Below are 42407 nucleotides of genomic sequence, written 5' to 3'. Positions count from 1 at the left end.
CCCGCTCGAGCGAAGCCGAGAGTGGGGGAGTCGGCAACCGACGACAACGCCGCAGATCGGCGTGCCAGACCCCGCGTCTCCGGCATGATCCGCCGAACGTCCAGCTCAACGGCGCCATGGAGGATCTGAGGGATCCGGCGGATGATGGACCTCGGGGCGATGTCGATGCGGAGGTCGCCCGATGACTGTCGCGCGTCGTGAACAGCTCCGGCGCGGTGATACAGCTGCCCTGGACATCTGTGTCGTTGCCGCGCTGTACTACGGCTCGGCCAAGCTGGGGCTCCTTCAGCAACTGGTGCGCGACCAGGTCACCCCGCTGTGGCCGCCGACCGGTATCGCCCTGGCGAGCCTGCTCCTGCGCGGCCCGCGGGTCTGGCCCGGGATCGCGCTCGGCGCGCTCCTGGTCAACGCCTCCCTCGGGCCGTCGGTCTGGGCCGTGCTCGTGATCGCGTCGGGAAACACCCTCGCGCCCCTCTGCTCGTACATGCTGCTGCGCCGTACGGGATTCCGTATCGAATTGGACCGTTTGCGGGATGCGCTCGCGCTGATCTTTCTCGGTGCGTTCACCGGGATGCTGGTCAGCGCGACGACAGGCAGCGGGACCCTGGCTCTCGCCGGTGTGCTGAGTGCCGACCAGTTCTGGCCGACGTGGTCGGTCTGGTGGACCGGCGATGCGATGGGCGTACTGGTGGTGACGCCGGTCCTGCTCGTTCTGCGCTCAGCACGCTGGCCGAAGGACGCTCCGCTCTCCCGTTGGGTGGAGGGGCTGCTGCTCCTCGCAGCCACTTACTGCGTCGGTGTCCTGGAGACCGGCAACACCCCCCTCATATTCCTCGGCTTCCCGTTGCTGATCTGGGCGGCCTTCCGCTTCCAACTGGCCGGGGCAGCGCCCTGCGCCCTGGCCGTGTCGACCTTCGCGGTCATCGCCGCCGCCCAGGGGTCCGGCCTGTTCGCCGGTCACGACCTGCTCACCAACATGATCACCCTGCAGGCGTTCAACGGTTCCTCCTCGCTGACCGCCCTGCTCGTCGCGGCGGCCGTCAGCGAGCGCAACCAGACCCAGAAGGAGGTCGAGCGGGCCTGCGGGCATCTCGCCGCAATGGTGGCCAAGATCGCCGCGGGTGGCTACCACCCGGCACCCCCCGACGGCGACGGCGCGAAGGACGAGGAGCAAGAGCACAGCGGACGGACCAGAAGACCGGCGTGATCAGACGCCCGGCGTCGATTCCTCGGCACGGAAACCGTTCGCCAGACAGGTGAGCGCTCTGCTTGGCTCGCCCCATGAGCGATCTTCACATCCGCTGCGCCACCCTCGCGGACATCGACACCGTGCTGCAGTTCTGGCGCGAAGCCGCGGAAGGAACCAGCATCAGCGACGACCACGACGGAGTGGCCCGTCTCCTCACACGGGACCCCGAAGCCCTGCTCCTCGCCGAGCGCGACGGCCTCCTCACAGGAACCGTCATAGCCGGCTTCGACGGATGGCGATGCTCCGCCTACCGACTGGCCGTACACCCGAACCACCGCCGACAAGGCATCGCCACCGCTCTGCTCGAAGCCGCCGAACAACGCTTCGCCGCGCTGGGCGGGCGACGCGTCGACGCCATGGTCCTGGAAACCAACGAACGGGCACACCACACCTGGGCCGCGGCTGGCTACCAGCGCGAGGACCACTGGCGGCGCTGGGTCAAGCCCCTGTAGGCGCGGAGGGGGAAGCTTGTCAGCAGCTTCGACGGCCGGCGCCGCCATCCGTACCGGCTCGCGGCGCATCCCGACGCCGCCGGGTACGCGCCCGAGGAGCAGTGATGCCGTCGGGTGAAGCCGCTCGCCGACTGAACGGGGCGCCGACCACCGAAGAGCCCCTTTGCTCGTCCTTTACTATTGGGGGATCGATCGATCCGTCGATCCCCCAAACGAAAGGTGTGAGCGTCCGCCCATGGGCGAGCCTCCCAGTACCCGACATCGCGCGATCCTCCCGCCCCTGGCCGATCATGGGACGGAGGTGACCCGATGACCGAAACGCTGCTCCTTCTGGTGGCGATTCTGCTCTCCGTGGCCTGTGGCGCCTTCGTCGCGGCGGAGTTCTCGCTGACCACGGTCGAGCGCAGCGAGCTGGAGCACGCCGTCGAACGCGGCGAGCGCGGTGCGTCGGGAGCCCTCAAGGCGGTACGGAACCTCACTTTCCAGCTCTCCGGCGCCCAGCTCGGCATCACCGTCACCAACCTGGTCGTCGGCATGCTCGCCGAGTCGTCCATCGCCAAGCTGATCGCGGGTCCGCTGGAGTCGATCGGTGTGTCGAGCTCCGCGTCGCACTCGGTGGCACTGGTCATCGCTACGGCGCTGTCGACGGTCTTCCTCATGGTCGTCGGTGAGCTCGTGCCCAAGAACTGGGCGATCTCCTCGCCACTCGCCGTGGCCAAGCGGGTGGCGACGCCACAGCGCTGGTTCAGCGCCTCGTTCCGCCCGTTCATCACGCACCTCAACAACACGGCGAACCATGTCGTACGCCGTTTCGGCCTCGAGCCCGCCGAGGAGCTGGCCTCCGCGCGCGGACCCCAGGAACTGGTGGCCCTTGCCCGGCACTCCGCCAAACAGGGCGCCCTGGAAGCAGACACCGCCGAGCTGTTCGTGCGCACCCTCAATCTCGCGGACCTCACCGCGGAGAACGTGATGACCCCGCGGGTCCAGGTCATCGCGCTGGACGTCCAAGCGACCTGCGAGGACGTGGCGAACGCGACGCGGGCGACGGGCCTGTCCCGTTTCCCCGTCTATCGCGGCAGTCTCGACTCGGTCGTCGGCATCGCACACATCAAGGACGTACTGACCGTCCCCGCCGAACGCCGGACGCAGACACGTGTCGCCCAGGTCATGCGCGAGCCGCTGCTCGTCCCGGAGTCACTGACCGTCGAGCGGTTGCTGGACCGGCTCGAGGGCAAACGCACCATGGCCGTGATCATCGACGAGTATGGCGGCACCGCCGGGGTCGCCACCCTGGAGGACATCGTGGAGGAGGTCGTCGGCGAGGTCCGCGACGAGCACGACCCGCACGAGACGCCCGACCTCGCCCCGGCCGGCACGGACGACGAGGGGCGCGCGCTGTACTCGGCCGACGGATCCGCCCGCACCGACCACCTGGCACGCGTCGGACTGCTGGTGCCCGACGGTCCGTACGAGACGCTGGCCGGTTTCATGGCGACCGGGCTCGGCCGCATTCCCGCGGTCGGGGACACCCTCGAGGTCGCCGGATGGCGGCTCGAAGTGGTGGACGCCTCGGGGCGGCGGGCCTCACGGGTGCTGTTGCGCGCGCCGCGTGACGAGGAGGAGGGGAAGCGATGACCGCCGTACAACTGCTGATCGGCTTTGCGACGCTGGTCGTGAACGCCTTCTTCGTGGGCGCCGAGTTCGCGCTGATCTCGGTGCGCCGCAGTCAGATCGAGCCACATTCCGAGCGGGGCGACCGGCGGGCGCGCAGTGTGCTGTGGGGTCTGGAGCACGTGTCCGCGCTGATGGCCGCCGCACAGCTGGGCATCACCCTGTGCACGCTGGTCCTCGGCGTCGTGGCCGAGCCCGCTATCGCGCACCTGCTGGAACCGGTGTTCCACGCGGTGGGGGTGTCGCAGAGCGCGGGCCACGCCGTCTCGTTCGTGATCGCGCTCGCCCTGGCGACCTATCTGCACATGCTGCTCGGCGAGATGGTGCCGAAGAACATCGCGCTCGCGGAGCCGGTGCGCACCGCGCTGCTGCTCGGGCCGCCGCTGGTGGCGCTCTCGCGCGCGTTGCGCCCAGTGATCTTCACGATCAACGCCTTCGCGAACGGGTTGCTGAAGCTGCTGCGGGTCGAGACGAAGGACGAGGTCTCCGCGACCTTCTCCGACGACGAACTCGCCCGCCTGGTCCAGGACTCCACCGCCGCCGGGCTCCTCGACGACCGCGCCCAGGAGCGGCTGCACGACGCGCTGGAGCTGGGCCGCCGCCCGGTGCGCGACGTCGTGCTCCCGCTGGAATCCATCGTCTACGCGCGCGTGGGCGTCACTCCGGAGGAATTGGAGCGGCTATCCGCCGAGTCCGGTTTCTCCCGCTTCCCCGTGGTGGACGAGGGGCGCCGCATCGTGGGCTATCTGCACGTCAAGGACGCGCTGGACGCGATGCCGCGCGACCTGCCGTTCCGGGTGCAGGACATGCGGCCCATCGCGCGCGTCCGGGAGAGCACCCCGCTGGACGACGTGCTCACGGCGATGCGGCGTAGTCGTACGCATCTCGCGGCGGTCATGGGCAGCGACGGGCGGCTCGCGGGGCTGGTGACGATGGAGGACGTCCTGAGGGAGCTGTTCGGCCAGTCGGCATGAGCACCGCCGGGCCGTCCGGGGCCCGGCGGCCCGACCTACCGACGAGTAGGCGCACGGGTTATCATCTTTCCCGCCATGCAGACGAATGCCAATTACACCAGTCTTGTCGCGATCGGCGACTCCTTCACCGAGGGCATGTCGGACCTGCTGCCCGACGGCTCCTACCGCGGCTGGGCCGATCTCCTGGCGAGCCGGATGGCCGCGCGAACGCCCGGTTTCCAGTACGCCAACCTCGCGGTGCGCGGCAAGCTCATGGGACAGATCGTCGAGGAGCAGGTGGACGTGGCGGCTGCCATGCGGCCCGACGTGATCACCCTCGTGGGCGGGCTCAACGACACGCTGCGGCCCAAGGTCGACATGGAGCGCGTCCGCGGGCTCCTGGAGGAGGCCGTGGAGCGGCTCGCCCCCGCCTGCAAGCAGCTCGTCCTGATGCGCAGCCCCGGCCGCAACGGCCCGGTACTCGAACGGTTCCGGCCGCGCATGGAGGAACTCTTCGCCTGCGTCGAGGACCTCGCCGACCGGCACGGCGCGCTGGTCGTCGACCTGTACGGGGCGCCCTCGCTCGCCGACCCCCGCCTGTGGGACGTGGACCGGCTGCACCTGACGGCCGAGGGACACCGCCGGGTCGCGGAGGCCGTGTGGCAGACGCTGGGCTACGAGCCGCAGGACACGGACTGGCGTACGCCGATGCCGCCCACGGCGCCGCCCGGATGGGTCGCCCGCCGTACCACCGACGCCCGCTTCGCCAAGCAGTACCTGCTGCCATGGATCGGGCGACGGTTGACGGGCCGCTCATCGGGTGACGGACGCCCGGCCAAACGGCCGGAGCTGCTGCCGTACGAGGGGTCGGCGGGGTAGATACGGCGGGAGGGAGCCCGTACGGGAGAAGGAAGTCCCATGCCCACCACCGTGATCAACCTCAAGGGCCGCATTCACGACTTCGGCCCCCGCCTGGAGAAGGCCCCACCGGACCTCGTCTACATCGGCCGCCGCTGGACCATGGGGCACTGGGACCTCCCGCAGCACCCGCTCTACAACCCGTTCGCCTACGACACCCCCACCAAGAAGCGCGACGGAACCCGCGCCGAGGTCATGGCCAAATACCGGGCGTATCTCCTCGAACGCCCCGACCTGCTCGCCCAGGTGCCCGCCCTGCGCGGCAAGACGCTGGCGTGCTGGTGCGCACCCGAGCTGTGCCACGGCGACATCCTGGCCGAGATCGCGGACGGCTCGACGGCGGGCGCTCGGCCTGCCTGAGCGCTCACTCCCACGGATGGCCCCCGGTGGCGCGGGCGTGCCCGGTCCTGCTTGCTGGACCGAGAGCGGCATCGGGAGAGAAAGCGAGTGCCCATGGAGCCGAAGGAGGAGCGGTTGCGGACGCCGCGGGCCGCCGGCATGGCGGGGGCGGTGTTCGCGGTACTGCTGGCGGTCGCCATCGTGCTGATGCGGATCTCCATCCCCGCGGGGGACGCCGGCGGCGCGGCGGTCGATCCGGACATGCGGTGGGCGGTGCGTACGGCACTGGAGATCGTCCCGTTCGCGGGAATCTTCTTCCTGTGGTTCATGGGCGCCCTGCGCGCACAGGTCGGCGCAGCCGAGGACAGATTCATCGCCACCGCATTCCTGGGCAGTGGGCTGGTGTTCGTCGCCACCATGTTCGGTGCCGGTGCCGCGGCGGGGACCGTACTGAACGAGACTCAGCCCTCGGGCTTCGGCCGCCACTTCGCGTACACACTGATGACGACGTACGCGCTCCGGATGGCGGCGGTGTTCATCTTCACCACCTCGACCATCGGGCACCGCCTCGGCGTCTTGCCCCGTCCGCTCGCCGTCTTCGGGTACCTCGTGGGTCTTGTCCTGCTCCTTGTGGGGGCCGGCCTGCCCTGGTCCGAGCTGGCCTTCCCGGTCTGGGCACTGGTCGTCAGCATCCACATTCTCCGCGTCGGTCTGCCCGATTCGCCCCCCACCGGCGACACGAAGTGAGTCGTCCTCCCATCGGCCGCCCCTGGTGAGCGGCTGCGCGCCGTCTCGCCCATGCTGGCAGCGAGGGGGCGAGAGGGGACCACGGAAAGGCTGATCCTCGGTGAGGCTTGTCGTCGATCTCAACCGATGCCAGGGCTACGCGCAGTGCGCGTTCCTCGCTCCTGACGTTTTCACCATGCACGGAGACGAGGCGTTGCTCTACAACCCGCACGCCGACGAGCGGGGACGCGACGAAGTGGAACGCGCCGTCGCCGCGTGCCCCGTCCAGGCCATCCTCGTCGAGGCGGACGCCGTGGACGAAGCTTCCGGCCCCGACCGGGAGGCGACCGGTGGACAGTGACGGATACCTGAACCGGTTCAAGCGCGAAGGGCGCATCGTCGTCGTCGGCGCTTCGCTGGCGGGGCTGCGGGCCGCGGAGACCTTGCGTGCGGAGGGCTTCACCGGCTCGCTCACGATGATCGGGGACGAGCCGTACAAACCGTACGACCGCCCCCCGCTGTCCAAGCAGGTCCTGCTGGGCAAAGCGAATGCCGACCGCACCCTCCTGCCCCGGCGCCGGAACATCGACGCGCGGTGGCGCCTCGGGGTGCCGGCCGCCGGTCTCGACATGGCGGCCAGGCGGGTCCGGCTGGCCGACGGCGACGAAGTGGAGTACGACCGGCTGCTCATCGCCACCGGCGTACGGGCCAGGCCCTGGCCTCAGGAGAACGAGGCGCAGCTCGACGGGGTGTTCGTGCTGCGGACCCGCGACGACGCCGTGGCGCTGGAGCGCGCGCTCGCGCAGGGTCCCCGCCGGGTGCTCGTCATCGGCGCCGGGTTCACCGGCTCGGAGATCGCCTCCGCCTGCCGGGAACGCGGGATCGCGGTCACCGTGGCCGAACGGGGCGCCGCGCCCCTGGTCGGAGCACTCGGCGGAGTCATCGGCGAGGTCGCGGCCGAGATGCACCGCGAGCACGGCGTCGACCTGCGCTGCGGCATCATGGTGACCGGCCTGGAGGGCGACTCGGCGGGACGCGTCCGGGCCGCGCATCTGTCCGACGGGAACACCGTCGACGCCGATGTGGTGGTCGTGTCCCTGGGCGCCCTGCGCAACACCGAATGGCTCGCCGGATCCGAACTCGGCGCGGGCCCCCGGGGCATCGCGTGTGACGCCGGCTGCCGGGCCTTCGACATCCGGGGCATCGTGACCGACGACATCTTCGTGGCCGGGGACGTCGCACGATCCCCGCATCCGCTGTTCGGATACCAGTTCCTGTCCCTGGAGCACTGGGGCAACGCCGTCTCCCAGGCCGAGACCGCGGCACACAACATGGTGAGCGAAAGCGCGGACCGCCGCCCCCACATCTGGGTGCCCGCCTTCTGGTCCTCCCAGTTCGGCGTGAACATCAAGTCCGTCGGGGTGCCGTCGATGGGAACGGAGATCCTCGTCGCGCAGGGCTCCCTCAGAGAGCGCAGATTCACCGGCGTATACGGCTATCAGGGGCGCGTCATCGCCGCCGTCACCTTCGACCAGTCGAGGTGGCTGCAGTTCTACCAGCAGCTCATCGAGACCACGGCGCCGTTCCCGCCGCCCTTCCCCACGGTGGACCGTCGCCCCGAGGGGCAGCAGCCGATGCCCGCGGACTTCCCCGACCCGTCCGTGCCCACGCACGGCCCGACCGTCACCCTCAGCGGATATTCGCCGGACGACCGGCGGCTGACGTTCACTCCCGGCCGGCACTGATCCGACGCTCACGAGGACGCACCATGACGCACGCCATCCTGCGGCAGATTCTCGACTACACCCACCGTGCCAACCCGTATCCGCTGTACGAGGAGCTGCGCAGAACGCCGGTGCTCCACGACGCTGACGGGCCGTACGTCGTCAGCGGGTACTACGACATCCAGAGCCTTCTGCACGATCCACGGATCAGCTCGGACGCCCGCAATCTGAAGGCGACGGCGAGCGGGCCCCTGGCCGGCGAGGAGGAGGAGACGGCCCTGCCGCCGAGCTTCCTGCGGCTCGACCCGCCGGAGCACGACCGGCTGCGGCGGATGACGAACCGGCCCTTCGGCCCACCGCACTGCCCGCGACGTGTCTACGACATAAGCGGCGAACTGCACGACATCGTCTCCGGGCTCATCGACGGTATCGGCGACACGGAGCGGATCGATCTGGTCGACCAGTTCTCGTATCCCTTCCCGGTGACCGTGATCTGCAGGCTGCTGGGAGTGCCGCGGGAGGACGAGGCACGCTTCCACACCTGGGCGGACACCCTTGCCGCCGGCCTGGACCCCGACCCGGACGCCGATCCCGACGAGCGCGCCAAGGTGACGCAGAGTGCCCGCATGGAGCTGGGCATGTATCTGAACGGGCTCATCGAGGAACGCCGCAAAAAGCCCGGCGACGACATGCTGTCGGAGTTGGCCACCGGGCACGGACCGGACGGCACCATGACGACGATGGAACTCCTGAGCAGCGCGGTACTTCTGCTGGTCGCCGGTCATGAGACCACGGTCAACCTCATCACCAACGGCATGCTGACCCTGCTGCGCAACCCCGACGTCCTCGGGCGGCTGCGCGACGACCCGAAGCTGTCCGTCCCCATCGTCGAGGAGTTGCTCCGATTCGAGCCACCGGTGCAGCTGCTGCCGCAGCGCACCACACTCGCCGACATCGAGGTCCGTGGCGTCACCATCCCCAAGGGCGCGTCGCTGTGGCTGGTGCTGGCCGCGGGAAACCGTGACCCCGACCGCTTCAAGGATCCGGAGCGGTTCGACCCGGACCGCGGGGACATCCAGCACCTGGGCCTCGGCAGCGGCATCCACGCCTGCTTCGGCGCCCCGCTGGCCCGGCTGGAGGCACAGCTCGCGCTGAGCGAGCTGGCCCGCAGGCTGGAGAACCCCCGGCTGCTGGAGGACCCACCCCCCTACCGGCAGAACGCGGTCCTGCGCGGCCCGCGCCATCTGCCGATCGCCTGCGACGGCATCCGCCCGTAGGGCAGGTCGGCTGCTGACCTGCGCTCTCTGGACCGTGCGGGCGTTCCGGAGCCCCCCGGGACGCCGGGTAAACTCCGTCCACGTGACTGCCGCGCCTGCAAAGCCCCGTATCCCCAACGTCCTCGCCGGACGCTACGCCTCCACCGAGCTCGCCACGCTCTGGTCCCCCGAGCAGAAGGTGAAGCTGGAGCGTCAACTCTGGCTCGCCGTGCTGCGGGCGCAGAAGGACCTCGGGATCGAGGTGCCGGACGCCGCCATCGCCGACTACGAGCGCGTGCTCGACCAGGTCGACCTGGCCTCGATCGCCGAGCGCGAGAAGGTCACGCGGCACGACGTGAAGGCGCGGATCGAGGAGTTCAACGACCTCGCCGGGCACGAGCACGTGCACAAGGGCATGACGTCCAGGGACCTCACCGAGAACGTCGAGCAGCTGCAGATCCGGCTCTCGCTGGAGCTGATGCGCGACCGTACGGTGGCCGTCCTGGCGCGGCTCGGGAAGCTCGCGGGCGAGTACGCCGAGCTGGTCATGGCCGGCCGCTCGCACAACGTCGCGGCGCAGGCGACCACGCTCGGCAAGCGCTTCGCGACCGCCGCCGACGAGCTGCTCGTCGCGTACGGCCGGGTCGAGGAACTGCTCGGCCGCTACCCGCTGCGCGGCATCAAGGGCCCGGTCGGCACGGCCCAGGACATGCTGGACCTGCTCGGCGGCGACGCGGCGAAGCTCGCCGACCTGGAGCAGCGCATCGCCCGGCACCTCGGCTTCTCGCAGGCCTTCACCTCCGTCGGCCAGGTCTACCCGCGCTCGCTCGACTACGAGGTCGTGACCGCGCTGGTGCAGCTGGCGGCCGCCCCGTCCTCGACCGCCAAGACGATCCGGCTGATGGCCGGGCACGAGCTGGTGACCGAGGGCTTCAAGCCGGGCCAGGTCGGCTCCTCCGCGATGCCGCACAAGATGAACACCCGCTCCTGCGAGCGCGTCAACGGCCTGATGGTCATCCTGCGCGGCTACGCCTCGATGACCGGCGAGCTGGCGGGCGACCAGTGGAACGAGGGCGACGTGTCGTGCTCGGTCGTACGCCGGGTCGCGCTGCCCGACGCGTTCTTCGCGCTGGACGGTCTGCTGGAGACCTTCCTCACGGTCCTCGACGAGTTCGGGGCCTTCCCGGCCGTCGTCGCGCGCGAGCTGGACCGCTACCTGCCGTTCCTCGCGACGACCAAGGTCCTGATGGGCGCGGTGCGCGCGGGCGTCGGCCGCGAGGTCGCGCACGAGGCGATCAAGGAGAACGCGGTCGCCTCGGCCCTCGCCATGCGCGAGCAGGGCGCCGAGCGCAACGAGCTGCTCGACAAGCTCGCCGCGGACGAGCGCATCCCGCTGGACCGCGCTCAGCTCGACGACCTGATGGCCGACAAGCTGTCCTTCACGGGTGCCGCCGCCGACCAGGTCGCCGTCGTCGTCGCTCGTATCGAGGAGATCGTGAAGCAGCACCCGGAGGCGGCGGGCTACACGCCGGGAGCGATCCTCTGACGCGGCTGACTGCCGCGGACCTGGAGGCCGCCCGCGACCGGCTGGTGCCGGATGTCGTCGCGGACGGCCTCGAGGTACTTTTCTGCGGCATCAATCCAGGCCTGATGACGGCCGCCACGGGCCACCATTTCGCCCGCCCCGGCAACCGGTTCTGGCCCGTGCTGCACCTTTCCGGGTTCACGCCGCGGCTGCTGAAGCCGTCGGAGCAGGGCGAGTTGCTGTCGTACGGGCTGGGCATCACCAACGTGGTGGCGCGTGCGAGCGCGCGAGCCGACGAGCTGACCGCGGAGGAGTACCGCGAGGGCGGGCGGCTGCTGAGCGCCAAGGTGGAGCGGCTGCGGCCGGGGTGGCTGGCGGTGGTGGGCGTGATGGCGTACCGGGCCGCGTTCGGTGACCGCAAGGCTCAAGTCGGGCCGCAGGAGCGGACGATCGGGAAGAGCCGGGTGTGGGTGCTGCCCAATCCCAGTGGGCTCAACGCCCATTGGACGGCGGCGACGATGGCGGAGGAGTTCGGGCGGTTGCGGGAAGCCGCACAGGCCGCTGAGCAGGTCACAGGGGCCTGAGGAGTCAGGCGTCGCGACGCCGTACGCTCCACGCGCCGGCGACCAGGGCTGCCGCCGTCCAGGCCGCGGTCACGGCGAGCCCCGTCCAGGGGCCCAGGACACCGTCCCACGTCTCGTGGAAGACTACCTGGCCCGCCTTGTCGGGCAGGAAGTCGGCGACGCCTGCCGACGCGGTCCCGACGACAAAGGAGACGATCAGCAGGAACGGGATCAGGATGCTCAGCGTGGCGACACCGCTGCGCAGGACTGCGGCGAGGCCGGCCGCGAACAGGGCCATCAGCGCCAGGTAGATGCCGCAGCCGGCGACGCCACGCAGCCCCTCGCTCCAGGTCAGGCCGCTCGCCTTCGTCCCGAGAGTCGCCTTCCCCACAGCCAGGCTCACCGCTCCCGTGGCCAGGCCGACGGCCAGCACGGGGATCGCGATCGCCACGGCCTTGGCCGCGAACCACCGCACCCGGTCGGGCATCGCGGCCAGCGACACCCGCAGCGCGCCGCCCTGGAACTCAGCCGAGACGGCCTGCGCGCCGAAGGTGATCGCCGCGATCTGTCCGAAGCTGACGCCGAAGAACGCCGAGAACAGTGGGTCGAACTCCTCGCCCTCGGAGTCGAGTCCGGCGATCGCGGAGAACAGCGCGGTGGCGAGAACGACGCCGCACAGGGCTCCGACCATCGACCGCAGGGTCCGGATCTTGATCCACTCCGCGCGGAGTGCGGGTGCGAATGTCATGGTCAGGCCTCCTGAGGCTGCGTCGGGGACGGCGTGGCGGCGAACTCGGTCTCGGTGGCCGTCAGATCCAGGTAGGCCTGCTCCAACGTGCCTTCCTCCGCCGCGAGTTCGAGGACGGTCACGCCCGCGGCCGAGGTGAGGTGCCCGATGTCCTCCACGCGTGCGTGGAACACGGTCCAGCGTCCGTCCTCGCCCTCGACGGCCTCGATGCCGTGGTCCGCGAACAGGCCGCCCAGAGCGCCACCGTCGGTGGTGCGCACCCGTACCCGGGGCTGCACGCGCGCGTCGATGAATCCCCGCATGGGTGTGTCGGCGAGGAGTCGGCCCCGGCCGAGGACGACGAGGTGGTCGGCGAACGACGCGGTCTCGTTCATCAGGTGGCTGGAGACCAGGACGGTACGGCCCTCCCGGGCCAGCCCGCGCATCAACTCCCGGATCCAGATGATCCCTTCGGGATCGAGCCCGTTCGACGGTTCGTCGAGCAGCACGACGGGCGGGTCCCCGAGGAGCGCTCCCGCGACGCCCAGTCGCTGGCGCATGCCAAGGGAGTACGTCTTCACCCGGCGCCGCGCGACGGAAGCGAGCCCCACCTCCTCGAGGACCTCGTCCACGCGGCGCTCCGGGATGCGGTGGCTCGCGGCGAGCGCCCTCAGATGGTCACGGGCGGTCCGCGATCCGTGCGGGGCCTGCGCGTCGAGCAGGGCGCCGACGTGGCGCAGCGGCTCGTGGAGGGTGGCGTAGGCGCGGCCGCCGACGGTGGCGGTGCCGGACGTGGGCCGGTCCAGGCCGAGCACGAGCCGCATGGTGGTGGACTTTCCGGCGCCGTTGGGACCGAGGAAGCCGGTGACGCGGCCGGGGAGAACGCTGAAGGTGAGCTGGTCCACGGCGCGTGTGCTGCCGTACTCCTTGGTGAGGTCTTGGACGTCGATGCTGGTCATGGCCCCAGCCTGGCCGCCGCTGAGGGGCCGTCACCTCCCCCGCGGGGGGACGCCGTCTCCCCCGCCCGGGGGAAGCCTGTTGTCAGTGCGGCCTGTCACGATGACGCAATGGCTCGCTTTCTGCGCCCGCTGTTACGGGGGACGACGTACACGCGTTGGCTGCACCTCTGGGTGCCGATGCTGTTCACCAGCGTGTGGCTGTTCGTCGACATCTCGAAGCCGTGGGTGCCCGCGGTGGTGCTGATTCCGTTGGGGCTGATTCCGGCCGTACGGCGGGGCGAGGGCGTGCAGGCGCAGTTCATGCTCGCGCGGGGCGGCGGGGAGGCGGCGTTCTCGGTCGCTCCATCGGCCACGTGGCGGGACCGCTGGCGGACCGTGCTCTGGCTGGAAATCCGGCTGGTGGGCGGGTGGGTGGCTAGTGGGCTCACCGTATGGCTGCCGCTGATCGCCGGCGAGCTGATCAACGTGGCCATGGGCAATCCGGCGACCGACAACCCCTTCGTGCCGGTCTCGCACCCGCACTGGGCCTACGCACTGCTCTTCCCCTTCCCGCTGCTCGCCCTTTACGGCGCGGTCGTCGGCCTCGGCAAGCTGATCACGGCGATAGCGCGCCGCCTCCTGGGCCCCTCCCCCAGTGAGCGGCTCGCCGCCCTGGAGGAACGCACCGATCAGCTCTTGGAGCGCAACCGCATAGCCCGTGAGCTGCACGACTCCATCGGTCACGCGCTGACCGTCGCGGTGGTGCAGGCCGGCGCGGCCCGGGCGGCCGGGGACCCCGCGTTCACCGACCGGGCCCTGGGCGCCATCGAGGACACCGGCCGGGCCGCCCTGGAAGACCTGGAGCGGGTGCTCGGCGTGCTGCGGGAGGCGGAGCGTCCGGTGAGCAGCCGCCCCACGCTGACCGAGGCCGACCGGCTCCTGGAGTCGGCGCGCGCTTCCGGCGCCAAGGTCGAGGCCGAGGTGACGGGGCCCGTGGAGACCGTGCCGGGTCCGGTGTCCCGCGAGGGGTATCGCATCCTGCAGGAATCGCTCACGAATGTCCTGCGGCATGCGGAGGGCGTACCGGCCCGGGTCTGTATCGAGGTCCAGGACGGCAGGCTCGTCCTGGAGGTCCGCAATCCGCTCACCGCGGAGATATCGGGGCCCGGCCGGGGCAGCGGGCTGCGTGGGATACGGGAGCGTGCGGCACTGCTCGGCGGGCGGGCGCGCACGGGTCCGGACGCGGGTGACTGGCAGGTGCATGTAGAGCTGCCGCTGCGCTGATCTACGCTGGCCGGATGCCGGTCACCGTGCTCCTTGTCGACGACGAACCCCTCGTACGCGCTGGTCTGCGCGCCGTTCTGGAGGCCCAGCCCGACATCGAGGTCGTCGGGGAGGCGGCCGACGGTGCCGCGGTGATCCCGCTGGTACGGCAGCTGCGGCCCGATGTCGTCGCCATGGACGTACGGATGCCCCTGATGGACGGCATCGAGGCCACCCGCGCGGTGCTGCGGACCGTGGCCGATCCGCCGAAGATCCTCGTGGTGACGACGTTCGAGAACGACGAGTACGTCTACGAGGCGCTGCGCGCGGGGGCCGACGGGTTCTTGCTGAAGCGGGCGCGGCCCGCCGAGATCGTGCACGCGGTGCGGCTGGTCGCCGAGGGCGAGTCGCTGCTGTTTCCGGCCTCCGTACGGCAGTTGGCCGCCGAGTACGGGGACGGCGCCGGGAATTCCGCGGCGCGGGCGGCGATGGCGCGGGCCGCGCTGACCGAGCGGGAGGCGGAGGTACTGCGGCTGATGGCCCGGGGGCTGTCGAACGCGGAGATCGCGGCGCGGCTGGTCGTCGGGACCGAGACGATCAAGTCCCACGTCAGTGCCGTGCTGGCGAAGCTGGGGGCCCGGGATCGTACGCAGGCGGTCATCGCGGCGTACGAGTCCGGTTTCGTGGCCCCGGGCTGACAGCGACCCGTCGGTGGCAAAGGGGGTCCCCGGCCCTCGCCGGAGTGCGCCGTGCCGAGTACGATCCGGCCAACACGCGCGCGAGCTGGGAGGACGGACGTTGGGGCGGTTGACCGGCGGGGACCCCTCTCTGCTGCGGAGGATCAATTCCGCGGTGGTGCTGCACGCGCTGCGGTCCACGGACTGCGCGACGCTCACCGAGATCACCCGGGTGACCGGATTGTCCCGGCCCACGGTCGAGGGCGTCGTCGAGGGGCTGACCGAGGCCGGGCTCGTGGTCGAGACGGCAGCCGAGGAGGGCGCCGCGCGGCGCCAGGGCCGCCCGGCGCGGCGGTTCCGGTTCCGGGCCGAGGCAGGTCATCTGCTGGGCCTGGAGATCGGCCCGCACCGCGTTGCCGGGCTCCTCGCCGATCTGGACGGCCGCGTGCTGGGCGCCATGTCCAAGGACGTGGACGAGACCGCGTCGGCGGACGAGCGCCTCGAGCGGCTGCGTACGGCGGTCGCCGACCTGCTGCGCCGGGCGGGCGTCGCCCGTAGCTCGCTGCGGGCGGTGGGGGTGGGCAGCCCCGGGATCGTCGAGGCGGACGGCACCGTACGTCTGGGCACGGCGCTGCCGGAGTGGACGGGGCTGCGGCTGGGCGACCGGCTGAGCCGTTCCTTCAAGTGCCCCGTCCTCGTCGAGAACGACGCCAACGCGGCGGCGGTCGCGGAGCACTGGAAGGGCTCGGCCACGGAGTCCGACGACGTGGTGTTCGTCCTGGCCGGGCTGAGTCCGGGAGCCGGTTCGCTGATCGGCGGGCGACTGCACCGGGGGTACGGGGGCGCCGCCGGAGAGATCGGGGCCCTGCATCTGCTGGGCCGCGAGGTGACGCCCGAGACGCTGCTGTCGACCACGGACAAGCCGCTGCATCCGCTCGACGAGCAGGCGGTCGCCGAGGTCTTCGCGCTCGCCAAGGGGGGCGACCAGCAGGCCCGCGCGGCGGTCGACCGCTTCATCCAGCGCCTCGTGCACGACGTGGCGGCCCTCGCCCTCGCCCTCGACCCCGAGCTGGTCGTCATCGGCGGCTGGGCGGCCGGTCTGGACGGCGTACTGGAGCCACTGCGGCGCGAGTTGGCGCGCTACTGCCTGCGGCCGCCCAAGGTGGCACTCTCGCTGCTGGGCGAGGCGGCCGTGTCGACGGGGGCGCTGCGGTTGGCCCTCGATCATGTGGAGGAGCAGCTGTTCGCGGTGGAGGGAACGGTCACGGCACGCCGCTGAGCGGAACGGACACTGCCGAAGAAACGTCACGCCCCGGAGTGCTCCGGGGCGTGACGGGTGCGGCTCGGGCGGTGGCCTGCCGGCTCAGGAAGCCCGGCGCTCCGGGTCGTGGTGGATCTCCACTCCACCAAAGTCGCCGAAGGTCAGTCGGCAGGTGTCGGCGCGGTACGTGGCCACGGAGACGGCCGCTGTGCGCCCCTCGGCGAAGAAGCGGGTGGTGACGACGAGGACGGGCGCCCCGGGCAGCCGGTCGAGTTCCTTGGCGTCGTCCGCGCGGGCCGAGCCGAGCTCCACGGCGCGGTCCTGGCTCTCCATGTCGAGGCGCTGCAGCTCGCGCAGCACGGCACGCGCACGTGCCGCCCCCGAGGGCGCGTCGATCGCGGAGAGGTCGGGCACCGAGGACGCCGGGATGTAGAGCAGCTCGGCAGCGACCGGCTGGCCGTGGGTCACCCGGGAGCGGCGCACGGTGTGCACCTGCTCGTCGCGTCCCGTCTCCAGAAAGTCGGCCACCGCCGTGGGCGGGACCGCCGCCGTGCAGTCCACGGGCTGCCAGGCGTCGCCGACCGCGCCCGGCCACACATGCTGCTGGGATCCGACGGCCACGCCCACGCGCGGCGGCGCGACGGTCGTGCCCACCCCGCGGCGGCGCTGGAGACGTCCTTCCAGCTCGAGCTGCTCGAGAGCCTGGCGGAGTGTGGCACGGGCGACGCCGAACCTGGCGGCGAGCTCGCGCTCGTTGGGCAGAATCTCGCCCACGGAGAATTCGGAGTCCAGTGCCTCACTGAGCACCGTCCTGAGATGCCAGTACTTAGGCTCCGGCACCGTTTCCAGCTGCGTGGTCCCCACCCTGTCCTCCGCAATCGCCGTGGCCCGGCGGCGTTTTAGCGCCCTTGTTTATTAAAGGTTCCTGCACTATCCCTGCGACCATATGACCGCCCCCACCCTTGGTCAAGACCAATCCTCGATCCCTTACGGATTGCACCGGCGCCATGTCGCAGAGCGTTCACAGGGCGTTCGTGCTGGGCGATGTGCGTGACGCGACATCGAAAACCCCCGTCCGGCAGGCGGGGGCTTTCGATGTCGCACGGAGATCGGTCCGGAGTACCTACCGGTCGCCCAGGGACACCAGCTTTTCCGGGTTGCGCACGACGTAGATGCACCGGATCCGGCCGCCCATGACGTCCAGCTGGAAGACGCTGTCAGGCTTGTCCTGGGACAGGACCAGGAGCGCGGTGCCGCCGTTGAGCTCCAGGAGGCGGAACGACAGGTCGGTGACGCCCTTCTCGGCGACGCCGTAGAGGAAGCGGCCCACCTTGTCGGCGGACTCGAGAACCCTCAGTGGCGCCTTGGCCAGTCCGCCACTGTCGCCGACCAGGCGGACGTCCGGGGCCAGCAGGGACACGAGCCCCTCCAGGTCTCCCCCGGCCGCCGCGGCGAGGAACCGCTCGGTCAGATCACGGCGTTCGGCCGGGTCGACCTCGTAGCGCGGCCGCCGTTCCTCGACGTGCTTGCGCGCCCGGCCCGCGAGTTGGCGCACCGCGGGCTCGCCGCGGTCGAGGACGGCGGCGATGTCCGCGTACGGATAGCCGAACGCCTCTCGGAGGACGAACACCGCGCGTTCCAGGGGCGACAGGGACTCCAGGACGACGAGGACGGCGAGTGAGACGGAGTCGGCGAGCACGGCCCGCTCCGCCGTGTCCGGGACGGTGTCCCCGAAGTCGGTGGCATACGGCTCGGGGAGCCACGGTCCCACGTACGCCTCTTTGCGCGACTGCACCTGGCGCAGCCGGTCGATGGCGAGGCGGGTGGTGACGCGCACGAGGTAGCCGCGCGGTTCGCGTACTTCGGCCCGGTCGGCTCCGGACCAGCGCAGCCAGGCTTCCTGGACCACGTCCTCCGCGTCGGCCACCCGCCCGAGCATGCGGTAGGCGACGCCCATCAGGACGGGGCGTTGGGCTTCGAAGACGTCGGTCGCGGTGTCGGTGGCCACGGTTCCATCCCATCCGACACACCCCGGCGTGTCCAGGTGGAATCGGCACGCGCGCGCCGCGTGGTTTCCGGAGGGCACGCGCGCGTGCGTCACGCGGTTCGTGGCCACCGGGGGCTACCCGCCGGTAGCAGTTGCTGACAAGCTGTCTATCTGACTGCGAACTCGGTTCGTCAGCGTGCCATCAGAAAGCGTGTCACCAGAAGAGGAGCAGCATCATGTCCGCCACGGTCTCCTTCAGCCTCCCCTCCGCGCACGGCCCGCGGACCGTGACCCTCTCCTACGCGCGCGTGGGTACCGGGGAACCACTGCTCCTGCTGCACGGCATCGGCCACCACCGGCAGGCCTGGGACCCGATCATCCATCTCCTGGCCGCCGAACGCGAGGTGATAGCCGTCGACCTTCCCGGCTTCGGCGAGTCCCCCGCGCTGCCCGACGGACTCACGCACGACCTCGCAACGGTGGTGCCCGCGCTCGGCGCGCTGTGCGAGGCGCTGGAGATCGAACGTCCGCATGTGGCGGGCAACTCCCTGGGCGGGCTCCTGGCCCTGGAGTTGGGCCGCGAGAAACTCGTACGGTCCGTCACCGCGCTCTCGCCCGCCGGTTTCTGGTCACCGGTCGAGCGGCGGTACGCCTTCGGCGTGCTGATCGCGATGCGGCAGGCCGCGCGGCGTCTGCCGCTCCCGGTGATCGAGCGGCTCTCGCGCACGGCGGCCGGGCGAACCGTTCTCACGAGCACCATCTACGCCCGCCCCGGCCGCCGTTCACCCGAAGCCGTCGTCGCCGAGACCCTCGCGCTGGCCCACGCCGAGGGATTCACCGAGACTCTCCGGGCCGGCTCCGCCGTCCAGTTCACGGACGACCTCCCGGGGCTGCCCGTCACCGTGGCCTGGGGCACCCGTGACCGGCTGCTGGTGCGCCGCCAGGGAATCCGCGCCAAGCACATCATTCCCCGGGCCCGGCTGGTGCGGCTGCCCGGCTGCGGCCACGTCCCGATGAACGACGACCCCGCGCTCGTCGCCCGCGTCATTCTCGACGGCAGTCGCTGAAGGCTCCGCGGATACGGACGTACGGCGCCCCCTGAGGCCCAACGCACCGGACCCCAGGGCGACTCCGGCGCCGACCAGCGCACTGCCCGCGGCCTGTGCGACGCCGTACGCGCCGGTGTCGACAGGCGGCGCGGTGCAGGCCGCCCTGATCGGCCTCGGCTGGCGGACCCATCGCCGCACTTGAGAATGCCAAGATCCCGGGCGACATGCGCGGCCGGACGGCCCGAGGAATGGACCTCGTGAACAGCTCGCTCACTCAACTCGTCGGGGCACTTCCGTGGTGCAGGCATCGGACCTGTGTTCTCCCGTCTGCCTAGGCGGTCATGCCTGGCTTCAGGGCCGCTACAAAATCCGGTTCATCTCACTCGGGGGTGGCTTCCTTCCAGTCAATCCGGATGCGGTCCGTCATCGGCGTTCGGTCTCCCCGGTGCTTGGCGGCCACGCCCACCAGTTCCTTGATGGTCAGGCGCAAGAGGCCCCGGCGGGCGTGAAGGTCCGCGTTCTCCCACACCTCCGTCAGTTCCTCCGGGACCATGAGGACGGTCAAGTCGGATGGGGCGCGCAACCCCTCCAACTCCCCCAGCACTCCAAAGCGCTGGGAGTCGATGGCCGCCAACAGGCCCTCATACCGCTTTTCCCCAACGTCCCCCTTGAACCGGCCCTGGACGTAGTACGCCTGGTCCAGCTTGGTTCGGCGACCCTCCAGGTCCACCAGGGCCGCCTTCAGCTCCTTCACGCGAAGGGCCTTACTGGGGTCCTGGTGGCCGTACCACTCCCGCGCGATCTCCATCAGGATCTTGGCGTCATCGTCGTCCGCCGGGACCAGGGCACTGACGTACGTCCCCCAGCGGTGGGAGACCTCCCAGTCCGCTTTCTCCGAGTCAATAAACATGCCGTGGCAGACGGACGCTCCGCTCTCCGCCCGCAACAGGCACCGGTATTGCTTCCCGGCCCGAACCATCGTGTGTCGGCAGTGCTCACACCGGATGATCCCCGTCAGGAGCGACACGGCCTGACGCGCGCCCCTACGGCTCCCCTTACCTCCCTTGTTGGTGAACCCGGCCGGGGTCTCCTGGGTACGCTCATTGAGCTTGGCAATGATCCGTAGACGCTCCTCCGGCGTGGCCACGCCCCTACCGCATCGGATGGGCTGGCCCTCCAGGTCCAGGAGGTATTCCCCGGTGGCCCGCCAGAACTCCCGGCCGGTCTCCGGGTCCTCCACCCGCTCCTTTTGGTGAATGAGGGCCGCCAGGCCAGGCGTACGGGCCCAGGAGGACACGGTGGAAGCCCGCCAGAGATTGTCCCGACGCGTGGTGATCTTGTCTTTGTTCAGCCACTCCGCCACGTCCAGGGCGGTCCCGCCTTCCAGGAGCATGTCCACCATCTTGCGGGCCGTGTCGTACTCCGTCTCCCGATGGTCCAGGATCGCAGATCCTCGCCTGGGGTCGTCCGGGTAGAGCCGTACCGTCTTCAGGCCGTACGGTGCTGGGCCGCCGGGCCAGTGCCCCAGCGGCTTGTGTGCGTCCTTACCGATCTTGGTACGGACGCCAATGTTGATGGCCTCCGTACGGGCCTGTTCGGCCGTCACGGCAAAGACGATCCGATGGTTCGGGTTCCGGGAGTCCAGGCCGTCCATGTGGGCCTTCAGGAACCCACCGATCCGCTCGAAATCGTCCAGCACGTTGCCCACGTGGCCCATACCACGCCGCGACAACCGGTCCAGCTTGAACACCCACAAGGAGCCGGTTTCACGCCCCAGGACGCACGACACGGCCGCATCGAACGCCTCGCGCTTCACGCCCCGCTTGGATGCGCTCACCTCTTCCCGCCATACCTTGCGCACGGTCAGGCCCTCCCCCGCGATGGCAGCGCGTAGGAACCGTTCGTGTTCGTTCAGCGTGGCTTTGTCCTCTAGCAACGTGGACCGGCGGAGAAAGATGTCCGCCATCTTGGAAACGTCCTGGTCAGGCACTTGGGCCTCCTCTTGTGCGCCCAGCATAAGCGTAATTGAACAGGTTCCCGATGAGAACCTGAAGCAATTCACCGAGCGCGTCGACGTACTGGCCGCTCGGGGCCGGCGCGCGTTCAGCGAGTACTTCCCCCTCTCGACGCTGCGGCCGGGCAGCAAGGACGGCCGCGTCCACCGGGTCATGCGGCACGGTCCGCTCCTGGACGTCTTCGTGCTGGACATGCGCACCTACCGCAACGCCAACTCCCCCGACAACCAGACCACCGACCCGCAGGGCATCCTCGGCGCCGAGCAGTTGGACTGGCTGAAGCGGGAGTTGTCGCGGTCGCGTGCGGTGTGGAAGGTGATAGCCGCCGACATGCCGCTGGGCCTGGTCGTGCCGGACACGACCGAGGGGAAGCCGAACATCGAGGCGGTGGCGCAGGGCGACCCGGGCGCGCCGCTGGGACGGGAGCTGCAGATCGCCGAGTTGCTGCGGTTCATCAAGCACCGGCGGATCACGGGCACCGTGTGGCTGACGGCCGATGTGCACTACACCTCGGCGCAGCACTACCAGCCCTCGCGGGCCGCGTTCACGGACTTCGAGCCGTTCTGGGAGTTCGTCTCCGGCCCCCTGAACGCCGGCGCCTTCCCGGCGAACACGCTGGACGGCACGTTCGGTCCGGAGCGGGCGTTCGTGAAGGCCCCGACCGCCTCGAACGTCTCACCCGCCGGCGGCTACCAGTTCTTCGGCGAGGTCGACATCGACGGCGACAGCGGCGAGTTGACGGTACGACTGCGTGAGCAGGACGGCAGCGTGCTGCTCACACAGGTGCTGCAGCCGGGACGAGTGGGGCAGTAGTCCGGCCGTACGGCGGTGACGCGGCATTCGGGTCGCTGCCTCCCGTACCCTCGACGCGTCGGGCCGCGCACCGGAGTCATCCCCCGGTGCGCGGCCGCTTCGCCGTGCGCCGAAACGGCCGCGGACAGTTGGTGGCCCAGGGTCCGCCGCCTGACCAGGTACGTAACCAACCCGGTCCAGCCGAGGCAAAACACCCGTAAAAAGAACTGCAAAAGGTGCAGAACGACACTTTACCGATCAGTCACAGACCGTTCGTGATCACGCAACACCGCTCCTTCACAGTAGGTGCATGACTCGAGACATGTCAGATGTGAGCCGTGCACGGCACGGTCGCCCCGTCCACCACTGGCGGCGGGACGTTGTCGAACTGGCCGCCCTGTTCACGGCGGTCGCGGTCGCGGACGCCGTCGCCAACCTGATCGGGCACGGCCCCGACGGGCCGGCCCTGTTGGCGATCTCGGCCGCCGTACTGGTCGCCACGGCCGGGTTCCACACATGGTGGGCACGGCACCACGGTCACGCACCGCCGGCCGACGATACCGGTACCCGGCCGCTCGTCGACGGGCGAGCGGCCGGGCCGTCCGAGGAGACCGCGGTGACACCGAAGGGCGTCCCCGCAGCGACGGCGCTCTGGCGGATGCGGACGACGGTGAAGGACGAGCCGGGTTCGCTGGCCGCGCTGTGCACCGCGCTGGCGCAGCGACAGGTCGACATCCTGAGCCTGCAGGCGCACCCGCTCGCGGAGGGCACGGTGGACGAGTTCCTGCTGCGCGCGCCCGCGGAGCTGGCCTCCTCCGAGATCACCCGCGCGCTGTCGCAGGCGGGCGGCAAGGAGACCTGGATCGAGCGGGCCGACGCCCATGACCTGGTGGACGCGCCGACGCGGGTACTGGGCCTGGCCACGCGAACGGCGCTGGACGCGGCGGAACTGCCCCTCGCACTACGGCAGTTGCTCGGCCGGTGCACCATTCGTTCGCTGCCCGCCAAGTCCCCGGTGTCCGGCCGAGCGGAAGAAGGCGCTCCGGTCGAGGGAGCGCTCGAGGACACGGTGATGCTGCTGCGCGCGCCGGAGGGCGGGGTGATCACGGTCGAGCGGCCGTATCTGCCGTTCACACCGACCGAGTTCGCCCGGGCGCGGGCGCTGGTCGAGCTGGACGCGCGGCTCGGTCCGCGCATGCCGCGCAGCCAGGACCTGCTGACGATGTCGGAGGGCAGCGCCATCACCGTGCGCCGTGCCGACGTCTCCGACGTCGAGGCTGCGACGGCGATGCACGAGCGCTGCTCACCGCGCACGTTGACCATGCGCTACCACGGGCCGGTCCTCGACGCGGACCGTTACCTCAACCACCTGCTCAGCCCACGGTTCGGGCGCACCCTCGCCGTACAGACGGCGTCAGGGCGCATCGTCGGGCTCGGCCACCTCCTGTGGGACGGCGACGAGACGGAGGTCGCTCTGCTCGTCGAGGACGACTGGCAGCGGCGCGGTATCGGCAGCGAACTGCTCGGCCGACTCGTGACGATGGCCGTCGAGGCGGGCTGCGAGAGCGTGTACGCCGTCACACAGGCGTCCAACACCGGCATGGTCGCGGCGATGCGCGGCCTGGGCCTGCCCCTCGACTACCAGATCGAGGAGGGCACCCTGGTCATCACGGCCCGCCTGGACGCGACACCGGTGACGTCCCGGCTGCCGTACGACCACGGCCAGGGCCATGTTCAGGGCCGGCGCGGCGCGCGGATCGTGCGGGACCAGTGATGTCCGGCGGCCCCGGGCACGGTGCCCGGGGCCGCCTTTGCCCCGCTGGTGGGGCTGACGCGGCACCCGTCCTCGTACGAGGATGTCCGCATGCCAGAGACGAAGAGCCCGCTGCCCCGCGAGGTCGCCGACGCCTATGTCGACGACCTCGTCGCCCTCGATCCGGTCCTCGGTACGTACCTCGGTGTGAAGGAGAGTTCCGGCAAGCTCCCCGACCCTTCGCCCGGCGGCCAGGAGGCCGTCGCACAGCTGGCCCGGGCGACCCTCGCGCGGCTCGACGAGGCGGAGCGCCGGCCGGGCGCGGAGCGTGACATCGAGCGCCGCTGCGCGCGGCTGCTGCGCGAGCGGCTCACCGCCGAACTGGCCGTGCACGAGGCCGACGAGGGCCTGCGGTCCGTCGGCAACATGCACACCGCCGCGCACTCCGTACGCCAGGTGTTCACCATCGCGCCGACCGAGACGGACGAGGACTGGGCCGCGATCGCCGAGCGGCTGCGTGCGGTGCCGACCGCGCTGGCGGGGTACCGCGAGTCGCTCGCCCTCGGCCTGGAGCGCAAGCTGTACGCGGGCCCGCGACCCACCGCAACGTTCATCGAGCAGCTCACCGAATGGTCGGACACGGACGGGCGTGGCCGCGGCTGGTTCGAGGACTTCGTGTCGGCCGGCCCCGACTCCCTGCGCGACGAGCTGGATGCGGCCGCCCGTACGGCCACGGGGGCCTTGGTGGAACTGCGGGACTGGATGCGCGACATCTACGCGCCCACGATCGAGGGCGCGCCGGACACGGTGGGCCGCGAGCGGTACGCGCGCTGGTCGCGGTACTTCAACGGTACGGATCTCGACCTCGACGAGGCGTACGCGTACGGCTGGGCCGAGTACCACCGGCTGCTCGCCGAGATGCGGACCGAGGCCGAGAAGATCCTGCCGGGCGCCGAGACCCCGTGGGTGGCGCTCGCGCACCTGGACGAGCACGGCCGGCACATCGAGGGCGTCGACGAGGTCCAGGCGTGGCTGCAGGGTGTGATGGACCAGGCCATCGACGCCCTGGACGGCACACACTTCGAACTCGCCGAGCCGGTACGGAAGGTGGAGTCCCGCATCGCGCCCCCGGGCGGCGCCGCGGCCCCCTACTACACCGCTCCGTCGGCGGACTTCTCACGGCCCGGCCGTACGTGGCTGCCGACGATGGGGCAGACCCGTTTCCCCGTCTACGACCTCGTCTCGACCTGGTACCACGAGGGCGTCCCCGGCCATCACCTCCAGCTCGCCCAGTGGGTGCACGTGGTCGACGACCTCTCCCGCTACCAGGCCACCGTCGGCCTTGTCAGCGCCAACTGCGAGGGCTGGGCGCTGTACGCCGAGCGGCTGATGGACGAGCTGGGCTTCCTCACGGACGCGGAGCAGCGGCTCGGTTACCTGGACGCGCAGATGATGCGCGCGGCCCGGATCGTCGTCGACATCGGCATGCACCTGGAACTGGAGATTCCGGCGGACTCCCCCTTCCATCCGGGCGAGCGCTGGACTCCCGAGCTGGCGCAGGAGTTCTTCGGCGCGCACAGCAGCCGGCCGGCGGACTTCGTCGAGAGCGAGCTCACCCGCTATCTCTCGATCCCCGGTCAGGCCATCGGCTACAAGCTCGGCGAGCGGGCCTGGCTGCTGGGCCGTGCGAACGCGAAGAAGCGCCACGGTGACGCCTTCGACGCCAAGGCCTGGCACATGGCGGCCCTGTCGCAGGGTTCCCTGGGCCTGGACGACCTGGTGGACGAGTTGTCCCGACTCTGACGCCCACCGTCGGCGGCCGCGCGCAAGCCCGGCCGCCGTTCGCCACCGTCTCCACACAAGTGAGCCCCTCATGCGCACCTCCTTCCTCATCTGCGGCGATCCGCTGCGCCCCACGCACCCCGACCCGGCGTTCGCCGACGAGGTCTCGGCGCTGCGCGCAGCGGGCGCCGACCTCGCGCTGCTCGACCACGACGCACTGGTCGCCGGGGACGCCGGGGACGCCGTACGGCGAGTACCGCGGGACTCGGGCGCGTACTGGTACCGGGGTTGGATGATCCCCGTACGGCGGTACGAGGAGCTGGAGCGGGCGCTCGAACAGCGCGGCTGCTCACTGCTCACCTCGGCCGCGCGATATCGCCGGGCGCATGAACTTCCCGGCTGGTACGAGGTGTTCGAGGTGCTGACACCGACGACCGTGTGGACGGCGGCGGCAGCCGGGAAGCCGCCTTACGGAACGGAGCTGTCCGAGCTCACGGCGGGACTCCGTCCCGGCGCCGGCGTCGTCAAGGACTACGTCAAGTCGCGCAAGCACGAGTGGGACGAGGCGTGCTTCGTGCCGGACCTGTCCGACCTCGCCCACCTGTCGGCCGTGGTCGAGCGGCTCTTCGCGCTTCAGGAGGACTCGCTCGTCGGTGGTCTGGTGGTGCGGGAGTACGAGGCGTTCGTCCGGGGCGGCGAGGCGCGCGCGTGGTGGGTGGACAGCGAGGTGGTGCTGGTCACCGCGCACCCCGACAGCCCCGGCGACTGTCCCGTACCGAGACTCGACGCCGTGCGGGCGGCTGTCGCCGCGCTGGACTGCCGGTTCGTGACGACCGACCTCGCGTTGCGTGAGGACGGGGAGTGGCGCGTCGTCGAAGTGGGCGACGGACAGGTGAGCGGGGTGCCGCGGGGTGCGGACATCGGCCGCCTTGTGGGGGCCCTCGCCGTCGTGGACGTCAGCGGTGGAAGCGAAGGTGATCGCGCATGTCCGCCTCCGGCACCCTGATCGCCTGGGCGCCTTAGCCGTGGGGCCCGGCCGGGGTTCAGCAGCCGCAGTCCGCCGCGTTCACCGGCGCCGTCAGCGGGTCCGCGTCGCGCCGCTGCCGCCCCTCCCAGGTCTCGAACTCGAAGCCCTCGCGCACCCAGTACTCGAAACCGCCGAGCATCTCCTTCACCTGGAAGCCGAGTTCGGCCAGGGCGAGGGCGGCGCGAGTCGCCCCGTTGCAGCCGGGGCCCCAGCAGTACGTGACCACCGGTACCGACCTGTCGAGGAGGTGCCCGGCCTGCTCGGGGATGAGCGCGGTGGGCAGATGGATCGCGCCCGGCACGTGCCCCTGGTCCCAGGACTCGGTGGAACGGGAGTCGAGGACGACGAAGCCCGCGTCGCCACCGGCCGCGAGCGCGCCGGCGACATCGGACACGTCGGCGTGGAAGGCGAGGCTCGCGCCGAAGTAGGCGGCGGCCACGGCCGGGGACGCCGGGGCCACGCGCAGTACGGCGTTCGTTGCATGCACAGTCATAGTCGAAAATCTACGTCCGGTGATCCACTTCCTGAAGGAGCGATCCACGGCATCAGTCTTGATCCACCGGGGATCTCCCTGCTACTCATCGCACATGACCGCGTATTCCCCGGACGCCACCGACTGGCGCATACTCGATGTCCTTCAGCGTGAGGGCAGGTCCAGCTTCGCCGAACTGGCCCGTGCCGTCTCGATGTCCGCGAGCGCGGTCACCGAGCGGGTGCGGCGCTTGGAGGAGGCGGGCGTCATCCAGGGGTACGCGGCCGTCGTCGACCCGGAGCGTCTGGGGCTGCCGATCCTCGCCTTCGTCCGGCTGCGCTATCCGAACGGCAACTACAAGCCGTTCCACGACCTGGTCGACGCCACGCCCGAGATCCTGGAGGCGCACCACGTCACGGGCGACGACTGCTTCGTCATCAAGGTCGCGGCACGCTCGATGAGCCACCTGGAGGAGATCTCGGGCAAGATCGGCGCCCTTGGCTCGGTGACCACGAGCGTCGTGTATTCCTCGCCTCTCCCCCGACGCCCGCTGGGCCGCTGACCCCGCCGGTCCGGTCAGCCAGGTCAGCCCGGTCAGTCCTGAAGGCCCCGCTGCCGCACGACCGACCCCGTTCTCCCCTTCACGACCTCCAACTGGGCGTGGACACGCCGCCGCAGGTCCGCGACATGGCTGACGATGCCGACGCTGCGGTCGCGTTCCCGCAGGGCGTCGAGGACGTCGAGGACCTCGTCGAGGGTCTGGTCGTCGAGGCTGCCGAAGCCCTCGTCGATGAAGAGCGTGTCGAGCCGCACTCCGCCGGCCTCGTCCGTGACGACGTCCGCGAGGCCGAGAGCCAGCGCGAGGGAGGCGAAGAACGTCTCGCCGCCGGAGAGCGTCGCCGTGTCGCGCTCACGCCCGGTCCAGGCGTCCACGACATGCAGGCCGAGCCCGCTGCGGCCACGGCCTGCCCGGTCGTCGGAGTGGACGAGGGTGTAGCGCCCGGACGACATGCGCCGCAGCCGTGCGGTCGCGGCGGCGGCGACCTGCTCCAGGCGGGCGGCGAGGACGTACGCCTCCAGGCGCATCTTGCGCTCGTTCTCCGCGGAGGTGCCCGCGGCCAGCCCGGCCAGGCGTGCCACCCGGTCGTACTCCTCGCGCAGGGGCGCCAGGCGGCGTACGGAGGTGGCCGCGCGCGTGGACAGCCGGTCGAGCTCCGCGCAGCGCCGGGCGGCCGCGTCCTGGGCGGAGGCGGCGTCCTGGACCCGTCGGGCGGCGGACTCGGCCACCTGCTGGGCGGCCCCCGGGTCGGCGGTCGGCTGCTGGGCGGCGGCCGCCGTGTCGGCCTCGGCGAGCAGCGCGCGGACCTCCGCCTCCTCCGACTGCCAGGCGTCGAGCCGCCGTTGGAGGTCCCGGTGGGCCGCGTCGTCGAGGAGTGCGGCGGCAGCGTCCTGCGGCGTGTCGAACCCGGCGCGGAAGGCGGCGTCGGCGAGCCGGGCGTCGGCGTCCTTGAGACGCTGCGCGGTGTCCTCGGCCGCGCGCACCGCGTCCGCGGCCTCGGTGAGCAGTTCGACCTGTCGCTCCAGCTGCGCGGACCGCGCGGAAACGCTGTGGGCGGCGCCACGAGCCTGCGCCAACTCCTCCTCCAGCGACGCCCTTTCCCGGTCGTTGCGGTCGCGGTGCGAGACGCGGGCCGCGGCGCGCAGTGCGGCCTCCTGCTGGGCGGCGACCCGCCGTTCATGCTCGAGCTCGGCCTGTGCGAGACGTTCGCGCGCGGCGTGCAGCCCGGAAGCGGCAGCGCGCGCCACGGCGTGCTGTCGCTCCAACTCGGCAACTTCTTCGGCGAGTTGCTCGGTGGGGGCGTTGCCCGCCGCCGCGGTCGCGGCGGCCAGCGACTCGCGTACGACGCCGAGTCGCCCCTCGAGCTCGGTGGCATCCTGGTCGGCGCGCTGGTACGCGGCGAGGGCCCGCTCCTCCGTCTCCCGGTCGACATGCCCGGCGATCTTCCGTGCGGGCGCGGGGTGTTCGGCGGCGCCACAGACGGCGCAGGGCTCGCCGTCGACGAGACCGGCGGCGAGTTCCGCGGCGATGCCCTTCAGCCGCTGTTCCTTCAGGTCGAGCCAGTGGACGCGGGCGTCCGTCGCGCGTTCGCGTGCGGCCAGGGCCCGTGCGTGGGCATCCTCCGTGTCCCGGGCGAACCGGTCGCGCCGGCGGGCGGCGTCGAGGCGGGCCTGGCCGGGATCGCGCTGCACGGCCAGCTGCTCGGCGCGCGCCGCCGCCTCCTGCGCGGACCCGACGCGGTCCTGAAGGACGGCCCGGGTCTCCTCCCAGGTGGCGAGCCAGCTCTCGGCGTCCTGGCGGACGTCGTCGTCGGCGCGCTCCTGACGGTCCAGGGAGGCACGCTCCGCGGTGAGTTCGGTGAGCCGGCGCTCGGCCCGGCGCGCCGATTCCAGGCCGCCCAGCTCCTCGGCCGCCTTGCGCGCCGCCACCGCGAGCCCGGGCGCGCCGGCTCCGGCGAAGGTCTCCGGCAGGTCGGCCCGCACGCGTGCCTCCGCCGCGGCCGCGCGCCGGTGCTCGGCCTCGACGTCGTCGCGCAGATCGAGCGCGGGGGCCACCGCCTCGGCTTTACGGCCACGCTCCATCCTCGCCCGCGCCTCCTGGTGGGCGTCGCCACGCTCCTCCAGCCGCGTGGCGCGCTCCCGCGCCTCCGTGAACCTGCGCTGCAGCCGGGCCAGTTCCCGTACGTCGTCGAGTACGTGGTCGGCGGCGACCCGCGCGGACTCGGCGGCCGTATGCGCGGTGCGGGCGACGGTCAGCCGTTCGCGGGCGGTGCTGCGGGCGTGGGCGGCCCAGGTCAGGACTGCGGCGGCGAGGCCGGGGTCGCCGGGCGCGAGCTCGGGCAGCGGCACTTCGACGATGTCCCCGGCAGCCTGCTGCATACGGTGCGCGTCGGCGAGCAGCCCCGTGTCCCCCTCGCGCACTTCGGCCTCGGCCGCGCGCCTTCGCTCGGCGAGGCGCTTCTCGACCTCGGCGAAGCGGTGCGTGTCGAAGAGGCGGCCCAGCAGCTTGCCGCGAGACTCGGCGTCGGCCCGCAGAAAGCGTGCGAAGTCGCCCTGGGGCAGCAGCACGACCTGGCAGAACTGCTCGCGGCTCATACCGAGCAGTTGGGTGATCTCCTCGCCGATCTCCTGGTGGGAGCGGCTGAGGTCCTTCCAGGAGCCCGCCGCCGCGTCGTACTCGCGCAGCCAGCTCTGTGCCTTGTCGGTCGTCGTGCCGGCGCCGCGCTTCTTGGGACGGGCCCAGGGCGGCTGCCGGGTGATCTCCAACCGGCGTCCGGCGACGGTGAGTTCGAGACGGATCTCGGTGCGGGTGGCGGGTGCCGCGTGGTCGCTGCGCAGGGTCATGCCCTGGCCGCTCTGGCGGGCGCCGGGGACCGCTCCGTACAGCGCGTAGCAGACCGCGTCGAGGACGGACGTCTTCCCCGCGCCCGTGGGGCCGTGCAGCAGGAAAAGGCCGGCGGCCGACAGCTCGTCGAAGTCGACCTTCTGGGTGCCACCGAAGGGCCCGAAGGCGGTGATGTCCAGGCGGTGCAGCCTCATCGGCCCCCCTCGAAGTCGCACTCACGTGGTGTGGTCACCGGGCGATCTCCCGTACGGCCTCGTCGGCGCGGACGGCGTCGAACGCGTCCCGCAGCACGGCCTGTTCCTGTGCGTCGACTCCCGCGCCGCGCACATGGGCCACGAAGTCCTCCGCGATCTGCTGCTCGCTGCGGCCCGCCAGCCGCCGGGCGTAGGAGACGTCCGGGTCCTCGGGGGCCCGGTCCGGGTCGAAGGCGAGGCTGAGCGTGTGCGGGAAGCGTTCGGTCAGTCGCGCCATGGGTTCGGCCGGGCGCACCGGGTCGGTGAGGGTCGCCTCGACCCACGCCTCCTCGTGGCGGACCAGCTCCGGGTCGGCGAGCAGTTCCTCCAGCCGGCCGCGGATCCGGGCGAGCGCCCGCGGGACGGGGCAGTCGATCCGCTCCGCGCTCAGGGAGCCTTCCGGGCCCAGGTCCACCAGCCACATGCTCTTGCGGTGGTCGGCCTCCGAGAAGGAGTACGGCAGTGGGGAGCCGGAGTAGCGGACGCGCTCGGTGATGGTCTGGCTGCCGTGCAGATGCCCCAGCGCGGCGTAGTCGACGCCGTCGAAGACTCCGGCCGGTACGGCGGCGACCCCGCCGACGGTGATGTCCCGCTCGCTGTCGCTGGCCGCACCGCCGGTGACGAAGGCATGGGCGAGGACGACGGAGCGGGTGCCCGGTGCGCGCGTGGCGAGGTCGGCGCGGACCCGGTCCATGGCGGCGGCGAGCACCGCCTCGTGCCCCGCCTTCTCTACTCCGAACTCGTCCTTCACCAGGGCCGGTTCGAGATACGGCAGTCCGTAGAAGGCGACATCACCGTGGGCGTCGGCGAGGATCACGGGGGTGCCGCACGCCGAGGGCGCGGTCCGCAGGTGGATGCCCGCCCGGCCGATGAGCCCGGCGCCGACGCCGAGCCGGCGCGCCGAATCGTGGTTCCCGGAGATCATCACCGTGGGCACACCGAGGTCGGCCAGCCGGTGCAGGGCGTCGTCGAAGAGCTCGACCGCCGCCAGCGGCGGCACCGCCCGGTCGTACACGTCCCCGGACACGACCACCGCGTCGACATCGCGCTCGCGCACGGCCGTGACGAGGTGGCCGATGAATTCGGCCTGGGCACCGAGCATGTTCACCCGGTGGAACGCCCGGCCCAGATGCCAGTCGGAAGTGTGCAGCAATCTCAAGAAACCGCTCCGACCTGCACGTTTTCCCTCGCTACGCCTCTAAAACCAGCACGAACCACCACGGGCCCCCCATCAGCACCCACCACGCTAACGCCTAGGGGCCCCTGATCCACACGAGTCTCAGCTACGCACCCGTTTCCGGCGCCACCTTGCCGGACCACTCCCGGCGTGGGCGGCACACTGGACGCCGCTGTGGAACCCGTCGCCCGCCGGGCGCAGGGCCGGGGCGGGCGACGCGTTCGGGGACGTCAGAGTGACGTCATGACGTGCTTGATCCGGGTGTAGTCCTCGAAGCCGTACGCGGAGAGGTCCTTGCCGTAGCCGGACTTCTTGAACCCGCCGTGCGGCATCTCGGCGACGAGTGCCATGTGGGTGTTGATCCACACACAGCCGAAGTCGAGGTTCTTCGACATCCGCATCGCCCGCGCGTGGTCCTTGGTCCACACCGAGGAGGCCAGTGCGTAGTCGACGCCGTTGGCGTACTGCACGGCCTGGGCCTCGTCCGTGAACGACTGGACCGTCATGACCGGGCCGAAGACCTCGTTCTGGATGATCTCGTCGTCCTGCCGGAGGCCGGAGACCACGGTCGGGGCGTAGAAGTAGCCCTTCTCTCCGACCCGGTGGCCGCCCGCCTCGACCCTGGCGTGCTCGGGGAGGCGCTCGATGAAGCCGCTGACCTGGGCGAGCTGGCCCGCGTTGTTGAGCGGGCCGTACAGCACGTCCTCGTCGTCCGGCTGCCCGGTCCTGGTGTCGGCCGCGGCCTTGGCGAGGGCGGCGACGAACTCGTCGTGGACCGACTCGTGGACCAGGACGCGGGTCGCGGCCGTGCAGTCCTGACCGGCGTTGAAGAAGCCGCCGACCACCAGGTCCTCGACCGCCTTCTCCAGGTCGGCGTCCTCGAAGACCACCGCCGGGGCCTTCCCGCCGAGCTCCAGGTGGACCCGCTTGACGTCCTTGGCCGCGCTCTGGGCGACCTGGATGCCCGCGCGTACCGAACCGGTGATGGAGGCCATCGCGGGGGTCGGGTGCTCCACCATCAGGCGGCCGGTCTCACGGTCGCCGCAGACCACGTTGAAGATGCCGCGGGGCAGCTCCAGCTCCTCCAGGACACCGCCGATGATCTCGGCGATCAGCACCGTGGAGGCCGGGGTGGTGTCCGAGGGCTTGAGGACCACCGCGTTGCCCGCCGCGAGCGCCGGGGCGAACTTCCACACCGCCATCAGCAGGGGGTAGTTCCACGGCGCGACCTGTGCGCACACACCGACCGGCTCGCGGCGGATGATGGAGGTCATCCCTTCCATGTACTCGCCTGCCGAGCGGCCCTCCAGCATGCGGGCCGCGCCCGCGAAGAAGCGGACCTGGTCGATGGCGGGGGCGAGTTCCTCGCTGCGGGTGAGGTGGAGCGGCTTGCCGGTGTCCCGGCTCTCCGCGGCGACCAGCTCGTCGGCCCGTGCCTCCATCGCGTCGGCAATCTTCAGCAGCGCGCGCTGCCGCACGGACGGTGTGGTGTCGCGCCAGACGGGGAACGCCGCGGCTGCGGCCGCCATCGCCGCGTCGACGTCCGCCGCCCCCGAGAGCGGGGAGGTCGCGTAGACGTCACCGGTGGTGGGGTCCACCACATCGAGCGTGCGGCCGTCCGAGGCATCGACGAGTACACCGTCGATGTAGTTGCGGAACGTGGTGCTCATGGAACGTCTCTCCTGGTCAGGCGGCGGTACGGGCGGACAGGTGCTCGTGGACGGCGGTCCAGCCGCCGTCGGCGGCGCGGGTGAAGACGATGGTCTCCCGCTCGTGGACCGTCTCCTCACCGGCGTCGGTGGCGATCCGGGTCTCCACGTCGTGGCTGAAGACGGCCGTGTCGCCGAAGTCCTGGATCAGCTGTGCGGACGAGGTGCAGCCGAGGATGCGGAAGCCGTCCTGCTCCACCCACTGCTGCCAGAGCGCGCGGTACTCGGCCGTGGAGCCGAGCCGCTGCGGGGTGGTGTGGAAGACGAAGGTCGCGTCCGGAGCGAAGGCGCCGAAGTAGTCGTCGAGGCGGCCCTCGGCGAAGGCGGCGACGAGCGCGTCCGCGGCGGCCTGGACTTCCTGGACGGTGGTGGTACTCATGCACAGCTCCTGGTCGTGGGCGTTCGGCGGGCGGGGCCGGAACGCCCGGCGTTCGGTTTCGGGGGAGGAGGGCTCAGTGGGCCGCGGCGCGCTCGGCGACGGTCTCCTCGGCGCCGCCGGTGATCGGTGGCACCGGGGCGTCCGAGGCCCGGACGAAGCGGGGCCCGGCCGGTCCGTAGACGGCGCGCGGCTCAGGGAACAGGGCGAGCAGGGTGAGGTAGAGCACGGTCGCGAGGGCGAGGCCGACCGGCAGCGAGATGTCCGTGCCGTTGGCCAGGTCGCCGAGCGGGCCGACGAACTGGCCGGGCAGGTTGGTGAAGAGGAGCGCCACGACGGCGGAGACGAGCCAGGTGGACATGCCGCGCCAGTTCCAGCCGTGCGTGAACCAGTAGCGGCCGCCGCGCTGACGGCGGTTGAAGACCTGCAGCGCTTCCGCGTCGTACCAGCCGCGCCGGGTGACATAGCCGAGCGTCATGACGATCATCCACGGTGCGGTGCAGGTGATGATCAGCGTGGCGAAGGTGGAGATGGACTGCGCGAGGTTGAGCGCGAAACGGCCGACGAAGATGAACGCGATGGACAGGGCACCGATGAAGAAGGTGGCCTGGACGCGGCTGAAGCGCGTGAAGACGCTGGAGAAGTCGAGACCCGTGCCGTACAGGGCCGTCGTGCCGGTGGAGAGGCCGCCGATCAGGGCGATCAGGCAGAGCGGCAGGAAGTACCAGCCGGGCGAGATCGCGAGCAGTCCGCCCACGTAGTTGGGGGCGGCCGGGTCGACGTACTTCGCAGCCTTCGACGCGATGATCGACGCGGTGGCCAGGCCGAAGAGGAACGGCAGCAGGGTGGCGATCTGGGCGAGGAACGCGGCGCCCATCACCCGGCGGCGCGGGGCCCCGGCCGGAATGTAGCGGGACCAGTCACCGAGGAACGCGCCGAAGGAGACCGGGTTGGAGAGCACGATCAGCGCGGCGCCGATGAACGACGGCCAGAACAGCGGGTCGGCGGTGGAGGCGAAGGCTCCCGCGTAGCCGGGGTCGAAGTCGCCCGCGAAGGCGAAGGCACCGAGCACGAAGAGGGCCGACGCCGCCCACACCGCGATCTTGTTGACCAGCAGCATGAACCGGAAGCCGTAGATGCAGACGACCAGGACGAGCCCGGCGAAGATCGCGTACGCGATGCCGTAGGTGACGTCCGACTCGGGGACGTCGACGAGCCGGTTCGCGCCGCCGACGAGCGCGTCGCCCGAGGACCACACCGAGATCGAGAAGAACGCGATGGCGGTGAGCAGGGAGAGGAACGAGCCGACGACCCGGCCGTGCACGCCCAGGTGCGCGGAGGAGGAGACGGCGTTGTTCGTGCCGTTGGTGGGGCCGAACAGTGCCATCGGGGCCAGCAGCAGCGCACCCGCGACGAGGCCGAGGACGGTCGCCGCGAGACCCTGCCAGAAGGAGAGGCCGAAGAGGATCGGGAAGGCGCCCAGCACACAGGTCGCGAAGGTGTTGGCGCCGCCGAAGGCGAGGCGGAACAGATCAATCGGGCGGGCCGTGCGGTCCTCGTCCGGGATCCGCTCGACACCATAGGTCTCGATTTCGGTGATCGAGGTCGTCACGGGCGCTCCACCTTCCGTTCATGCATTGGGGGACGGTCCCACAGTCTGTGGCCCCGGGATGAGCAGCCACAATTGTGTCCGTCACAAAGCCGTACGCTGTCTTCTGTGGCCAGCAACAAACTCACCGTCGAGGATCTTCTCTCTTTCCCGGCACTCCAGCTCTCCGTGAAGGCCGGCAGCAGTGGTCTGGGCCGGTCCGTGTCCTGGGCGCACGCCAGCGAGCTCGCCGACCCGACGCCCTGGCTCCTGGGCGCCGAGGTGATCATGACGACGGGTCTGGCGATCCCCCGTCACGCGGCCGGACAGCGCGCCTATCTGGAGCGGCTGGACGACGCCGGGGTATCCGCTCTCGCGCTCTCCGCGCAGCTGCACATGCCCCCACTCCACGACGCGTTCTTCCGGGCGGCGGAGGAGCGGGGCTTCCCGGTCCTCGAAGTGCCACTCGCCGTCCCGTTCATCGCTGTCGCCCAGGAAGTCGCGGCCTCGGTCCAGGAGGACGCCCGGCACCGGCTGGGCGCGCAGCTCCAGGTCTTCGGCTCGCTGCGCTGGCTGGTCTCCGAGGACCTCGACACGCCGACACTTCTGCGCCGTCTCGAAGGCCTTTCGGGTTACGACGTCTACCTTTGCACGCCGCAGGGCCGCCCGCTCCTGCCCGGCGTTCCCACGCCGGATCCCGCTGTCCTGCCCGCTTCCGTCGACGCTCCACCGACGGTCCCCGGCGGATTCGTCCTTCCGGTGCCCGCGCCCGGCGGACCGGCGGGCTTTCTCGTCGCGTACGAGCGTCAGGGCGCCCAGCCCGCGGGACTCGCCGTCGTCCAGCACATCGCCACCGTGGCGGCGCTGCGGCTGGCGATGGTGCGCAACGAGCGCGAGACGCTGCGCCGCGAGGGCGCGGAGACGCTGGCCGAGCTGCTGCAGGAGGTGCTCGACCCGGAGGCGGCGCGCCGTCGGCTCGCCCGGCACGCGATCGAGGGCGACACCGTGCTCCTCGTGGTGCGCCACACCACCGACGAGGCGCTGCTGCTCTGCCTGGAGGACCATCCCCATCTGCTGCTCACCCGGGGCGAGGACCGCTACGTCCTGGGGGCGCCGGAGCTGGCGGTGGCCGTCGGTGAGCTGCCGGTAGTGGCAGCCGGGATGAGCCGCCCCTTTTTGCCGGGCGCCGCACTGAAGGTCGCCCAGCGCGAGGCGCTCTGGGCCGTCTCCAAGGCCGTGGAGTCGGGCCGCCCCGTCGTCCGGTACGGCGACGACTCGACGGGCCGGTGGCTGCCCGACGACCCCGCTGTCCTGACCGCACTGGTCGAGCACGTGCTCGGCGAGGTCCTGCGCTACGACGAGGCCCATGACTCGCAGTTGCTGGTCTCCGCCCGCACCTGGATGGAGCGCGACCGCCGTACCGAGACGGCCGCGGCGGCGCTCCACATCCACCCGAACACCCTCGCCTACCGGCTGCGTCGCTTCGGCGCTCTCGCGCACCGTGACCTGACGTCGACGGGGGCCCTGGCCGAGGTCTGGCTGGCGATCCAGGCAGCGGGGGCGCTGGGCCTGACCGACTGAGTACGGCTCGTTGCAGGCCGGGAGCGAGGAGGCGGGGACACCGGGGATGTCACCTGGTGGGGTCGTGCCACCTGCACGGTCGGCACCCGCTCGGCAGTGATCCAGGCCTACCAGGTCCGCCACGGCGATCGCTCGGTTCTCGCGGCTCAGGCGGGATGGCGTGATGGCCCGCCTATGCGTCCCCGTACGCCTCGCCGCCCAGTTCGAACCCGGCCGTCCCCGCCGTCATATCGGCGAGCCACGCACGGAAGGGCTCCACGTCGGCGTCCGGCAGCCCGATCTCGATCGTGACGGCCTCGCCGTACCGCACGTCACGCACCTCGCGCCCGGTGGAGCGCAGATCGTTCTGCACCTTGCCCGCGCGCTGATGGTCCACGGTGACCGTGGCCAGCCGGAAACGCTTGCGCGTCAGCGTGCCGAGCGTGTCCAGCGCCTCGCCCACCGATCCGCCGTACGCCCTGATCAGTCCGCCCGCGCCGAGCTTGACGCCGCCGTAGTAGCGAGTGACTACGGCGACGACGTACCGCATGTCGCGGCGCAGCAGCATCTGGAGCATGGGGACGCCCGCGGTGCCGCCCGGTTCGCCGTCGTCGCTCGCCTTCTGGACGGCGGCGTCGGCTCCGATGACGTAGGCGTAGCAGTTGTGCGTGGCGTCCGTGTGCTCCTTGCGGACGCCCGCGATGAAGTCCTGGGCCTCCTGTTCGGTGGCCGCCGGGGCGAGGGCGCACAGGAAGCGGGAGCGGTTGACCTCGGTCTCGTGCACGCCCGCGCGGGCCACTGTGCGGTACTCGTCCTGCATCACGCCAGCGTATGCGCTGCACGCGGGCGTGCAGCACCACGGACGCCTCGCCGCCGTGCACGCGGGCGCGTGCGCGGTCAAAGGCCTCCGGCCCTGGCATGGCAGGCCCGTTCGGCGACTCCGGCCCTGGCGCGGCGAACCCGTGCGGCACCCCCGGTCTAGGGCCTGTCCGGCGGATCACGTCGCAGGGAAGCAACGGCGCCTGATAATCGCCGGTGCGCGGGGCCTGGTGCGTGCACTTGCAAGGCGGAGGAGGGCGTCGACGCGATGGGGGTCCCCCCGCTCGAGCGAAGCCGAGAGTGGGGGAGTCGGCAACCGACGACAACGCCGCAGGTGGGCGTGCCAGGCCCCGCGTCTGCGGCATGATCCGCCGGACAGGCCCTAGGCGGAGCCGCTCCGCGCGATCGCCCCCGGCGCGGGTGTGTGAGGCGAAGTGGTGGATACTCGCTGGTCGTTGCCCGACGCCGGATCGCCGGCCCGACCGATCGCAGGGAGATCGCAGCATGACCGGCATCCAGGCGGACACCACGGACTCGGCCGATCCTCTCGATCCGGCGCCCTCCAGCCCCACTCCCCGTTGGCGGGCGTGGCTTTTGGAGGGCCTCAGCGAGCGGTCGGCCCGGCACCCGGGTCCGCACGCCACCCCGGACGCGGAGCACCGGGGCCACAAGTGGTGGCGGGTCATGTGCCTGACCGGCGTGGACTACTTCTCCACGCTCGGCTACCAGCCGGGCATCGCCGCCCTCGCGGCCGGACTGCTGTCGCCGCTCGCGACGCTCGTCCTGATCGCGCTGACCCTGCTCGGCGCGCTGCCGGTCTACCGCCGGGTCGCCAAGGAGAGCCCGCACGGCGAGGGCTCGATCGCGATGCTGGAGCGGCTGCTGCCCTGGTGGGCGGGGAAGGTCTTCGTTCTGGTGCTGCTCGGCTTCGCGGCCACCGACTTCATGATCACGATCACCCTGTCGGCGGCGGACGCCTCCGCGCACGTCGTGGAAAATCCTTTCGCTCCGCACTGGACGCACGGCGGGAACACCTGGATCACCCTCCTCCTGGTCGCCGCGCTGGGCGCGGTCTTCCTGAAGGGCTTCAAGGAGGCCATCGGCATCGCCGTGGCGCTCGTGGCGACGTATCTCACACTCAATGTCGTCGTTCTCGCCGTCTCCGCCTGGGAGGTGCTGAGCCACCCGGTCAGGATCGGCAACTGGACCGACGCGATGACGGCGGAGCACTCCTCGCCGCTCGCGATGGTCGGCGTCGCGCTCCTCGTCTTCCCCAAGCTGGCGCTCGGCATGTCCGGCTTCGAGACCGGTGTGGCGGTGATGCCGCAGGTCAAGGGCGATGCGACGGACACGTACGAGAAGCCGACGGGCCGGATCCGCGACACCCGCAAGCTGCTCACCACCGCCGCCGTGATCATGAGCTGCTTCCTGCTGCTGTCCAGCCTCGCGACGACGATCCTGATCCCGCAGGACGAGTTCGAGAGCGGCGGCTCGGCGAACGGCCGCGCGCTGGCGTACCTCGCGCACGAGCACCTGGGCGAGGCCTTCGGCACCGTCTACGACATCTCGACCATCGCGATCCTCTGGTTCGCCGGCGCCTCCGCGCTCGCCGGTCTCCTCAATCTCGTCCCCCGCTATCTGCCGCGCTACGGCATGGCCCCGAGTGGACGCGCGCCGTACGGCCCCTGGTGCTCGTCTTCATGGCGGCGGCGGTCTGCATCACGCTGTGGTTCCAGGCGGACGTCGACGCCCAGAGCGGCGCGTACGCGACCGGTGTGCTGGTCCTGATGCTCTCCGCGTCCTTCGCCTCGACGGTGGCGGTGCACCAGCGGGGCCACCGCGCCGCCGCGATCGGCTTCGGCGCGATCACCGCGGTCTTCGGCTACACCCTGGTCACCAACGTCATCGAGCGCCCCGACGGCCTCAAGATCGCGCTGATCTTCATTCTGGCCATCCTGCTCACCTCGCTCGCGTCCCGCGTGCGCCGCGCCTTCGAACTGCGCGCCGCAGACGTCACATTGGACGAGGCGGCGGCCCGTTTCGTCGACGAGGCCGCGGCCGGCGGACCACTGCGGCTGATAGCGAACGAGCCGCACGAGCACAGCACCCGGGAGTACCGCGCCAAGGAGTACAGCCAGCGCGAGCAGACCCACATCCCGGACGACCGCCCCGTGCTGTTCCTGGAGGTCTTCGTGACGGACTCCTCGGACTTCACCGCCGACCTGGCCGTGCACGGCGACGAGAAGCACGGGGTGCGCAGGCTGCGCGTCGAGGGCGCGACCGTGCCCAACACCATCGCGGCCGTCCTGATGCAGCTGCGCGACCGCACCGGCCAGGTCCCGCACGCCTACTTCAACTGGACCGAGGGCAACCCGCTGAGCCACCTCGTCCGTTTCCTCGTCTTCGGCGACGGCGAGGTCGCCCCGGTCACCCGCGAGGTCCTGCGCCGCGCCGAACCCGACCCGGAACGGCGGCCGCGCATCCACGTGGGCTAAAACCGACCGGCAATTGGAGGGCGGCGTCGCGGGGTCTGGCACGCACATCTGCCGCCCTCCAATTGCCGGTCGGTCTGAGGCCTCAGGACTTCTTCTTGCCCCGCGGCACGGTCATGCCCGTCAGCAGCGCCGTGCCCGGGGCCAGTTCGTCCCAGGAGTCGCCTTGCAGGGCGAGGATCGCGATGGCGGAGGTCGGGAACTTCGTCCGTACGGCGTCCAGCGCGTCGTCGAGGCTGTCGCCGGCGAGTTCCAGCACGAGGTCCTCCAGCCCCGGGTTGTGCCCGACCAGCAGCAACGTCCGGATCCCGTCGGGGACTTCACGCACGGCCGCCAGCAACTCCGGTACGTCGGCCCCGTACAGCCGCCGATCCAGTCGTACCGGCGGCGGGGTGCCCCACTGCCGCGACGCCAACTCCCAGGTCTGGCGGGCGCGTACGGCGGTGGAGCACAGGGCCAGGTCCGGCAGGCAGTCGGCCTCGGCCAGGGCGCGCCCGGCGGCCGGAGCGTCACGGAGGCCACGCGGGGCGAGGGGCCGTTCGTGGTCGGCGACGCCCGCGGGCCAGGCGGACTTGGCGTGCCGCAGGACGACGAGTCTGCGCAGCGGACCGGTTGCGGCCCGCTGACCGGCTCCGGCGCGCGCGATCACAGCGCCGCGCCGATGTCGCGGGTGAGTTCGAGCCCGAGGAGACGGTCCGCGTAGGCGTACGTCTCGAAGCGGGCGCCGTCCGGCACGTCCTCCGCGCTTTCGACGCGCCGCAGCACCTCGAGTACGGCGGGCACGTCGAGGTCGTCCTCCCATGCGGCGCGCAGTTCCTGCCGTACGCCCTCGGGCACGGGCTTGGAGGGCCGGGTGGCCCAGGTGGCCACGGCCCTGCGCCAGCGCGCGAGCGTCAGCCGGGCGCCGTCGAGGTCGGAGACGGCGAGGTCGACGGCCTCCTGGCGCGGGGTCGCGAGCAGGACCATCCGCAGCAGCGACGGGTCGGCCGCGCCGCTCACCCGGGCGACCTCGACCCGGACGCCCTCCGCGGCCGCCTCTCCCGACGTGAGCACATGAAGGGCCGGGCCCGCACCGCTCCGGTCGCCCTCGGCGGGGCGGATGCCGAGCTCGGCCGCGCGCGCCCGGAGCCCCGCGGGCGGGTCGGCCACCGTGACGACGGGGGTCCCGCCGATTTCCAGGGCCCTGGCGAGCACGTCGGCGACCAGCAGCACCCGCAGTGCGGACAGGTCGTCCCGCTCCACGTGCGCCTCGACGCGGGTCAGACCACGGCGGGCACGGACGGCTTCGATGGGCTCGCCCGTTCGGGCGTCGGTGATACGCAGCACGGGGTGAGCGTAGGCGGGCGGAGGGCCGGGCGCAGGGAGGTGGGACCCATCCCGGACATGTCCCGCCCCTGTGGTGTAGCCCGCTTCACCACAGGTTCGGGAGCACGCTCCCTCGTGGCGGCGAGCGGCGGACGGGATCGTTGATCTCGGCGGTCGACACCCCGTCGACCTCGAAGAACTGAGCGATCAATGAGACGTTGCCATCTTGAAAAGCACTGGTCAGTGGGGCTGGTGTGAGCCGGGCCGAACACAGCGGGCTGGGCCCCACTCGCCCGCTACCGCGAGACTCCTCGGCCCCTGCCCGACCTCGTCAGGGCCGCGTTACGCCACGCGCGGCGGAAGGGGCGGCGTTTCCGCCGCGTCCGATGTCCGATGTGCGCTAGGTCTCATCCGTGGGCTGTTACACCGGGGGGGCGGCTGGTGTCTCCATGCCGAGTCCATAAGACCGAGGGAGACATGATGAACGGGAACGTCGAGGTAGTCGTGATCGGCGGCGGATACGGGGGCGTCACGGCGGCCAACAAGCTGGCCCGTCGCGACGGCGTGTCGGTGACCGTGATCAATCCGCGTCCCGAGTTCGTCGAGCGGATCCGCCTGCACCAGCT

Annotated in this window: 36 protein-coding genes and 2 pseudogenes; 24 read left to right on the top strand and 14 right to left on the bottom strand. The window is 71.3% G+C overall.

The window, feature by feature from the left end; genetic code table 11:
* Nucleotides 1-181: 181 nt before the first annotated feature.
* From AB0D57_RS35555 to mug, 12 genes are all read left to right on the top strand, one after another.
* Nucleotides 182-1207 carry an MASE1 domain-containing protein gene (locus AB0D57_RS35555; RefSeq protein ID WP_362082908.1) on the top strand — a complete coding sequence of 342 codons (1026 nt, stop codon included), beginning with the start codon at nucleotides 182-184 and terminating at the stop codon, nucleotides 1205-1207.
* Nucleotides 1208-1281: 74 nt separating this feature from the next.
* Nucleotides 1282-1701 carry a GNAT family N-acetyltransferase gene (locus AB0D57_RS35550; RefSeq protein ID WP_362082905.1) on the top strand — a complete coding sequence of 140 codons (420 nt, stop codon included), beginning with the start codon at nucleotides 1282-1284 and terminating at the stop codon, nucleotides 1699-1701.
* Nucleotides 1702-2010: 309 nt separating this feature from the next.
* Nucleotides 2011-3336 (top strand): hemolysin family protein, encoded by a 1326-nt coding sequence (locus AB0D57_RS35545; RefSeq protein ID WP_362082902.1) that lies wholly within the window; start codon nucleotides 2011-2013, stop codon nucleotides 3334-3336.
* A complete protein-coding gene (locus AB0D57_RS35540) occupies nucleotides 3333-4346 on the top strand; it encodes a hemolysin family protein (RefSeq protein ID WP_362082899.1) in 1014 nt (337 codons plus the stop codon). Before AB0D57_RS35545 ends, AB0D57_RS35540 begins: the two co-directional genes overlap by 4 nt.
* A gap of 75 nt (nucleotides 4347-4421) precedes the next feature.
* Nucleotides 4422-5204 carry an SGNH/GDSL hydrolase family protein gene (locus tag AB0D57_RS35535; RefSeq protein WP_362082896.1) on the top strand — a complete coding sequence of 261 codons (783 nt, stop codon included), beginning with the start codon at nucleotides 4422-4424 and terminating at the stop codon, nucleotides 5202-5204.
* A gap of 39 nt (nucleotides 5205-5243) precedes the next feature.
* On the top strand, nucleotides 5244-5603 hold the full coding sequence (locus AB0D57_RS35530) for a DUF4326 domain-containing protein (protein WP_362082893.1): 360 nt from the start codon (nucleotides 5244-5246) through the stop codon (nucleotides 5601-5603).
* Nucleotides 5604-5696: 93 nt separating this feature from the next.
* Entirely contained in the window at nucleotides 5697-6329 is a 633-nt protein-coding gene (locus AB0D57_RS35525) for a hypothetical protein (RefSeq protein ID WP_362082911.1), read from the top strand.
* A gap of 100 nt (nucleotides 6330-6429) precedes the next feature.
* Nucleotides 6430-6669: a ferredoxin gene (locus AB0D57_RS35520; RefSeq protein ID WP_362082890.1), complete on the top strand. Its 240-nt coding sequence runs from the start codon at nucleotides 6430-6432 to the stop codon at nucleotides 6667-6669.
* Nucleotides 6659-8053, top strand: a complete 1395-nt coding sequence (locus tag AB0D57_RS35515; RefSeq protein WP_362082887.1) for an FAD-dependent oxidoreductase — start codon at nucleotides 6659-6661, stop codon at nucleotides 8051-8053. The genes AB0D57_RS35520 and AB0D57_RS35515 overlap by 11 nt, the downstream gene beginning before the upstream one ends.
* Before the next feature lie 23 nt (nucleotides 8054-8076).
* Nucleotides 8077-9309 carry a cytochrome P450 gene (locus tag AB0D57_RS35510; protein WP_362082884.1) on the top strand — a complete coding sequence of 411 codons (1233 nt, stop codon included), beginning with the start codon at nucleotides 8077-8079 and terminating at the stop codon, nucleotides 9307-9309.
* Nucleotides 9310-9391: 82 nt separating this feature from the next.
* On the top strand, nucleotides 9392-10834 hold the full coding sequence (purB, locus tag AB0D57_RS35505) for an adenylosuccinate lyase (RefSeq protein ID WP_362082881.1): 1443 nt from the start codon (nucleotides 9392-9394) through the stop codon (nucleotides 10832-10834).
* A gap of 44 nt (nucleotides 10835-10878) precedes the next feature.
* Nucleotides 10879-11397: a G/U mismatch-specific DNA glycosylase gene (gene mug / locus AB0D57_RS35500; RefSeq protein ID WP_362082878.1), complete on the top strand. Its 519-nt coding sequence runs from the start codon at nucleotides 10879-10881 to the stop codon at nucleotides 11395-11397.
* A 4-nt stretch (nucleotides 11398-11401) separates the two neighbouring features.
* Here the strand turns inward: mug and AB0D57_RS35495 are convergent, their stop codons facing one another.
* Both AB0D57_RS35495 and AB0D57_RS35490 read right to left on the bottom strand, forming a co-directional pair.
* Nucleotides 11402-12124 carry an ABC transporter permease gene (locus AB0D57_RS35495; RefSeq protein ID WP_362082876.1) on the bottom strand — a complete coding sequence of 241 codons (723 nt, stop codon included), beginning with the start codon at nucleotides 12122-12124 and terminating at the stop codon, nucleotides 11402-11404.
* Between the two features lie 2 nt (nucleotides 12125-12126).
* Nucleotides 12127-13062, bottom strand: a complete 936-nt coding sequence (locus AB0D57_RS35490) for an ABC transporter ATP-binding protein (RefSeq protein ID WP_362082873.1) — start codon at nucleotides 13060-13062, stop codon at nucleotides 12127-12129.
* A 108-nt stretch (nucleotides 13063-13170) separates the two neighbouring features.
* Here AB0D57_RS35490 and AB0D57_RS35485 point away from each other — a divergent pair, with 108 nt between their 5' ends.
* The 3 genes from AB0D57_RS35485 (at nucleotide 13171) to AB0D57_RS35475 (ending at nucleotide 16260) form a co-directional block, all read left to right on the top strand.
* Nucleotides 13171-14325 (top strand): histidine kinase, encoded by a 1155-nt coding sequence (locus tag AB0D57_RS35485; RefSeq protein WP_362082870.1) that lies wholly within the window; start codon nucleotides 13171-13173, stop codon nucleotides 14323-14325.
* A 14-nt stretch (nucleotides 14326-14339) separates the two neighbouring features.
* Nucleotides 14340-15002, top strand: a complete 663-nt coding sequence (locus tag AB0D57_RS35480; RefSeq protein WP_362082867.1) for a response regulator transcription factor — start codon at nucleotides 14340-14342, stop codon at nucleotides 15000-15002.
* A 100-nt stretch (nucleotides 15003-15102) separates the two neighbouring features.
* Nucleotides 15103-16260, top strand: a complete 1158-nt coding sequence (locus AB0D57_RS35475) for an ROK family transcriptional regulator (RefSeq protein ID WP_362082864.1) — start codon at nucleotides 15103-15105, stop codon at nucleotides 16258-16260.
* 84 nt (nucleotides 16261-16344) lie between these two features.
* On the opposite strand, the gene AB0D57_RS35470 is transcribed toward AB0D57_RS35475, so the two are convergent.
* The gene (locus AB0D57_RS35470) at nucleotides 16345-17106 is read right to left on the bottom strand and encodes a GntR family transcriptional regulator (RefSeq protein WP_362082861.1); all 762 of its coding nucleotides are present in this window, start codon (nucleotides 17104-17106) and stop codon (nucleotides 16345-16347) included.
* 259 nt (nucleotides 17107-17365) lie between these two features.
* Nucleotides 17366-18250, bottom strand: coding sequence for an RNA polymerase sigma-70 factor (locus AB0D57_RS35465; RefSeq protein ID WP_362082859.1), 885 nt, complete (start codon nucleotides 18248-18250; stop codon nucleotides 17366-17368).
* A 215-nt stretch (nucleotides 18251-18465) separates the two neighbouring features.
* Here AB0D57_RS35465 and AB0D57_RS35460 point away from each other — a divergent pair, with 215 nt between their 5' ends.
* Nucleotides 18466-19296 carry an alpha/beta fold hydrolase gene (locus AB0D57_RS35460; protein WP_362082856.1) on the top strand — a complete coding sequence of 277 codons (831 nt, stop codon included), beginning with the start codon at nucleotides 18466-18468 and terminating at the stop codon, nucleotides 19294-19296.
* A gap of 361 nt (nucleotides 19297-19657) precedes the next feature.
* On the opposite strand, the gene AB0D57_RS35455 is transcribed toward AB0D57_RS35460, so the two are convergent.
* Nucleotides 19658-21268, bottom strand: a complete 1611-nt coding sequence (locus AB0D57_RS35455; protein WP_362082853.1) for a recombinase family protein — start codon at nucleotides 21266-21268, stop codon at nucleotides 19658-19660.
* A gap of 64 nt (nucleotides 21269-21332) precedes the next feature.
* Here AB0D57_RS35455 and AB0D57_RS35450 point away from each other — a divergent pair.
* The 4 genes and pseudogenes from AB0D57_RS35450 to AB0D57_RS35435 form a co-directional block, all read left to right on the top strand.
* A pseudogene (locus AB0D57_RS35450) lies at nucleotides 21333-22106 on the top strand (alkaline phosphatase D family protein); the annotation flags it as partial.
* A 289-nt stretch (nucleotides 22107-22395) separates the two neighbouring features.
* Nucleotides 22396-23859 carry a GNAT family N-acetyltransferase gene (locus AB0D57_RS35445; protein WP_362082850.1) on the top strand — a complete coding sequence of 488 codons (1464 nt, stop codon included), beginning with the start codon at nucleotides 22396-22398 and terminating at the stop codon, nucleotides 23857-23859.
* A gap of 90 nt (nucleotides 23860-23949) precedes the next feature.
* Entirely contained in the window at nucleotides 23950-25641 is a 1692-nt protein-coding gene (locus tag AB0D57_RS35440; protein ID WP_362082847.1) for a DUF885 domain-containing protein, read from the top strand.
* A 70-nt stretch (nucleotides 25642-25711) separates the two neighbouring features.
* Nucleotides 25712-26626, top strand: coding sequence for an ATP-grasp domain-containing protein (locus AB0D57_RS35435; protein ID WP_362082844.1), 915 nt, complete (start codon nucleotides 25712-25714; stop codon nucleotides 26624-26626).
* 37 nt (nucleotides 26627-26663) lie between these two features.
* Here the strand turns inward: AB0D57_RS35435 and AB0D57_RS35430 are convergent, their stop codons facing one another.
* Nucleotides 26664-27140, bottom strand: coding sequence for a rhodanese-like domain-containing protein (locus AB0D57_RS35430; protein ID WP_362082841.1), 477 nt, complete (start codon nucleotides 27138-27140; stop codon nucleotides 26664-26666).
* Between the two features lie 94 nt (nucleotides 27141-27234).
* Between AB0D57_RS35430 and AB0D57_RS35425 the strand changes: the two genes are divergently transcribed.
* Nucleotides 27235-27681 (top strand): Lrp/AsnC family transcriptional regulator, encoded by a 447-nt coding sequence (locus AB0D57_RS35425; RefSeq protein ID WP_362082838.1) that lies wholly within the window; start codon nucleotides 27235-27237, stop codon nucleotides 27679-27681.
* A gap of 32 nt (nucleotides 27682-27713) precedes the next feature.
* Here the strand turns inward: AB0D57_RS35425 and AB0D57_RS35420 are convergent, their stop codons facing one another.
* From AB0D57_RS35420 to AB0D57_RS35400, 5 genes are all read right to left on the bottom strand, one after another.
* A complete protein-coding gene (locus AB0D57_RS35420; protein WP_362082835.1) occupies nucleotides 27714-30716 on the bottom strand; it encodes an SMC family ATPase in 3003 nt (1000 codons plus the stop codon).
* A 34-nt stretch (nucleotides 30717-30750) separates the two neighbouring features.
* On the bottom strand, nucleotides 30751-31914 hold the full coding sequence (locus AB0D57_RS35415; RefSeq protein WP_362082832.1) for an exonuclease SbcCD subunit D: 1164 nt from the start codon (nucleotides 31912-31914) through the stop codon (nucleotides 30751-30753).
* A 248-nt stretch (nucleotides 31915-32162) separates the two neighbouring features.
* Nucleotides 32163-33602, bottom strand: a complete 1440-nt coding sequence (locus AB0D57_RS35410; protein WP_362082829.1) for a gamma-aminobutyraldehyde dehydrogenase — start codon at nucleotides 33600-33602, stop codon at nucleotides 32163-32165.
* Nucleotides 33603-33618: 16 nt separating this feature from the next.
* A complete protein-coding gene (locus AB0D57_RS35405) occupies nucleotides 33619-34020 on the bottom strand; it encodes a nuclear transport factor 2 family protein (RefSeq protein ID WP_362082826.1) in 402 nt (133 codons plus the stop codon).
* Nucleotides 34021-34093: 73 nt separating this feature from the next.
* Nucleotides 34094-35629 (bottom strand): cytosine permease, encoded by a 1536-nt coding sequence (locus AB0D57_RS35400; RefSeq protein WP_362082823.1) that lies wholly within the window; start codon nucleotides 35627-35629, stop codon nucleotides 34094-34096.
* Nucleotides 35630-35734: 105 nt separating this feature from the next.
* Here AB0D57_RS35400 and AB0D57_RS35395 point away from each other — a divergent pair, with 105 nt between their 5' ends.
* Nucleotides 35735-37186 carry a PucR family transcriptional regulator ligand-binding domain-containing protein gene (locus AB0D57_RS35395; protein WP_362082820.1) on the top strand — a complete coding sequence of 484 codons (1452 nt, stop codon included), beginning with the start codon at nucleotides 35735-35737 and terminating at the stop codon, nucleotides 37184-37186.
* Between the two features lie 172 nt (nucleotides 37187-37358).
* On the opposite strand, the gene AB0D57_RS35390 is transcribed toward AB0D57_RS35395, so the two are convergent.
* The gene (locus tag AB0D57_RS35390) at nucleotides 37359-37985 is read right to left on the bottom strand and encodes a YigZ family protein (protein ID WP_362082817.1); all 627 of its coding nucleotides are present in this window, start codon (nucleotides 37983-37985) and stop codon (nucleotides 37359-37361) included.
* Nucleotides 37986-38488: 503 nt separating this feature from the next.
* On the opposite strand from AB0D57_RS35390, the pseudogene AB0D57_RS35385 reads away from it, so the two are divergent.
* A pseudogene (locus AB0D57_RS35385) lies at nucleotides 38489-40479 on the top strand (amino acid transporter).
* Nucleotides 40480-40561: 82 nt separating this feature from the next.
* Here the strand turns inward: AB0D57_RS35385 and AB0D57_RS35380 are convergent.
* Together AB0D57_RS35380 and AB0D57_RS35375 are read right to left on the bottom strand one after the other, a co-directional pair.
* Entirely contained in the window at nucleotides 40562-41125 is a 564-nt protein-coding gene (locus AB0D57_RS35380; protein ID WP_362082814.1) for a histidine phosphatase family protein, read from the bottom strand.
* Entirely contained in the window at nucleotides 41122-41802 is a 681-nt protein-coding gene (locus AB0D57_RS35375) for a hypothetical protein (RefSeq protein WP_362082811.1), read from the bottom strand. Before AB0D57_RS35375 ends, AB0D57_RS35380 begins: the two co-directional genes overlap by 4 nt.
* Nucleotides 41803-42261: 459 nt before the next feature.
* Between AB0D57_RS35375 and AB0D57_RS35370 the strand changes: the two genes are divergently transcribed.
* The coding region (locus AB0D57_RS35370; protein WP_362076096.1) for an FAD-dependent oxidoreductase at nucleotides 42262-42407 on the top strand (146 nt) is incomplete at its 3' end.

This window comes from Streptomyces sp. NPDC048275, assembly GCF_040652275.1.
Lineage (GTDB): Bacteria > Actinomycetota > Actinomycetes > Streptomycetales > Streptomycetaceae > Streptomyces.
This window is presented reverse-complemented; position numbering and strand designations above follow the sequence as displayed.

What these genes read in the sequence shown, in the direction of transcription:
- AB0D57_RS35550 (WP_362082905.1), top strand. Translation starts at nt 1,282, where the DNA reads ATGAGCGATCTTCACATCCGCTGCGCCACCCTCGCGGACATCGACACC.
- AB0D57_RS35535 (WP_362082896.1), top strand. Translation starts at nt 4,422, where the DNA reads ATGCAGACGAATGCCAATTACACCAGTCTTGTCGCGATCGGCGACTCC.
- AB0D57_RS35490 (WP_362082873.1), bottom strand. Translation starts at nt 13,062, where the DNA reads ATGACCAGCATCGACGTCCAAGACCTCACCAAGGAGTACGGCAGCACA.
- AB0D57_RS35525 (WP_362082911.1), top strand. Translation starts at nt 5,697, where the DNA reads ATGGAGCCGAAGGAGGAGCGGTTGCGGACGCCGCGGGCCGCCGGCATG.
- AB0D57_RS35460 (WP_362082856.1), top strand. Translation starts at nt 18,466, where the DNA reads ATGTCCGCCACGGTCTCCTTCAGCCTCCCCTCCGCGCACGGCCCGCGG.
- AB0D57_RS35435 (WP_362082844.1), top strand. Translation starts at nt 25,712, where the DNA reads ATGCGCACCTCCTTCCTCATCTGCGGCGATCCGCTGCGCCCCACGCAC.
- AB0D57_RS35545 (WP_362082902.1), top strand. Translation starts at nt 2,011, where the DNA reads ATGACCGAAACGCTGCTCCTTCTGGTGGCGATTCTGCTCTCCGTGGCC.
- AB0D57_RS35480 (WP_362082867.1), top strand. Translation starts at nt 14,340, where the DNA reads ATGCCGGTCACCGTGCTCCTTGTCGACGACGAACCCCTCGTACGCGCT.
- AB0D57_RS35540 (WP_362082899.1), top strand. Translation starts at nt 3,333, where the DNA reads ATGACCGCCGTACAACTGCTGATCGGCTTTGCGACGCTGGTCGTGAAC.
- AB0D57_RS35485 (WP_362082870.1), top strand. Translation starts at nt 13,171, where the DNA reads ATGGCTCGCTTTCTGCGCCCGCTGTTACGGGGGACGACGTACACGCGT.
- AB0D57_RS35510 (WP_362082884.1), top strand. Translation starts at nt 8,077, where the DNA reads ATGACGCACGCCATCCTGCGGCAGATTCTCGACTACACCCACCGTGCC.
- AB0D57_RS35530 (WP_362082893.1), top strand. Translation starts at nt 5,244, where the DNA reads ATGCCCACCACCGTGATCAACCTCAAGGGCCGCATTCACGACTTCGGC.
- AB0D57_RS35430 (WP_362082841.1), bottom strand. Translation starts at nt 27,140, where the DNA reads ATGACTGTGCATGCAACGAACGCCGTACTGCGCGTGGCCCCGGCGTCC.
- AB0D57_RS35440 (WP_362082847.1), top strand. Translation starts at nt 23,950, where the DNA reads ATGCCAGAGACGAAGAGCCCGCTGCCCCGCGAGGTCGCCGACGCCTAT.
- AB0D57_RS35425 (WP_362082838.1), top strand. Translation starts at nt 27,235, where the DNA reads ATGACCGCGTATTCCCCGGACGCCACCGACTGGCGCATACTCGATGTC.
- AB0D57_RS35420 (WP_362082835.1), bottom strand. Translation starts at nt 30,716, where the DNA reads ATGAGGCTGCACCGCCTGGACATCACCGCCTTCGGGCCCTTCGGTGGC.
- AB0D57_RS35495 (WP_362082876.1), bottom strand. Translation starts at nt 12,124, where the DNA reads ATGACATTCGCACCCGCACTCCGCGCGGAGTGGATCAAGATCCGGACC.
- AB0D57_RS35555 (WP_362082908.1), top strand. Translation starts at nt 182, where the DNA reads ATGACTGTCGCGCGTCGTGAACAGCTCCGGCGCGGTGATACAGCTGCC.
- AB0D57_RS35445 (WP_362082850.1), top strand. Translation starts at nt 22,396, where the DNA reads ATGACTCGAGACATGTCAGATGTGAGCCGTGCACGGCACGGTCGCCCC.
- AB0D57_RS35405 (WP_362082826.1), bottom strand. Translation starts at nt 34,020, where the DNA reads ATGAGTACCACCACCGTCCAGGAAGTCCAGGCCGCCGCGGACGCGCTC.
- AB0D57_RS35410 (WP_362082829.1), bottom strand. Translation starts at nt 33,602, where the DNA reads ATGAGCACCACGTTCCGCAACTACATCGACGGTGTACTCGTCGATGCC.
- AB0D57_RS35390 (WP_362082817.1), bottom strand. Translation starts at nt 37,985, where the DNA reads ATGCAGGACGAGTACCGCACAGTGGCCCGCGCGGGCGTGCACGAGACC.